The organism is Variovorax sp. CCNWLW225, assembly GCF_037204045.1.
Classification (GTDB): Bacteria; Pseudomonadota; Gammaproteobacteria; order Burkholderiales; family Burkholderiaceae_C; genus Variovorax.
This window is the reverse complement of the sequence record NZ_JBBCBV010000001.1, coordinates 168,035-222,077: the sequence shown is the minus strand read 5'-3', so window position 1 is coordinate 222,077 and position 54,043 is coordinate 168,035. Positions and strand designations below refer to the sequence as shown.

Genomic DNA, 54,043 nt, shown 5'->3' with positions numbered 1-54,043 from the left:
TGTGCATTGCCAAAATGCCGGCCGTCTTTGGCGCGTCAAATGTAAGTATTTCGTTGCCTATTCGCAATCCGTAGTCAGCCATCTTGTGCGGAAGACTCACGGTAGCGGTTTATACCGCCCGCACTTCCGGCGCAGGCAGCGTTGAAGCTGGCGCGGGCTCTGGCATGTCCTCGATCCTTGCAATCTCGGCATGCCCATATTCCGTGATGCGCCTTACAGTGGCCGCCCTTGACGGGGCGTACCGGCCTGTGGCTTCGAGCGCGCCGATCTCGGCCTCGACCAGACCTGTGGCCGTAAGCACCGAGACATATCGGACTTCCCCAGGTTCGAAGACTCGGACAGGAAACTCTTCATGCTGCAGTTGCAGCAAAAACCACAGCGGCATCCGATTCCCCAGGCGGGTTCTGGCGTGCTCGGTTCTCAGGCGCTTGGCTTCCGCGCGCAGCCACTGAGCGTCGTCTGAGAGCTGTCTCACGACCGCGTTGAGGGCGGCGATCCTTGCCCCCAAGTCGGAGGACGCGTTGGGGAGGGTTAAATCATTCATCATCAGAACAAAATGTGATAATTTCACATTATCGTACCCTTGGTTACGATTGGGCTGCTTGGTAGTTTCCAGCGTCATGCGTCAAACCGGACTGTGGCTGCCCGCTGGACAACTCTAAGCAGGTACGTTGTGAGCTCATTTTTTGGATGCCTAGACATGATTCGAACCGGTGCTGTTCTCGGCAAAGAAGCGGGTTTGGCCACGCTGCGCGAGCTTCTCCATGAAGCAGAGCACGGCGCTTTGAATTGCATGGCGCTGCGCGTCTATCGCGCAGACGGCGGCTCGGATGACCTCGTGCTGGGAGGTAGCGCGAAAGAACAGGCCAAGGCGCTGGGTGACCTCCTCGCGATGAAAGATTGAGCGTCGGCGCGCCAGGCCGCAGCGCTACTCGTACGCTTGACGCTCCACAGGGACCACGTGCCACACCTGACGGTGCTCGATAAACCGAAGTTCACCGTCGATCCTCTGCGTCTCAAGCTCGATGCCGGAGAGCAAGAAGCCCGGACCCTTGAAGGGCCGTATGTCGGGATCAACCATGCAGCCTCTCCCAGCCATTTGCGCGGTGCCATACGACACATAGAGATTGGCCACGACTAGGTTGCGTGCCGAGTTGTTCTTGTCTCGGTCAGATTCCAGGATGGTGACGGTGTATCGCACGGCCGGCATCCGCTCGCTGGGTTTCAGGCGCAGGCCGTTGCGCATGAGGAAAGTGACGTCAGCGAAGAACATGAACGTGCGCCGCGAAACGGACAAATACAGGGGTTGGCATCACGGTTCTTAGTACCTTTGTACTGTACAAATATACAGTATTCTGGTGATAATGGACCCATGAAAAACGTGCCCGCGACCCTTTGGATTGCCGCCTGCGCACACCGGCTGCAGCAGCAGTGGCATACCGTGGATCCGCTCGAGCTGGAGGATGTCGCGCGTGACCTGTGGCGCGACGAACGCCTGCGAGCGATGTCGCCTGATGCCGCGGCCGTGGAGTGGCTGCGGCCGATCAACGAAGACGTCTCGTTCTCGGCCACAGCAGCCTGACAAACGTGGATCTGTCAGAGGAGGGCGACTGCACGACCAAGCGATTTTGTTGCGCTTGGTTTGTCAGGTCTTTAGGACCTATCCCATGAGCCGACAAGTACTTGCGGTGCTTTAAACGCCCTCATGGGGTGCAAGGGGTCGAAGGTTCGAATCCTTTCACACCGACCAATAAAACGTCAAAGGGCGTCCGGTTTCATCACCGGACGCCCTTTTTCATTGGGGAAAACGGGGGGCGGCCGTGCAACGCGGGGAAAGCGTGACATCCCCCTCGGGCAGGATCTGGCGTCGGCAGCCGCGCCCGAAGCTCTTCGCCCTCAGCCCGCTTCTGCTGGCCGCGCGTGGCGCGTCAAACTTGCGGCAGTCTCTTGAAGAACCAGCTGCCGATCCGGGTCATCGCTCGCATATGGGCTTGAAAGCAGTTGAGCCATCAGTTGATCGAAGTGATGCCTGACCCTTTCCGGGGCGGGGTGTGCCATGTACATCGCGCGCAGCATCGACACGATCGCGCTGATCCGCGCGTCAAATACTTCGGATTCGCCGATGCGCCCTGCCGCCTCAGAAGCGATCCATTGATCTTCTAGGGTCATGTTGATGCCACCGTTCGCGGCCCTGATGCGTGTGAACCGGCGCTGGTCTGTTTTCGCTTTTGGCGCAGATCGGGCAACCAGTGATCAGTAAAATTAGAACAAAGGAATTACATTTTAGTTCAGCTGGGGCAGGGATTTCAGCCTGTTGTAAATACCACCAAAGCTATAAATTTGCCCTCGCTTGATACGAAATGCATCACATCTGATGCCAATGCAAGTACGATCCTGCTGTGAGAAGCATCACACTCGAGGTCATGAATGAACCACTTGCTGGGCAAAGAGGCGGCTGTAGCGATGTTCCGGGAGCTCCTGCATGAAGCGGAATTCGGTTCGCTGAACTGCGTGGCGCTCCGCATCTTTCGCTCGGATGGTGCTGCGGAAGATTTCGTGGTTGGAGGAACGGCGCAACAACAGGCCGGAGCTTCGGTCGAGCCGCAGCGCGAGTTGGCTCAACGATGACGCAAGCTGCTGCCGCGAAGCGCCGGGGCTTCGCGTGGGCCACAATTTCCAGATAGATCAACGGGTTGGCGCCGCACGCTCCAACCCGTTTTCACTGTTTGCTCTGGTCCGGTGTTGTCAGCCGCGCCGGGCCGCCTCGATCGCGGCGATGTCGATCTTTTTCATCTCCATCATCGCGTCGAACGCGCGCTTGGCTGCCGCGGGATCGGGGTCGGCAATAGCGGCAATCAGGACGCGGGGCGTGATCTGCCATGACAGTCCCCACTTGTCCTTGCACCATCCGCACGCGCTTTCCTGCCCGCCGTTTCCGACAATCGCATTCCACAGCCGGTCGGTCTCGGCCTGGTCGTCGGTCGCCACCTGAAATGAAAAGGCCTCGTTGTGCTTGAACGCAGGTCCGCCGTTCAGTCCGAGGCAAGGAATGCCCATCACGGTGAATTCGACCGTCAGGATATCGCCTTGTTTGCCCGAGGGATTGTCACCGGGAGCCCGGAGGACCGTGCCCACCGCACTGTCCGGAAAGGTCTCGGCGTAGAACTTGGCGGCGTCCAGCGCGGTGCCGTCATACCAGAGGCAAATCGTGTTTTTGCTGACCATCTTGGTTCTCCTGGGTTGGGGGAAAGATCGATGCGACGACGGTCTTCGTCGCATCGGCGGTAGGCACCGGACCATACGCAAGTACAGATCCGATTGCCAGCGGCGCAACTGTTGGCCGCTTTGAGTGACGCCCGCTGGATGGCTGCTGGCGTATCGAGGAAAAGGCCATTGCTATCATCGAAAAATGCGGCCCGGAACAACCGCCCTCGCGAAGGAAACCATGTGCGGCTCAAGCTGAGAACCAAGACGGCACTGCTGGTCACCTCGCTGGTGCTCGCGCTTGTTGGCGCAACGGAGTGGTGGCAGTACCGCAACCTGTCCGGCGAATATCTCAACCTGATGCGCGACCAGCAGCAGGCCCTGACCGATAGCGCCGCGGCCGATCTCGACTACAAGCTGGGCGTTCACCTCGCCGCCCTGGAGCGCGCGGCCCGGGAGATCGGCGCGCGCGGCTTCGACGACGCTGAAGCGCGGCAGCGCTTTCTCAAGGACCGCGACTTGCTCGCGATGTTCGACAATGCCGCGCTCGCCGGCCCGGACGGCGCCATCGTCGCCATCAACCCGCCTGCCGACCACCCTCCGAACATTGCCGACCGCGACTACTTCCGGCAGGTGCGCGACCTGAGGCAACCCACCATTTCGGCGCCGCTGCTCACCAAGGACAGCAAACAGCCTGCCGTGGTCATGGCCGTTCCCGTCGACGCACCCGACGGCCGGCTCATCGGCATGCTGGGAGCGGCGTTGAACCTGCAGCGCGCCAACGTGCTCGGCGACATGAGCCGAGCCACCATCGGCCGCGGCGGCTACTACGTGATCGTCACACGCGATGCGTCTCCGCGCGTGGTCATGCATCACGATGCGAGCCTGCTGCTCAAGCCTGCGAGCGCGATGGTGGTCGCATCCGCCGACGACACCGGCAACGACCTGGCGACGCGTGCCATTGTGCGCAGTGCCGACTGGGACCTGCGCCTCGTCGTGCCGGCGGAAATTGCCTACGCACCGCTGGAGCAGGCGAAGCGAAGCCTGCTGCTGCAACTGCTGTGGCTGGGCCTGGGCTGCGCGTTTCTCGTTTGGATGGGTACGTCGTGGGCAATGCGACCGCTCGATGCGCTCACCAATGCGATTCGCACCTTGCGGCAATCGCCGGACAGCCAGGTCAAGCTCGATGTCGTCGCCACCGACGAGCGCGGCGATCTGGCCCGTGAGTTCGACGCGCTCATGGCCGAGCTGCGCGAGCAGCGGCTCGAGGTGGCCGCGGTCACCGATGCATCGCCGGTGGGATTGTTCCGCTCCGACACCGAAGGCCGCGCGACTTATGTGAACGACGAGTACCTTGCGATCCACGGCCTGGAGCGGAAAGACGCCGCGCTGGGTTGGCTCACGCTGGTGCGCGAAGACATCCGGGAGAAGGTTCTCAAGGAATGGATTCGCCTCGTGAATACGCCCGAACCGTTCAGCGCCACGCGCCGGCTCCACCGCAAGGATGGAACCCGGGTGCTGGTGGCATTGAGAAGCCGCCCCGTGATTGTCGGAGGCCGCGTGCTCGGCCACGTCGGAACGGTGACGGACATCACCGAGCGCACCCGGGCCGAGCAGGCCCTTCGCACGCTCACCGCCGTATTCGACATGACGACCGACTACATCGTGCAGATGGATGCGGCGGGGCGGCTCATCTACATGAACCCGGCCGCCCGCCGCCGCACCGGACTGCGTCTCGACGCGCCGATCGAGCAGCTGAGCGTGAACGACTTCAATCCGCCCAAGACGATCGAACGGTTCAGGTCGGAAGTGGTGCCTGTTGCCGTCGGCAAAGGCATCTGGGTGGGCGAGTCGATGGTGTGGGACGACCAGCGCCAGGAGTTTCCGGTCAGCCACATGGTGATTGCGCACCGCGACAAGCACGGCAAGGTGGAGTACTTCTCGGGTCTGATGCGCGACATCTCGGCGGCCAAGGCGGCCGAGCAAGCGCTGCGCGAGAGCGAACACCGCCTGCGCATGGTGACCGACCACCTGCCCGCGCTGATCTCGTACCTCGACTGGGATCTGCGCTTCCGGTTCGTCAACAAGGCCTACCAGGACTGGTTCGGTGTCGAGCCCGAACAGCTGATCGGCCGCAGCATGCGCGAGTTCTACGGCGACGAGGCCTGGGCCCAGATGGAGCCGCATCTGCGCGCTGCGCTGGCGGGGCGCCAGGTGACCTACGAGCGGAGGGTGGAGGGCCCCGGCGGGCGCCGCGACATCCAGGCCACGCTGGTTCCGGAGCGCAACGAACAGGGCCGGGTGATGGGCCTCTACACGCTGGACAGCGACATCACCGCGCACCACGAGGCGGAAGAAGCCCTCCAGGAGAGCGAAGCCCGCCTTCGCACGGTGGCCGACGCGCTGCCGATGCGCGTCGCCTATATCGATGCGGACGAGCGCTACCGGTTCAACAACCTCGCCTACGAGCGCGAATTCGGGCTCTCGCGGGACCAGATCCAGGGGCACACCGTGCAAGAGCTCCTGGGCGGTGCGGCCTACGAATCGGTAAAGCCGCACATCCGCGCCGCGCTGGCGGGGGAGGTCGTCACCTTCCAGAGCGAAGACACGCAGAGCGACAGCTACAACTGCTACGAGGCCCAGTACATTCCGCAACCGGCGGCCAATGCCGACACCATCGTCGGCTTCCATGCGGTCATCACCGACATCACGCGCCAGAAGCTCGAGGAGAAGCGCCTGGTCAACCTGGCGCAGATCGATCCGCTCACCGGCCTTGCCAACCGCGCGGGCTTCGAAGCGCGCCTGGCCGAGGCCATGGACCGCAGCCGCGGCGCCGGTGCGCTGATGGCGCTGATGTACCTGGACATCGACGGTTTCAAGCAGATCAACGACCAGTTCGGCCACCAGGCCGGCGACGAGCTGCTGAAGGGGTTCTCGAACAGGCTGTCGCAGGGCCTGCGTTCCAGCGACGTTCGCGCGCGCCTCGGCGGCGACGAGTTCACGGTGATCATGGAAGGCCTGCCCAATGCGGACATCGCCCTTTCCACTGCCGCGAAGCTTGTCGCGACCATGCAGGCGCCGTTTGCCCTGGAGTCGCAGTTGACCATCAGCATCACCGCGAGCATCGGGCTGGCGTTCTACCAGGGCGGCGATGCAACTGCCGCCACGCTGGTCAGGCGCGCGGACGAAATGCTCTACCAGGCCAAGAGGTCCGGCCGCAACAACGTCAAGGCGGCGCTCCTGCCGGTGGAAAACAGCGTGTAGCTCCATGTCGAGCGCTGACGACGAGCCCTTGCCTCACTTATCCCGCTTAGCCCGCCGGCTGTAGCCGCGGCTGCTTGCCGGCGTGGTCCGTGCGGGGGAAGGTGAGTGCGATGAGCACCGCGCCAAGTCCCACGGCCATCGAGCCGATGTACATCCAGGCGTAGCTGCCGTAGCGGTCGAAGAGCCAGCCGCCCAGCACCGGGCCAAGCGCCATGCCCAGGCTGGACAGCATCGACGCCGCGCCCAACACGGTGCCCAGGATCCGGGCGCCGAAGTAGTCGCGCGCCAGCACCGCATAGAGCGGCATCACGCCGCCATAGGCGAGGCCGAAAACAATGGCCACGGCATAGAAGCCGCCCAGTTGGTTGACCAGCAGGTAGCTGGCGGCGGCAAAGGCCTGGATCAGCAGCCCGGCGACGAGCACCCGCTTGGCGCCCAGCCGGTCTGCCAGCACGCCGAAGAGCAGGCGCCCTCCCAGCCCGGCCGCGCCTTCCATGCTGTAGATGGTGACGGCCGCGAACGTCGGAAGGCCGCAGCCGATCGCATAACTGACCGTGTGGAAGATCGGCCCCGAGTGCGCCGCGCAGCAGGCAAAGAACGTGATCCCGAGCACGAGGAATGCGCGCGAGCGAAGCGCCTGCCCCACCTTCATTTCCGGCGCCGGTGCTGCCCCTCCGGCAGGCGAAGCGGAAGCGGCTGCGGGCGCCGCGCGAATGAGCCAGACCGCGGGCAGCAGCACGACCCACGCGCCGATCCCGATGATCAGCTGCGCCATGCGCCAGTCGTAGTGCGTCACCAGCCATGCAGCCAGCGGAGAGATGGTCATCGGCGCAACGCCCATGCCAGCCGAGACGAGCGATACCGCCAGGCTGCGATGCCTGTCGAACCACGATGCGGTGGTTGCAATCACCGGCGCGAAGAAGCTGCCGGCGGCAATGCCCATCATCACTCCGTAGAAAAGCTGGAACTGGAGCAAGGTCGACGCACGGCTCGCCAGCACCGTCGAGAGCCCCAGCAGCACCGTGCCCGCCAGCACCACCACGCGCGGGCCGTAGCGGTCGCTCAGCGCGCCCCAGCCGAAGCCGGCCACGCCCATGCTCAGGAAGGCCAGCGTCATGGCGCTTGAAATGCCCGCGCGCGACCAGCCGGTGGCCGCGCTCATCGGCTCCAGGAAGACTGCCAGCGAGAACAGCACGCCAATGGCCACGCAGGTCATCAGCGCGCCGGCGGCAACAATGGACCAGTTCGAATCGAGCGCGTCGGCCGGGCGCGCGGAGGCACGGATGTTCATCGTCTTGCTCCGGAAGAAGTATGGCTACAGTGAACCAATTGGTTGACTATAACGACATTTCTTTTTTTGCGCATGCTCCCGGCGCCGGCGCAATGCAGCGGTGAGCTGCGCGGTACTAGTCGGCGGAGGCGGATCGCATGCCGAGCTTGCGCAGCATCCGGTGGAAGTTGCTGCGGTCGATGCCGGCCTCGCGCGCGGCGTTGGCCACATGTCCGTTGTGCCGCGCGAGCGCATCCGCGAGCCATGCACGCTGGAAAGCGGTCGTTGCTTCGCGCAACGTGCCGCCGGCGGCGAGAGCAAAGCTGGCGTGGCCGCCGTCCGTCGGTGCCTGGGCAAGCGGCGTCTGTGCGGACCCCGTCGCATGGCTCCCAGCAACCGCGGCATCCAGCGCCAGGTGATGCGGCTCGATCGCCGTCCAGCGCGCGCCGCGGCCCTGCTCCGTGACCGCCCTGAGCGATGCGCGGCTGACGACATGCTCGAGCTCGCGCACGTTGCCGGGCCAGCCATGCGCGAGGAGGGCGGCCTTCGACGCAGGTGAAAGCCGCAGGTTGCGCGCACCCAGCCGATGCTGGTTTTCTTCCAGAAAGCCGCCGGCCAGCGCCACTACGTCGCGCCCGCGCTCGCGCAGCGGCGGCACCACCAGCGGATAGACCGAGAGCCGGTGGTACAGGTCGGCACGGAAGCGGCCCTGCGCAATGGCGGCGGGCAGGTCGCGGTTGGTGGCCGCAATCACGCGCACGTCGACCTTCAGCGTCCGGTCGCTGCCGGGCCGCTGCACCTCGCCGCTTTGCAGCACGCGCAGCAGCTTGGCTTGCACCGTCAGCGGCAGTTCGCCCACTTCATCGAGAAAGAGCGTGCCGCCGTCGGCAATCTCGAACTTGCCGTTCCGGTCCTGCACCGCGCCGGTGAACGCGCCGCGCTTGTGGCCGAAGAGTTCGCTGTCGGCGAGCGTCTCTGGCAATGCCGCGCAGTTCACCTGCACCAGCGGCTGGTCGCGCCGCCGCGAGCGCGCATGAAGGCGCTGCGCCACCAGGTCCTTGCCCACGCCCGTCTCCCCGAGCACCAGCACAGTGAGGTCCGATGCCGCGACCGTATCGATCTCGCTGCACAGCTTCTTCATGGCGGCGCTGCTCCCGAGCAGTTCGCGCGTGGCACCGGGCCCCGAGCGCAACGCCTGCGCCACGGCCTGCTCGCGCATGGCGCGCGCTTCCATCTCCTGGATCGTGTGGGCGGATTCGATGCCGGTTTCCACCAGCGCAACGAGCGCGTCGAGCTGTGCCGGGCTTACCGATTCGAACGCGCCGGGCTCCAGCGCATCCAGCGTCAGCAGGCCCCACACGGCGCCGCGCAGGCGAAGCGGCGCCCCCATGCAGTCGTGCACCGGCAGGATGCCCGGCTGCCCCGCGACCAAGCCGTCATAAGGGTCGGGCAGGCCGCAGTCGTGCGCAAAGCGCAGGCCTTGCCCGCTCTCGAGCAGGCGCGCAAAGCGCGGGTGCGATGCCACCGGAAACTGCCGCCCCAGGGTCTCGTCGCTCAGGCCGTCCACGGCAAGCGGCCGCAGCACGTCGCCATCGAGCCGCAGCAGCGCGGCGGCATCGCACCGCACCAGGCCGCGCGCCGCGGCAAGAAGCGAGCGGTAACGCTGGCCTTCGGAAGCGGCGTCGGGCTCGGCCGTGGTCGGATTGACACTTTGTGTGGTCATAAATACAACATGATTGCTGTGGCGAATTTGACCACGCATCGAAAATCCCCAATGGTGGCGGGCACTTGCGCAGCGCCTGCGACTGGCACGGATCGTGAGAGAGAAGAAGCATCTCAACTGCCATCGCCGAGCCACAGATGAACCCGCAAACCATCGCCATCGTCAAGGCCACCGTCCCCGCGCTCCAGGCGCACGGAGAGGCCATTACCAGTCACTTCTACCGGATCATGTTCGAAGGCCATCCGGAGGTGAAGGCGTTCTTCAACGAGGCGCACCAGGCCGCCGGCAGCCAGGCGCGCGCACTCGCGGGCGCCGTGCTGGCCTATGCCATGCACATCGACCGGCTCGGCGAAATTGCCGGCGCGCTGCCGCGGATCATCCAGAAGCATGCGGCACTGGGCGTGCTGCCGGAGCACTACCCGGTTGTCGGCGGCTGCCTCCTGCAGGCCATCAAGGACGTGCTCGGCGACGCCGCCACCGACGAGATCATTGCCGCATGGGGCGAAGCCTACGAGTCGCTCGCGGCGATCCTGATTGCCGCCGAAGAAGAGGTCTACCGCAACAACGCCGCACAGCCCGGCGGATGGCGCGGCGAGCGCGAGTTTCGCGTTGCGCGGCGCGAGCAGGAGAGCGAAGTCATCACCTCCTTCTACCTGGAGCCCACCGACGGCGGCCCGCTGCTCGCGTTCTCGCCCGGCCAATACCTCACGCTGGTGCTGAACATCGACGGCGAGCCGCTCAGGCGCAACTACTCGCTGTCCGATGCGCCGGGCAAGCCCTGGTACCGCATCAGCGTCAAGCAGGAAGAGGGCGGCAAGGCGTCGAACTGGCTGCATGAGAACGCGGCCGTCGGAACGGTCCTGAAGGCGCAGGCGCCCTGCGGCGACTTTGTGCTGCAGCCCGCGGGCGAGCAGTCGCGTCCGCTGGTGCTGGTAACGGGCGGCGTTGGCATCACGCCAGCCATGAGCATGCTCGAATCCGTGGCGCACACCGGCCGGCCGGTGCACTTCATTCATGCGGCGCGGCATGGCGGCGCCCATGCATTCCGCGAGCGTGTCGATGCACTGGCGGCGCAGCATGCCAACGTGAAGCCGCTCTATGTGTACGACACGCCGCGTGAATCCGACCGGCCGCACGCCACCGGCTTCGTCACGCGCGAGTTGCTCGCGCAGCAACTGCCGGCCGACCGCGACGTCGACCTGTACTTTCTCGGCCCCAAGCCCTTCATGAAGGCGGTGTATGCCAGCAGCCTCGAGCTGGGCGTACCGAGGCAACAGCTGCGCTACGAGTTCTTCGGGCCGCTCGAAGCGCTGGAGGCGTAAAGGTCAGCAAGGCGCGTTCAGCGCCTACCGCAGCACCAGCACGGGCAGCATCGATTGTGCGAGCACATGCTGCGTTTCGCTGCCCAGCAGCAGGCGCTTGATGCCCTTGCGCCCGTGCGAAGCCATCACGATCAGGTCGCTCTTGTGCTTTTTCGCGGCGGCGACGATCGACTCCGCCACGAGATCGGAATTGGCCGTCGCCGTCTTGACTCGCACGCCGCTCTGCTCGGCGCGCGACTTGACGGTGTCGAGCATGGCCTGGGCCTTGTCGGCCCACTGCTTCTCTATGAGCGCAATGTCCTCGGGGGAGAACGACATCGCGCCGTCGAAGTAGCCTTTCGGGTAGCGCGGAACCACGTTGAGCGCCACCAGGTCGGCGTCGTGCGTTGCGGCGAGTGCAATGGCGCTCGTCACGGCCTTCTTCGAAAGCGTCGAACCGTCCGTGGCGACGAGGATGCGTTTGAACATGATGAGGGTCTCCGAAAGTCTGTGCCGCGAGCTTAGGCAGGCGGCGGCGCCGGGGGTTGATGCAGATCAACCGGCGCCATGGCGGCCGCCCTTAGCCTTGCGCGATGCAAGCTGCGCTCGCCCCGTTCTCTCCACCTTCATCGCCCATGCCGGCCTCCAGCGAGGCATGGCGGGTACTGGACGATTCCGCCGAATGGCCGGTGTTCGGCCGCTTGCTGGAAGGCGATGCGGGCACGGGCCGGTGGGAGTCGCAGATTGCGGTGGAGGGCATGCATTGCGCCGCTTGCGCATTCACGGTTGAGGCGGCGTTGCTGCAAGTGCCGGGCGTGCTCGAAGCGCAGGTCAATGCCGCGAGCCATCGTGCGCGCGTGGTGTGGTCGGCGGCGGCCACGCGGCCTTCGCGCTGGTTCGAGGCGGCGGCCGCCGCCGGATACCCGCTGTTGCCGGCCTCGAACAGCTCCGCGCGCGAACGTCGTGCAAGGGAGCTGCGGCTCGCGCTCTGGCGCTGGCTCGTCTCGGGCTTTTGCATGATGCAGGTGATGATGTATGCCTACCCGGCCTACATCGCGCAGCCGGGGGAGATGACGGCCGACGCTGCGCAGCTGCTTCGCTGGGCCTCCTGGGTGCTGACGCTGCCGGTCTTGTTCTTCTCGTGCGGGCCGTTCTTCCGCAGCGCATGGCGGGACCTTCGCCATGCGCGCATCGGCATGGACGTGCCGGTTGCCTTCGGCATCGCCATCACTTTTGCCGTCAGCAGCGCGGCTACCTTCGACACCGCGGGCGTGCTGGGCGGCGAGGTGTATTTCGACTCGCTCACCATGTTCGTGTTCTTCCTGCTCACCGGCCGGTGGCTCGAGGCGCGGCTGCGGGACCGGACGGCCGGCTCTCTCGATGCGGTGATGAACCGGCTGCCCGACAGCATCGAGCGGCTCGAAGCCGGCGGCGGCTGGCGGCGCGTGGCCGTAGGGCGCCTGGCGGTGGGTGACGTGGTGCGCGTGCTGCCGGGCGAGGCCTTTCCCGCGGACGGCGTGCTGATCGACGGCAACACCAGCACCGGCGAGGCGCTGCTTACCGGTGAATCGCGCCCGGTGCCGCGTGCGTGCGGCGAGCGCGTGCTCGCGGGCAGCCACAACCTCTCGGCCGCGGTGCAGGTGCGCATCGAGTCGGTGGGCGAGGACACGCGCTTTGCGCAGATCGTCCGGCTGATGGAAAGCGCCGCATCGAGCAAGCCGCGGCTGGCCCAACTGGCCGACCGCATCGCGCGTCCGTTTCTTGTGCTGGTTCTGTTGTCGGCCGCGGGTGCCGCTGCGTTCTGGTGGCATGCGGACACCGGCAAGGCCCTGATGGTGGCTGTGGCCGTGCTCATCGTGACCTGCCCGTGCGCGCTGTCCCTTGCCACGCCGGCTGCCATGCTCACCAGCGCAGGCGCGCTGGCCCGCGGCGGCGTGCTCACGGCCAACCTGCAGGCGCTGGAAGCACTGGCCAGCGTGGATACGGTGGTCTTCGACAAGACGGGCACCTTGACCGGCGACACGCCGCGCCTCGAACGCGTGTATTGCCGCCAGGGCCTGCGCCCCGGCGATGCGTTGGAGATAGGCGCGGCGCTCGGCATGCACTCCCTTCATCCGGGGGCACGTGCGCTCGTGAACGCATGGAATGCGCAGTTCCGTACTGCGCCTGCCTGGAACGTGACCCGGCCGGCCGAACTCGCTGGCCTCGGCCTCGAAGGCCTGCTGTGCCGGCGCGCCGGCGACGAAGATGCCGCGCGTCGCGTGCGGCTCGGCTCCGCAAGCTATTGCGGCGTGGCGCCGCTGCAGGTCGATGCACCGCAGGTTCACCTCTGCGACGAGCAGGGCTGGATCGCGAGCTTCGTGCTTGCCGAGGAACTGCGCGCGGACGCCGCCGCCGCCGTGGCCGCGCTGCAGGCGGAGGGCATCACGGTGCGCCTGCTTTCCGGCGACCGCGACAGCGCCGCCCGCGAGATCGCGGCGCGCGCCGGCATCGAGTTTGCGCAGGGAGATTGCAAGCCCGAAGACAAGCTGGAGGCGCTGTGGCGGCTGCAGGCCGAGGGCCGGCAAGTCGCGATGGTGGGCGACGGCCTCAACGATGGCCCTTCCCTGGCACGCGCCAATGCATCCTTCGCCTTCGGAAACGCGGTGCCGCTCTCGCGCGCGCGGGCCGACTTCGTGGTGCTCGGCGATGCGCTCGCGGCCATTCCACGCACCATTGCGCAGGCGCGCCGAACGCTGCGCGTGGTGCGGCAGAACCTTGCGTGGGCTGCCGGCTACAACGCCCTGTGCGTGCCGCTGGCCGTGGCGGGATGGCTGCCCGCATGGCTCGCAGGCATCGGCATGGCAGCCAGTTCGCTGGTGGTGGTGCTCAACGCCGCGCGGCTCGCCGCCCCGGGCAACGCGCCATCGAGTGGAGCGGGGCGCTGATGGACATCCTCTTCCTGCTCATTCCGCTGTCGGTCATGCTGGTGCTCGTCATCCTCGGCGGGCTGTGGTGGGCCATCGAGCGGGGCCAGTTCGAAGACGTCGACGTGGAGGCCGACCGGATCCTGCGCGGCGATTGATCTGCATCAAACCCCGTGTCCGGTTGCAAGGGGACACTGCCTCCAGTCCACCAACAGGCACCACGATGCAAGAACCCAATCCCCCCGCAGCGGTCTACGACGACACCGTCGTGCGGCAGTTCGCCCTCATGTCCGTGGTCTGGGGCGTGGTCGGCATGCTCGTCGGCGTGATCATCGCCTCGCAGCTGACCTGGCCCGAGCTCAACCTCGGCATTCCATGGCTCGGCTACGGACGGCTGCGCCCACTGCACACCAACGCGGTGATCTTCGCGTTCGGCGGCTGTGCGCTCATGGCCACCAGTTTCCACGTGGTGCAGCGCACCTGCCAAGTCCGCCTGTTCGCGCCGGGGCTCGCATCCTTTGTGTTCTGGGGCTGGCAGGCGGTGATCGTCGCGGCCGCCATCAGCCTGCCGCTGGGCTACACCACGGGCAAGGAATACGCCGAACTCGAATGGCCCATCGACATCCTCATTGCAGTGGTGTGGGTGGCCTACGCGGTGGTGTTCTTCGGCACCATCGGCATTCGCAAGGTGCGCCACATCTACGTTGCCAACTGGTTCTTCGGCGCCTTCATCATTGCGGTGGCGCTGCTGCACATCGTCAACAGCGCTGAAATTCCGGCGGGCTGGATGAAGAGCTACTCGGCCTATGCCGGTGTGCAGGACGCCATGGTGCAGTGGTGGTACGGGCACAACGCGGTGGGCTTTTTCCTCACGGCGGGCTTCCTCGGAATGATGTACTACTACATCCCCAAGCAGGCTGCGCGCCCGGTGTATTCGTACCGGCTTTCCATCGTCCACTTCTGGGCGCTGATCTTCACCTACATGTGGGCCGGCCCGCACCACCTGCACTACACGGCTCTGCCCGACTGGACGCAATCGCTCGGCATGGTGTTCTCGCTCATCCTCCTGGCGCCCAGCTGGGGCGGAATGATCAACGGCGTGATGACGCTCTCGGGCGCCTGGCACAAGCTGCGCACCGATCCGATCCTGCGCTTCCTGATCGTCGCGCTCTCGTTCTACGGCATGGCCACCTTCGAGGGCCCGATGATGTCCATCAAGACCGTCAACGCCCTGAGCCACTACACCGACTGGACCGTGGGCCACGTGCATGCCGGCGCATTGGGCTGGGTGGGCTTCATCACCATGGGCTCGCTCTACTACCTGATTCCGCGCATGTACGGCCGGACCGAGATGTACAGCGTCAAGGCCATCGAAGCCCACTTCTGGGTGGCCACCATCGGCATCGTGCTCTACATCGCGGCCATGTGGATCGCGGGTGTGATGCAGGGCCTGATGTGGCGCGCCATCAACCCCGACGGCACGCTCACCTACACCTTCGTGGAGAGCGTGAAGGCCACCTTCCCGTTCTACCTGGTGCGGCTGGTCGGCGGCCTGCTGTACCTCGGCGGAATGCTGGTGATGGCATGGAACGTGTGGATGACCGTCATCTCCGGGCGCTCGGTGCGCGCCGTGATTCCGGCCGCCGCCATTGCCCACGCTTGAGAAATCAGCCATGAATACGAAAACCGAAACCAAGACCGGCTTCACCCACGAGAAGGTGGAGACCAACAACCTGCTGATGATCGTGCTCATCCTGGTGGTGGTCGCCATCGGCGGGCTGGTCGAGATCGTGCCGCTGTTCTTCCAGAAGTCGACCACCGAGCCCATCCAGGGACTGAAGCCGCCCACCGCGCTGCAGTTGGCCGGGCGCGACGTGTACCTGCGCGAGGGTTGCTACAACTGCCACTCGCAGATGATCCGCCCGTTTCGCTCGGAGACGCTGCGCTACGGCCACTACTCGGTGGCGGGCGAATTCGTCTACGACCACCCGTTTCAATGGGGCAGCAAGCGCACCGGCCCCGACCTGCACCGCGTGGGCGGCAAGTACAGCGACGAGTGGCAGCGCATTCACCTGAACAACCCGCGCGACCTGGTGCCCGAGTCGAACATGCCGGCGTATCCGTGGCTCGGCAAGACGGTGGTGGATGCCGAGGCCATTCCGCGCCGCATGCGCGCGCTGCGCCATGTCGGCGTGCCGTACACGGACGAAGAGATTGCCCGCGCCGCCGAAGAAGTCCGCGGCAAGACCGAGCTGGACGCCACCGTGGCGTACCTGCAATCGCTGGGCCTCACGCTCAAGTAGGGAGCAACCGAACCATGACCGACATCACCACCCTGCGCGTTGCCGCGACCCTTCTGTGCTTTGCGCTCTTCGTGGGCATCGTGGCCTGGGCCTATGCCCGCCGCAACACGGTCCGCTTCGAGGAAGCCGCCCGGCTGCCGTTCGAGCAAGACTGAAGAAGAGGGGCCCCCGATGAGCGATTTCGTCAACAACTTCTGGTCCAACTACATTGCCGCCGGCACCGTGCTGAGCATTCTCGGATGCATGCTGCTGCTGTGGCTCACCGCGCGCAAGCGCGTGCCTTCGGACGCCGACAACACCACGGGCCACGTGTGGGACGAGGACCTTCGCGAAGCCAACAACCCGCTGCCCATGTGGTGGGTCGGCCTCTTCGTGCTGACCATCTTCTTCTCGGCCGGCTACCTGGTGATCTTTCCGGGCCTGGGCAGCTTCAGCGGCCAGGCGAACTGGAGCACCGAGTCCGAGTACGGCACCGAAGTGGCCAAGGCCAACAAGGCGCTGGAGCCCGTGTATGCCGCGTACGACAACATGCCCGCGGAAGACATTGCCCGCAATCCGAAGGCCATGGCCATCGGCGAGCGCCTGTTCATGAACAACTGCTCGCAATGCCACGGCTCCGATGCGCGCGGCAGCAAGGGCTTTCCCAACCTGACCGACAAGGACTGGCTGCACGGCGGCACGCCCGAGAAGATTGCCGAAAGCATCACCAAGGGCCGCATCGGCGTGATGCCCCCCATGGCTGCGGCAGTGGGCTCGCAAGACGACGTGAAGAACCTGGCGAACTACGTGCTGAGCCTTTCGGGCGAGCCGCACGATTCGGTGCGCGCGGGCCTCGGCAAGTCGAAGTTCACGGCTTGCGCCTCGTGCCACGGCATCGGCGGTGTCGGCAACCAGGCGGTGGGCGCGCCCAACCTCAGCGACAAGGTGTGGCTCCACGGCTATGGAGAGGCGGCCATTGTGCAGCTCGTCAACGCCGGCAAGCACAGCGCCATGCCCGCGCAGGAAGGGCGGCTGACCGAGGCGCAGATCAAGCTGCTTTCCGCCTACGTATGGGGCTTTTCCAACGCCCCGGCCGCAGGGCCCTGAAGCCGGCGCACCATGGACTCATCCGCACCCGCGAGCCCCGCCTCGCGCAAGATCATTCCGATTGTTCCGGCCGGCGCTGAAACGGGGGGGCTTTACGAGGCCACGAAGAAGATCTACCCGCGCAGCGTTCGCGGCGTGTTCGCGCGATGGCGCTGGGCAATGGTCTTTCTGACGCAGCTGGTGTTCTACGGCATGCCGTGGGCGCAGTGGGGCGAGCGGCAGCTGGTGCTGTTCGACCTGGCCGCGCGACGCTTCTACGTCTTCGGATGGGTGCTGTATCCGCAAGACCTGATCTACCTCTCGGGCCTGCTGGTGGTCAGCGCCCTGGCGCTCTTTCTCTTTACCGCCGTGGCCGGGCGGCTGTGGTGCGGCTACGGCTGCCCCCAGACGGTGTACACCGAAATCTTCATGTGGGTGGAGCACAAGATAGAGGGCAACCGCACCGCGCGGATGCGGCTCGACGCCGAGCCGATATCGGCCGAGAAACTGGTGAAGAAGTGGTTCAAGCACCTGGTGTGGATCGGCATTGCGCTGTGGACCGGCTTCACCTTCGTGGGCTACTTCACGCCCATCCGCGAACTTGGCATGGCCTTCCTGCAGACCCGCATGGGCTCGTGGGAGGTGTTCTGGGTGTTCTTCTACGGCTTTGCAACGTACGGCAACGCGGGCTTCATGCGCGAGCAGGTGTGCAAGTACATGTGCCCGTACGCGCGCTTCCAGAGCGCCATGTTCGACCGCGACACGCTCATCGTCACCTACGACCCGAAGCGCGGCGAACCGCGTGCGCCGCGCCGCAAGGGCCCCGATCCGCGCAGCATGGCGCTGGGCGACTGCATCGACTGCGGGCTGTGCGTGCAGGTGTGCCCCACGGGCATCGACATCCGCGAGGGGCTGCAATACGAGTGCATCGGCTGCGGCCTGTGTGTGGACGCCTGCGACACGGTGATGAAGAAGATGGCCTACGCGCCACGGCTGATCCGCTACGACACGCAGAACGGCATGGAGGCCGGCTGGTCGCGCCGGCAACTGATGCGCCGCGTGCTGCGCCCCCGCGTGCTGGTCTACACCGCCGTGCTGGCGCTGCTGATGGCGGGGCTGCTTGCCAGCCTGGTCACGCGCACGCCGCTCAAGGTCGACGTGGTGCGCGACCGTGCATCGCTCGCCCGCATCGTCGAGGGCGGCCGGCTCGAGAACGTCTACCGCCTGCAGATCATGAATGCCACCGAAGAGCCGCGCGGCTACCGCATTGCCGCGCACGGCATCGAAGGGCTCAGCGTCTCGCCCGACGAGCGCGTCACTGTCGGACCGGCGCAATCGCGATGGGTCGCCGTGCGGCTCCAGGTGCCCTATGGCGCGGCATCGGCCGGCTCGCACCCGGTGTACTTCGACATTCGCGAAGAGGGCGCGGGCGGGGTCCAGGTGTCTGAAAAAGCGGTGTTCCTTGTGCCGCGCTGAAGGAATGGAAATGAACGCAACAAGAAACGAACCGGCGGCGAATGATCGGTGGTGGCGGCACCCTTTGCTGTGGATGGTAATTGCGGGGCCGGCGCTGGTGGTGGTCGCGAGCTTCGTGACCTTCTGGTACGCCTGGGACAGCCCCGACCCGCTGGTGTCGGCAGACTACTACCGCCGGGGCGTCGAGATCAACAAGACCCTGGCGGACAAGAAGCTGATGCCCGCGCTCGCCGGCCGGAACCATGCGGCAACCCCGGCCGAAGCGGTGCCCTTGCCGCGCCGCGAGGCCGCGCCATGAGCAGCTCGCGCCAGCTGATCGGCATTCTGTGGCCTTCGTTCCTGCTGGCCTGCGCCATCGAGATCCTGGTGTTCGCGCTGGTCGATCCGTCCGATCTGCATTGGGGCGGCGAAGCGCTGCGGATGTCGCGCCAGGGCGTCTACACCGTGGCTTTCTTTCTTTTCTGGGGCATGGCGGCGGCTTCCAGCGCATTCACCGCGCTGCTGGCCGACCCGCCTTCCCGCGACCTTCCAGGACGTGCGCAATGACATTGCCTTCGACCGCCTGTGCCCACGTTGCCGACACCGCACCCCTGCCGGCCACCGTGCTGCGGCAGTTCGATGTTGCCGGCCCGCGCTATACCTCTTACCCAACCGCGGACCGCTTCGTGGAGGCCTTCGGCGCGGACGACTACGCCTCGGCGTTGCGCGCGCGGCGCGATGCCGGCGCCTCCGCGTCGCCGCTTTCGCTCTATGTGCATATTCCGTTCTGCGAATCGCTTTGCTACTACTGCGCCTGCAACAAGGTTGTGACGCGGCACCCCGAAAGGGCCGTGCAGTACCTGGCCTACCTGGAGCGTGAAACCCGGCTGCAGGCCGCGCAGCTCGGCCGCCGCGCCACCGTGAGCCAGCTGCACCTGGGCGGCGGCACGCCCACTTTCCTGAGCGATGCGCAGTTGGCAGGCCTTCTTGCCATGCTGCGCGAATCGTTCGACCTCGCTGCCGGCGGCGAGCAGTCCATCGAAATCGACCCCCGCACCGTGAATGCGGCCCGACTCGCGAACCTGGCGGCGCTGGGCTTCAACCGGCTGAGCTTCGGCGTGCAGGACTTGGATCCCGACGTGCAGAAGGCCGTGCACCGCATCCAGCCGGCGCACCAGGTGTTCGGGCTCATGGCCGATGCGCGCGCGCTGGGCTTCGAGTCGATCAACGTCGACCTGATCTACGGCCTGCCGCGCCAGAACGATGCGTCTTTCGCGCGCACGATGGACCAGGTCTGCGAGCTCCGGCCCGACCGGATTGCGCTCTATGCCTACGCCCATCTGCCCGAGCGCTTCAAGCCGCAGCGGCGCATTGCGGCCGAAGAACTGCCCGATGCCGAGACGCGGGTGCGCATGCTCTCCAGCGCCATTGCAACGCTCACCGCCGCGGGCTACGTCTACATAGGCATGGACCATTTCGCACTGCCCGGCGATCCGCTGGCGGTGGCCAAGCGGCAGGGGCGGCTGCAGCGAGACTTCCAGGGCTACAGCACGCAGCCGGAGGGCGACCTGGTGGCGCTGGGTGTTTCCGCCATTGGCCGCGTGGGCGCCACCTACAGCCAGAACGCCAAGACGGTGGACACCTACTACGACCTGCTCGACCAGGGGCGCCTTCCGGTGGTCCGCGGCATTGCGCTCTCGCGCGACGACGCGTTGCGGCGTGCGGTCATCATGGCGCTGATGTGCAAGGGCCGTGTCGGCTTCGATGCCATGGGCGAGGCGCACCGCATCGATTTCCGGCACCACTTCGCGGCCGAGTTCGCGGCGCTCGGGCCGCTGGCCGCGCAGGGCATGGTCCGCCTGACCGACCACGACATCGAAGTCACGGCGCAGGGTTGGTTCGTGGTGCGTGCCATCGCCATGGTGTTCGACCGCTACTGCCGCGACAACCGCACCCGCTTTTCGCGCGTGGTCTGAACATGCAGGCCGCGCTTGCCGGTGCCGCTTTGCTGATGGGCCTGGCCGGCGGGCCGCACTGCGTGGCCATGTGCGGTGCGGTGTCGGCCGCCGTGATCCGCATCGTGCCGGTTCACGCTGGCGCTTCATCCGCAACCGCAGGTAGCACCGCACCGGCTGCGCAAGCGGCCTTTCACATCGGGCGCATCGCAAGCTACGCCGTGGCGGGCGCCGTCGCCGCGGCCAGCGTGAACAGCCTGGCGCTGGCCGGGGCGCAAGTCGCCGCGCTCAAGCCGCTCTGGATGCTGCTGCATGTGTTCGTCTTCGCCTGGGGCGCGACGCTGGCGATCGCGGGGCGGCAGCCGGCGTGGGCACGGCGCGTCGGGCGCACGCTCGAAGCCCGCCTTCGTTCGCACGCGGGAGGCACGCCATGGGGTGTTCTGGCGACCGGCGCGCTCTGGGTGGCCATGCCTTGCGGGCTGCTCTATTCGGCATTGCTGCTTGCCAGCCTGGCCAATGGGCCCGTGCAGGGCGGGGTGGCGATGATGCTGTTCGCCGTGGGCAGCGGACTCTCCCTGGTGCTGGCGCCGTGGCTCTGGCAGCGGCTGCGGTGGAGCGGTGGCGGCTCTCAGGCCTGGGGTGCACGCCTTGCCGGTATCTTGCTCGCGGCCGTGGCGCTGCAGGCGCTCTGGTCCGATCTCGGCCGCCAGATCGAGATCTGGTGCCGCTGAACCCCGTGCGCCGGGGGCGCGCCTTTTGTTGACCTGTATCAAAGGCCCGCACGCCACCCGTTCGCAGAATTGCCGCATCTGTCCTAGAGGTGCCAATGCAATCCGTCTTGTTCTCCGGAGTTTTCGATCTTCCATGGTGGGGTGCCGTGCTGGTGGCGTTGGCGCTCACGCACGTCACCATTGCCTCGGTCACCATCTTCCTGCACCGTCACCAGGCCCATCGTGCGCTGGAGCTGCATCCGGTGGCCAGCCATTTCTTTCGCTTCTGGCTGTGGCTGACCACCGGCATGGTCACGAAGGAATGGGCCGCCGTGCATCGCAAGCACCATGCAAAGTGCGACACGCCCGAAGATCCGCACAGCCCCCAGGTGTTCGGGCTTTCCCGCGTGCTGTGGGGCGGCGTGTTCCTCTACATCCGCGAGAGCAACGTGGCGCAGACCATTGCACGCTACGGCCACGGCACGCCGGACGACTGGATCGAGCGCAAGCTGTATTCGCGCCACAAGATTCTCGGCATCGTTCTGATGGGCGTGCTGGACATGGCGCTCTTCGGCGTGGTGCCCGGCGGGCTGATCCTGCTCACGCAGATTGCCTGGATTCCGTTCTGGGCCGCGGGCGTGGTCAACGGCATCGGCCACTACTGGGGCTACCGCAACTGGCAGGCACCGGATTCCAGCACCAACATCTCGCCGATCGGCATCCTGATCGGCGGTGAGGAGCTGCACAACAACCACCATGCCTTTCCCAGCTCGGCGAAGCTGTCCAACAAGTGGTACGAGTTCGATGTGGGCTGGCTCTACATTCGCGTGCTGCAGGCGCTCGGCCTTGCCACCGTCAAGCACGTGGCGCCGACTGCACGGCTCGCCGCACCCAAGCCAACTGTCGACCTGGACACCGTGCAGGCAGTCATCCGCTGCCACTACGACGTGCTTTCGAGCTATGGCCACTCGTTGAAGCAGGCTTATGCCGAGGAGTTCGGCCGGCTGCGCCGCCTTTCTCCGCGCGAGGCGCGCTCGCTGCAAGCGGTGAAGCGCTGGCTGCCCAGGGACGAACGCATGCTCGACGAGTCGCGGCGCGCACGGGTTGCAACGGCTTTGCGCGGATCGCATGCGCTGGCCACGATGTACTCGATGCGCCGGGAACTGACCGCACTCTGGAGCCGTTCCGCTGCAACCGGCGAACAACTCGTCAAGCAGCTGCAGGACTGGTGCCATCGCGCGGAAGCCAGCGGCATTGCGCCGCTGGCCGAGTTCTCCAGGCGCCTTCGTTCCTACGCCTGAGCCGGGTGCCCCACAGGAGCCGTTCATGACCCACGCGACCATTCGCATCATTCGCCAGGAGCATGCGGCCCTTGCCGCAATGCTGCGCTCCATCACCATGCTGCTGGAGCAGCACCGCCGCAAGGGAACGCGGCCCGACTTCGCCGCCTTGCGGGCCATGCTGTTCTACGTGGACGAATTTCCCGAGAAGCGCCATCACCGCAAGGAGAGCGAGCTGCTGTTTCCCAAGCTGCGCGCCAGAACGCCGATCTCGCGCGAACTGATGGACCGGCTCGACAACGACCATGCCTGGGGCGAGCGAAAGGTGCGCAACGTCGAGCATGCGCTGCTGGCGTTCGAGATGCTGGGCGAGTCGCGCCGGGCTGCGTTCGAAACGGCCATGGCGCAGTACGTCGAGTTCTACCTGGATCACATGTCGGTGGAAGAGCGCGAGATTCTTCCGCTTGCCGAACGGGTGCTGACTGCCGACGACTGGCGCGAGCTCGACGAGGCCTTCGGCAGGAACCGCGATCCGCTCACCGGCTACCGGCCGGAGCGGGAATACGAGGCGCTTTTCACCCGCATCGTGAACATCGTGCCCGCGCCCATCGGCCTGGGGCCTGCATAGCGCGGCAGCAGACATCCGCTCCTCTTCAAGAAAAACCAACCAAGGAACATCATGAAAATTCTTCTCGCCGTGGACGGCAGCGAATACACCGCCCGCATGCTCGACTACATCGGCGCGCACAAGGAATGGGCCAACGCAGGCCATGCGTTCACCGTCTTCAACGCCGTGGTTCCGGTGCCGCACCGGGCCGCGGCATTCGCGGGGCCCGACCTCGTGCACACCTACTACGAGGACGAAGCCCGCGTCGTGCTGCAGCCGGTGCGCGCCGCGCTGGCCGCGCGCGGCATCGAGGCGGCCTTCGCACACAAGGTCGGCCATCCGGCGGAGGAGATCGCCGCTTTTGCGGAGCACGGCAAGTTCGACCTCCTGGTCATGGGTTCGCGCGGGGAGGGGGCGTTAACCAACCTCGTGCTGGGTTCCGTCGCCATGAAGGTGCTGGCCCGCTGCACGGTGCCTGTGCTGCTGGTGCGCTGATACACGCCGGACACAAACCATTCACGGAGCGTTACCCACCGACTCCTGCTGTTGTCACTGTGTTGCCGGACGCTTCATAGCATCCATCCATCGACCCGCGATGCACACAATAAACAGGAGCGTTCACATGTTCAACCCGTCCCAGACCCAGGCCGCCGTACCCGCAATGAGCGGCTTTCTTGCCGCAGGCGCATTGCCGAAGACCGGCGTGGCGGTCCACGAGCGGGCCAGCCACAAGTTGATGGAGACGCAAAAGCTGCTGAAGGAGCGCCTGGACCCGCAACGCCGCGTGGTGCATGCCGGCGACGTGGTCTACCAGGCCGGCGAGCGCTTCGGCAACCTCTACATCCTGAACTCGGGTTTCTTCAAGATCGTGAACCTGTCGGCCGACGGCCGCGAGCAGGTGGTGGGCTTGAAGTTTCGCGGCGACTGGCTGGGCTTCGACGGCATTGCCGGGGGCTGCTACTCGTGCGACGCGGTCGCCATGGACACCGGCGAGGTCTGGGTGGTGTCGTACGAGTCGCTGCTGGCCGCCGCCCTTGCCGAACCCGCCTTGCTGCAGGTGTTCCACACGGCAATGAGCCGCGAGATCGCGCATGACCGCGATTCGCTGATGTCCGTGTGCACGCTGCCCGCCGATGCGCGCGTGGCGGACTTCCTGCGCTACTGGGCGGAGTCGCTGGCCGAGCGCGGCATGCGCGCCGACCAGATCACGCTGCGCATGACGCGCGCCGAAATCGGCAACTACCTGGGCATGACGCTGGAAAGCGTGAGCCGCGCGCTCTCGCGGCTGGCGCGCGACAAGGTGATCGAGTTCGTTGAAAAAGGCCGCCGCGACGTGCAGATTCCCGATGTGGGCGCCTTGTCTGCCTTCGTGCAGCGCTGCCTTGCGCCGGCACCCGCCATGCTGCAGTGACCGTCAACTCCACGGCCTGTTCATACAGAGGGCCGATTCGCATGGGTGTTCGCGCAATCACATCAACCGCAATCCCCGGTTGAACTGCATCAAGGTCTTGATCGGCGCCGGCACATTGCCCATCTTCGCGATCTCGGCACGGCCATCTTCGGTGATGCGGATCACAGTGGCCATGCGCGACGATACGTAGGGCGAGGTCGGCTTGAGCGTCGTGATCTCGGCCTCTATCAAGCCTGTGGCCAAGAGCACCGAGACGTGCCGGATCTCTTCCGGATTGGCGACACGAACCGGTAGCTGCACATGCTGCAGCCTGTTCAAGAACGAAAGCGGCATTCGATTCTCCGATGCAGGTGTTGACCCTTTCGGGGGGAACACCTCGGGGGCAATCCATGTGCCCAGCCGCGCCCCCCGGTCGCGGTCTACTGGTTGTAGCATCTGCCCGGGTTATCACCTATGCGCCAAATGGCTACGGTCTGGTGGTAGTAGAAAGACTTACTGCATATATCGCTGCGAATCTTTCCGCCGCGATGTCTGGTACAAAAGGCCGATGACCGTTCCACTCGCGGTTTCCCTCGTCGATCTCCTCTTCGGACTGGCGCTCGGGCCCTCCGGCGGGGCAGCTCGCAACCGCTGCTCGCTCGAAGGCCTCGCCTGGAAAAAGTCCAGCGAGGAAGGCGTGCTCGAGGTCGCTATCCAGGAACTGGAAGCGACCGCGCTGCAGTTTGCGTCGGGGCCCTTTGTGCTCGACGTAGGCCGCATCGCCGCGCATGCAATCACAGGCGAGGTGCGCACCACCGAGGCCGGCGTGCTGAGCCTCTCCGCCGTCGAGGCAACCGAGGCCGAGCTCTCGGGGGTCAGGTTGCAGGGGCCCTTGGTCATGCCGCCGCAAATCCAGACGGCGTTGCATGCCCTGCAGGGCGCCGGCGGCGCGGCGCCCACTGCCGGTGGTGCCACCACGCCCCAGGCGGCGGCCGAAGCCTGGCGCTTAGGCCCGCTCGGGCAGGCCGAGGGCACGATTCGCGGGCGGATCACCGATGCGCACCTGCTGTTCGATGCCGATGTGACGGTGCCCATAGAGCATGGCCAGATCGACTTCAACGACGCGACAGTCGAGCACGTGGGCCCGGATTCGCGCATGGGCGTGAGCCGGCTCGGGCTCTATGTCGATGCGCCGAACGGGCGCAGCTACCTGTACCAGTTCGCTTCGGCGCCGCTTGCCGGCGTGGAGTTCGAGCGCCGCGGTGCCTTGCTGAGCCCGTGGGTTTCCGAGCGCGGCAAGCTGCACTTGCAGGCGTTTGCCGAGGCCATGCTGCGCCAGTGCATGGGCGGCCAGGGCCAGGGATTGACCGAACAGGCGCGCCTGCTGCTCGGCCGCACGGCGATCTCGGGCGAGGTGCAGCTCGGCGATGGGGTTCTTGCCGTGCCGGGTGCGCAGGCGCACATGGAGGGCCGCAGCGAGGGGCGCAACGCCGTCGGCATGCGCTCCGATGCGCTCGGCCAGGGCCTGACCGTCGAGATGGCTTCGCTCTCAGCGCGAGATGCGGCCGCGAAGTGGCGGGGAGCGCAGCTGGGCTGCGAGAGGATTACCGCGCGGCTCAAGCTGCAGCTCCTGATCGAAGGCGCGCAGATGCGCTTCGTGATCGAGATCGAGAACTGCAAGCTCGCAGGGCTGCGGCTCGATCTTTAGGGCCGGCCTGGCTCAGGCGGCCTGCGGAAGGTAGCTGGGCCGCGGCGCCGTCATGCCGCGCTTGACCTGCTGGGTGAGCTCGTCGGCCAGCACTTCGTCGTCGCCCGCTTCGAGCCCGTCGAGCGCACGCCTGACGATTTCTTCAGGGCTGGACTTGGGAACGTCGAACCCTTGTGTCATGCCGGTATCGACATAGGCCATGTGCAGCCCCAGCACCTGGGTCTGCTGCGCCGACAGTTCGCTGCGCAAGGCATTGGTGAGCGACCAGGCCGCCGACTTGCTGGCCGAATAGGCCGCCAGCTCGCCGCCGTTCACCCACGATGCAACCGACAGCACATTGAGCAGCGCGCCGCCGCCGTTGGCCTTGAGAACCGGCGCGAAGGCCTTGCTCATGCGCAGCACCGCGAAGAAGTTGGTCTCGAAGATGCGCCGCGCAACCTCTTCGCTGTCGGCTGCGAGAAAGCCGCCCACCTGGGCAATGCCCGCGTTGTTGATCACCAGCGTCACGTCGGACGCCAGCGCTGCGGCGGCCGCCACGTCTTGCGGGTTATTGACGTCCAGCCGCAGCGCCTGAACGCCCGACTGGGTCACAGCCACGGGGTCGCGTGCGCCGGCATACACCTTGTGCGCGCCGCGGGCGAGCAGCTCGCGTGCAAACACCAGGCCGATGCCGCGATTGGCGCTGGTGACAAGGGCGACGGAATTTTCGATCTTCATGGGAATCTCCAGGGTGGGGTGGGGGAACGAACGAAGTTCACTTGACCTTGATGACGACCTTGCCCTTGGCACGGCCTGCTTCGACATAGGCCAGGGCTTCATTGGTGGAGTCGAACGGGAACACGCGGTCCATCACAGGGCGGATGGCGCCAGCCTCGATCAGGCCGGTGATCTTGCGCAACTGGCTCCCGTTCGCCCTCATGAAGAGAAACGAGAAACCGACGCCGCGGCCCTTGGCCCTGCGCCGGATGCCCGCGCTCAGGAGCCGCATGACGAGCTTCACGAAGCCGGGCGCTCCGCTTTGCTTGCCGAACTCGGGGTCGGGCGGGCCGGAAATGGTGATGAGCTTTCCGCCGCGCTTGAGCACGTGGAGCGATTTTTCCAGCGTCTTGCCGTCCTGGCTGTTCAGCACCAGGTCGTAGTCCCGCAAGACATCCTCGAAGTCTTGCGACCGGTAGTCGACGACGACATCCGCGCCCAGGCTCTTGACGAGGGCCGCATTGGCCGCGCTCGTCGTCGTGGCGACTGTCGCGCCCAGGTGCTTGGCCAGCTGGATCGCAAAGGTGCCCACGCCGCCCGAGCCTGCCTGGATGAAGACCTTCTGACCCTTCATGAGCGAGGCTTTCTCGACCAGTGCCTGCCACGCCGTCAGCGCCACCAGCGGAATGGAGGCCGCTTCCTCCATCGTCAGGTTGTTGGGCTTGCGCGCGAGCGATGCCTCCTTGACCGGAACGAACTCGGCAAAGGTGCCGATACGGAAATCATCGACGCGCGCATACACCTCGTCGCCCGGCTTGAACTGCCGCACGCGCGCGCCGGCCTTCACGACCACGCCCGCCACGTCATGGCCCAGCACCAAGGGCACTCGGTAGGGCAGGATGAGCTTGAACTCGCCGTTTCGGATCTTGGCGTCCAGCAGGTTCACGCCGGCGGCATGAACCTCGACCAGGACCTCGTCGTCGCGCAGCTCCGGCGTTGGCATCTCCGCCGCTCGCAGCGGCCGCTTCTTGCCGTACCGGTCAAGAACAAAAGCTTTCATGGTCTTCCTTGTTTCCTGGCGGACCCAGGTTTGCGAACGGCGTCGATGCCGGGATATCCAACTTCATTTCGCATGATGTTCATCATATTTTTAGGCAAAGAAAACAGGCATCGTCTGGTGGTGGATTCAAGCAGCGCCGAGGTGCTTCAGTGCGGCTTCGCGCAGGCTGGCCGACAGTGCCGGCTCGTCGACCGCGCGCGCCAGGAGCAGCGTGCCCACCATGGTGGCGACCGTCACAAGGGCCCGCTCATGGGCACCGGGCTGCCCCCAGTCGGGCGACTGCCGGGCGACAAGATCGATCATCTCCTTGACGTGGCGAGTGGTGGCCCGGCGCACCTCCGGCGCCTGGCGCGGCGTTTCAGAACCCAGCGCGGCAAGGGGACAGCCGAGTTCGACCTGCGCCATGTGCTCAGGGGAGAGATAGGTGCGAAGCATCACCGCCAGCGCCTGCTCGGGCGGCGCACTGGCTGCCACGTTGACGGCCACCGCGGCCGACTCGGCACACGCACGGCTTGCCGCCTCAGCCAGCATGGCTTCGCGGGATTCGAAATGGGCATAGAAGGCGCCGTGGGTCAGCCCGGCTTCCTTCATGATGTCCGCGACGCCGGTTCCACCGTAGCCGCTGCGGCGGATGGCGCGCGCGGCCGCGGACACGATGCGCTCGTGCGAGGCTTCCTTGGCAGAGGTTCTGGTTCCGTGCTTTGCATTTCGCATGATGTTCATCATACATTGTTTGACAAAGATGCGTACGCCGACCTGTCGGGCAGCGAGGAATTGCGGGGCTAGGCCGCTTGCCGCAGGGATGCGCGCGCGCACGCCAGGAAGGGCTCGATCAGCGGGCTCTGCCAATCGCTGCGCCAACAGGCGGCAATGTCCATCTTTGCATCGGCGTTGCGCAAAGGCCTGAACACCACGCCGGGCGGCCGCCCGATGCGGGCGCATGCGGGCAGGATCGCCACCCCCTTGCCGGCAAGCACAAGCGCCAGGGCAGACACCATGGTTTCGACGCGCTGCGCGATCGGCATGCTGATGTCGTGCCGCCGGAGCATCGATGCGACAACGGACTTGTCGATGCCGCCCGGGGGAAGGGGCAGCCCGATGAGGGGCAGCGCCGAGAGCCGCTCCAGTGGAATGCTGGACATGCGGGCCAGGGGGGAATCCGCGCGCACGGCCAGCATCAAAGGCTGGGTGCCGATGCGCTCGACCGCAATTCCCGGCTGGGCGATGGGCGGAATGCAGATGGCCACGGACACCTCCGACTCGGTGACGGCCGAGACGTTGTTGACCGCGTTCAGCTCCACGTACTGGATTTCCACGTCCGGCAGCTTTGCCCGCAGCATGTTTTAGAGCCGGGGCAGCACCAGGTAGGAAAGCACGACCATGGTCCCCACAGTGAGCCGGCCCCTGCTGCCCGAGCCGATGGCGCGCGCCGCGTCGAAGCCTTCGTTGGCAAGGAGCAGCGCCTCTTTCGCCCGTTGGAAGAGGGCGTTGCCGGCGTCGGTAATTTCCATGCCGCGCGCGGCCCTGCGAAACAGGGGCGTGCCCACCGCCGCTTCCAGGTTCTTGATGTGAACCGACAGCGGCGGCTGGGCCATGTTGAGCCGGCGCGCCGCCTTGCCGACGCTGCGCTCCTCGGCAACGGCCACGAAGTAGCGGAGCGTTCTGAAGTCTGGTGCAGCCATACGCCGATCGTATGTGTTTTGCAGAAAACAGTATTGGACCGGGATGGTGCGGTGCGTCAATCATCTGCGCATGAAAGAGTTTCCGCACCTTCCGAAGTCCGAAATCTGCGGAATGTCCGCCGTGGCATTGCGCACCCTCGTCGCGCAGCGAAAGCTCTCGCCGGTGGAGATCGTCGAAGAGGTATTGCGCCGCGCCGATGCGGTGCAGCCGCACCTGAACTGCTTCATCACGCTGTGCCATGAGCAGGCGATGGCGCAAGCCAGGGAGGCGGAAAGCGCATTGATGCGGGGCGAGGCGTCGGGCCTGCTCCACGGTCTGCCGTTCACGGTGAAGGACATCGTCGACACCGCGGGCGTGAGGACCACCTACGGCTCCCTGCTGCACCGCGACCATGTTCCCACCCAGGACGCGCTCGCCGTCGCGCGCATGCACCAGGCGGGCGGCATTCTCATCGGCAAGACGACCACGTCGGAGTTCGGTGCCAAGTGCCTGACCGATGCGCCTCTTTTCGGAAGCACCCGCAACGCATGGGATGCCTCGCGCACGAGCGGCGGCTCCAGCGGGGGCGCCGCCGCATCCATGGCGGCGGGTGTGGCGCCGCTGGCCATTGCCACCGACGGCGGCGGCTCGACCCGCATTCCCGCGGCGTGCAACGGCGTGGTGGGCCTCAAGCAGAGCCTGGGCGTGGTGCCCCACAGCCAGGTACAGGACGCATTCGGCAACTACACCTACGTGACGCCCACCACACGCAATGTGGCCGACACCGCGCTCATGCTGCAGGCCATGACGGGCCCCCATGGCTCCGACCCGTGGTCGCTGGGCGTACCGGCGCAGCCTTACTTCGATGCGCTGCAGCCCGGCTGCGATCTTCGCGGCAAGCGGGTTCTCTACTGCGCGGCACCCGAGGGGCGGCCGATCTCCGCCGACGTCGCGGCCGCATTCGAGGGGGCTCTTTCAACACTGCGTTCGATGGGCGCCGAACTCGTGGAGATGCCGTGAGAGGGGTACGACGTGGAGCCGGTCTGGCGGGTGATCAACCACACCAGCTGGCGCGGCCGCTTCGCTCCGTTGGCCGAGGCGCACGCCGGCGAGCTGAGTCCGTCGCTGCTGCGGCAGCTCGCGCTCGCGGAGCATGTCGACGGGGTTGCGTTCCAGCAAGCCATGTTTGCCAGGACCGCGCTCTTTCGCAAGGTGCAGGCGCAGCTGGAGGCGAACGACTTCATCTTCACGCCAACCCTCTCGCGAACGGCCCTGCCGATCGGCCAAGACCTGTTCGATCCCATCGAGATCGATGGGCAAGCGTATGCCGAGGTGCGGCCGAACTGGTTCCCGTGGACGATGCCCTTCAACCTCACCGGCCACCCCGCCATCAGCCTGCCATGCGGCGCGGGCCACGACGGCCTGCCCATCGGCATGCAGCTCGTCGGCCGGTTTCGCGAGGACTTGCAGCTGCTGCAAGCCGCGGCATCTTTCGAAGCCGCGCACCGGCCCGCCAACGCGCTGCCCACGCTGGCCTTCTGAGTCTTCCGTCCCATCTGTTCGTCTTTCAATTCTGCAGGTACTCCCACCATGGCCTCGTTACTCAAGACACTTCTTCTCGGTGCGTCGATCGCCTTGACCGGCGCCGGCGCGCATGCCGACAACACGCCCGTGCGGCTGGTCATCGGCTTTCCGCCGGGCGGCGCGCTCGACAACCTGGCGCGCTCGCTGGCCGAGGACTTGCGCACGGCCTTGGGTGAGTCTGTTCTGGTGGAGAACCGGCCCGGCGCCTCGAGCCGGATTTCCATCGAAGCCGTCAAGGCCTCGCGGCCCGATGGCCGCACCATCCTGCTCGGCAGCACGCCGCCCTTCGTGCTTTTTCCGATGACCTATTCGCGGTTGAACTACGACGCCGAGAAGGATTTCATCCCCGTAGCGCACCTGGCGTACGTGCCCAGCGTCATTTCCGCGGGCGCGAACCAGTCGTTCAAGACCGTTCCCGAATACGTTGCGTGGCTCAAGAAGAATCCGGGCGGCGGCAGCGTGGGGTTGACGAACCTCGGAGGCGGGCTGCATTTCAGCGTGCTGCAGTTGTCCAAGGCCATCGGCGTGCCGCTCGCACCGGTTACCTACAGGGGCGGCGCGCCGCTTGCAACCGACATCGTCGGCGCTCACGTGCCGGTGGGCACCGATGCGCTGGCCAGCCAGCTCGAGCTCCACCGCGCGGGCAAGCTGCGGATACTGGGCGTTGCGGGAACCAAGCGCGTGAGCTGGCTGCCCGATGTTCCGACCATCAAGGAAGCGGGCTACGACGCGTTCGACCGCGCCAACGCCTCTTACGCCGCATTCGTGCCGGCCGGCACGCCCAAGGAGATGGTCGCAAAGCTGGAGGCCGCCTTCGTCGCCGCCATGCGCAAGCCGCAGGTGCGTGCGCAGGTCGATCGCATGGGCCTGGAGCCCACGGGGCTTTCCGGCGCGGAAACGAAGCGGATCATGGACGAGGACCGCGTGTACTGGCGTCCCATCGTCAAGGCGTCGGGGTTCAAGAGCGAAGACTGAGGGTGGTGGCCGACGATGCGGACAAGGCGGGCTGGCCGGTGCTCGCCGCCGCCAGTGCGGGCGCGTTGCTGTGCTTTCTCAATCTCAGCGCGCTCAATGTCGCGTTGCCCGCCGTGGCACGCAGCCTTCATGCATCGCCCACGCAGGCGAGCTGGATCCTGCTGTCCTACATGCTGGTCAGCACGGTCTGCATCCTGAGCTTCGGGCGGCTGGCCGACCTGTGGGGGCGGCGCCGGCTCTTTCTTGCCGGCCTCGCGCTTTTCGTGGCCGCCTGCGCGGCATGCGCCTTGGCACCTACGGCCGGATTCATGCTGGCAAGCCGCATCGGCCAGGCCGTGGGAGCGGCCGGCGTCATGGCCAATGCCAGCGCATTGGTGAGCGATGCGTTCGGCCGCCGCAAGATGGGCTTGGCGCTTGGCGTGCTTGCCATGGTTGCGGCCCTGGCGCAGGTCGTGGGCCCGTTGGCCGGGGGCTTCGTGGTGTCGTGGTGGGGGTGGTGCGTTCTTTTCATGCTCAACGTGCCTCTGGGGCTTTGCGTGCTGGCGTGGTCCTGGAAGGTGCTGCCGGCAAGCCCGGTGGTTCAGGCGGAGCGTTTCGACCTCGCGGGCGCGGCGCTTTCCTTCGCCGGCATCGGCTGCGTGATCTACGCGCTCTCGATGGCGGGACCCCACGGATGGACGAGCACGCCGGTGTGGGCCTTCATGCTCGCAGGCGCTGTGGCCGTCGTGCTTTTCTGGGGCGTGCAGGTGCGCGTGGCCAGCCCGTTGGTCGCCCCCTCGCTGTTCGCCGACCGGGGCCGGCGGACGGCCTACGCGGGCATCCTGCTTCTTTCGATGACGCAAGCCGCGCCCTTGCTGCTTGTGGCGCTGTATCTGCAGGCTTGCGCAGGCCTGGCTGCCTCGGAGGCGGGCCTGCGCATCGCACCGGTGGCGGTGGGCATGTTGATGGCCGCGCCGGCGGCGGGCATTCTGCTGCGGCGCTTCCGGGCGGAAACTCTTTGCGTGGGTGCCATGCTGCTTGCCGGATGCGCATTGGCATTCCTGGGCGCGCTGCTGCGGCCGGAAATGGGGGGCATGCAGTTGTCCATCGGCCTGTGGGCGCTCGGCCTGGGCATCGGCAGCTTCGTCACGCCGAACAACGCGTCGATCCTCCAGAGCGTGGCTCCGGTGCGCCGGGGCATTGCGAACGGTGTGCGGTCGACCTTGCAGAACACCGGCATCATGGTGGGAACCGCGCTTGCGCTGAGCGTGGCGCTGGCGGGGCTCTCCCCGGGTTCGCAGCGCACGATCCTGGGCAATGGTGGCGCGGCGCTTTCGACTGCGGACCTGGCCGCCTTTACGCGGGGTGCCAGCAGCGCGCTGTTCCTGCTGGCGGTGCTTTGCCTTGCGGGCGCGGTGCTGATCGCATACAGCCGCACACCGCACCCGGAGTGACCTCCGTGCACAATCGGCCGCATATCGACCCGCTCTCACTGAATGCGAATCCACGAATTGAAACAACGGCTGCGAGAAGCCGGCGCAGGCCCCAGCCACGAGCAGCGGATCTTGCGGCTCTGGTCGCACGCGCTGCCCCGCAACAGCGGCAGGCGCCTGCCTGGGAGCTTCTTTCCCTCTTCGCTGCTCGAAGCCCTGCCGTCTATTGAAGCCGAGCTTGCGGGGCTGGCGCGCATTCACACCGTGCACGCCGGCGCGGACGGTTCCGAGCGGCTGCTGGTCGCCCTGGCGGATGGCCAGACCGTGGAGAGCGTGCTCCTGCCTCGCGAAGGCCTGTGCGTGTCTTCGCAGGTCGGCTGCGCCGTGGGGTGCCAGTTCTGCATGACGGGCCGGGACGGCTTGCTGCGCCAAGTGGGGAGCGCCGAGATCATTGCCCAGGTTGCGCTCGCGCGCATGCGCCGGCCGGTGCGCAAGGTGGTGTTCATGGGCATGGGCGAACCGGCCCACAACCTGGACAACGTGCTGGAGGCGATCGAGCTGCTCGGCACGGTGGGCAACATCGGCCACAAGAACCTGGTGTTCTCCACCGTGGGCGATGCGCGCGTGTTCGAACGGCTGCCGCAAGAACGCGTGCGCCCCGCGCTGGCGCTCTCGCTGCACACCACCAAGGCCGGGCTGCGCAAGAAGCTCCTGCCGCGTGCACCCGGCATCACGCCCGAAGAACTGGTCGACGCAGGCGAGCGCTACGCCAGGGCCACCGGCTATCCGATTCAGTACCAATGGACGCTGCTCGAAGGCGTGAACGACGGACCGGATGAGGTCGAAGGCATCGTCAGGCTGCTGTCCGGCAAGTTCGGTGTGCTGAACATCATTCCCTTCAACGCAGTGGACGGCGTGGCCTTCAGCCGCCCGTCGTGGGAGCGCTGCAAGGAGATGGCACGCACGCTGCACCAGCGCGGCATCCTGACCAAGCTGCGCAACTCGGCCGGGCAAGACGTCGACGGCGGCTGCGGCCAGCTGAGGGCGCGCGTGGGCGAGGTGCCGGTGCGGTTCGAGCGGGCAAACCGCAATCCCGCCAATCTTGTTACTCCCGATCTGCGGCCCGCGGCGCCAAACTGATTCCTGGCCGCCGACGAGCGGTGAGCAAACAGCGGACGAATCGCGCTTCGGCCACGGGGCAGGGGAGTCCGCCAACCCAGGAGATTCGAGCAATGACTGCATCCACCAAGAACGGACAGAAAGACGCGCGTCCCGCCATGAACACGCCTCCCGTCGTGTCGCCCAAGGCGTGGCAAGCGGCCTACGAGCAACTGCTGGTCAAGGAAAAGGCGAACACCCGCGCGCGCGACGCCCTGGCCGCCGAGCGCCGGCGAATGCCATGGATGGCCGTGGAGAAGACCTATGCCTTCGAAGGGCCGGCGGGCAAGGCCAGCCTGGCAGACCTGTTCGAGGGGCGGCGCCAGTTGATCGTCTACCGCGCCTTCTTCGAGCCCGGCGTGTTCGGCTGGCCGGAGCACGCCTGCCGGGGCTGCTCGATGGTGGCCGACCAGGTGGCCCATGTGGCCCACCTCAATGCCCGCGACACCACGCTGGTGTTCGTCTCGCGCGCGCCCCAGCAAGAAATCGCGCGGCTCCAGGCGCGCATGGGCTGGGAGATACCGTGGTTCACGCTCACCGACAGCTTCGACGCCGACTTCGGCGTGGACGAATGGCACGGCACGAACGTGTTCTATCGCGACGGCGGCCGCGTGTTCCGAACCTACTTCCTCAACAACCGCGGCGACGAGCAGATGGGCAACACCTGGAACTACCTTGACATCACGCCGCTGGGCCGGCAGGAGGTGTGGGAAGACTCGCCCGCAGGCTATCCGCAGACGCCCACCTACAAGTGGTGGAGCTGGCATGACAGCTACGCCGCCGATGCCGCGTCCGACAAGAAATGGGCCGAGGTGTCGGCTGCCGGCGAGGCGGCGTTCCGGGAGCAGAGTGCGCGCGCCAAGCCTTGACGCGGCTTGAAGGGCTCGCCGTTCTCCGCGCTACTTCGACGAGCCCTGCTTGGCCATCCGCGTCCAGCGCTGGTCGGTGTGCCTGCCCGCGTATTCGTTGTCGATCTCGTCGATCAGGGCATCGGCGTTCTTCGGGTCCACCGCCGCCAGGATTGCATCGATCTTGGCCTCCATCCGGTCGTCGCCTTCCTTCGATTGCGGAGAGCCGACATACAGAAGAAACGCCAGCCCGCCGATCTGCCAGATGAGCTGCAGGAACTCTGACTGCCAGTTTTCCAGCGTGTCTCTCGACATCTGGATCAGGTAGCCCGACATCTCCGGCGGCGCACCGAAATTCTTCTGCTCGTCCACATAGGCAAACCAGCCGAAGACCCAGTGGCCGATCAGCGACAAGAGAAAGAAGCCGAGGGTGACCCACCCATAGCCGTACAGTTTCCAGATGGATTTCTTCATGTAGTGCTTTCCGCTCGGGTTGCTTTTTCAGAGGCGTCCTTGTGGGCGCGGCGCGCACGTTCACCGCGCGTCTTGTCCAGGGCCGCATGGCTCTTCTTCGCAGCGGCCTCGCACTTTTCATGCAGCACGGCCAGTTCCTTGTCGGTGAGCTTCTCGATGCCGATGAACTCGTCACCCGCGGCGGAGGAGCGAATCAGTTCGTCCAGCTTGGTCTGAAGCGCGACGCCATCGCGGTTTTGCGTGTTCTGGATCAGGAACACCATGAGGAACGTGATGATGGTGGTGCCCGTATTGATGGTCAGCTGCCAGTTTTCCGAAAATTGGAAGAAGGGACCCGAAACCGCCCAGGCAACGACCAGCGCAATGCAAAGCAGAAAGGCGAATGGACTGCCGGCTGCGCGCGCCGTGGCATTCGCGAAGGTTGCAAAGAACTTGTCCATGCGCAAAGGGTGCTGCATCGGCAGCGGCAGGGCGTCATCCATCGCCCATAAAACGGGGTTGAAAATTCCGCTTGAGCATGTGAGCGGCCAGCCATTTGCGGGGAGTGCTGCGCGGGCGCGTCCCGCGTGTTGCAGTAGGAAAGTACCGACCCGCGCTGGCGGCGGTTGCTGGCGCGGGCGGAAGGTGGTTGTGGCTCACATAACGGGCTCACATAGCGGCTTTCAGCCAATGGAGGTGACCCATGCACGCAAGAGCTCGTCTACTCGGCCATCCGGTACACCAGATGCTGGTGGTGTTTCCGCTCGGGCTGCTCGCCACGGCGGTGGTGTTCGACATCATCTATCTGATCGGAAACAGCCCGGTCATGGCCGCGGTGTCCTACTGGATGATCGCGGCAGGCCTTCTCGGCGGGCTTCTTGCCGCGCCTTTCGGAACCATCGACTGGCTGGGCATTCCGGCGGGCACGCGGGCCAAACGCATCGGCACGATGCACGGCGGCGGCAACGTGCTCGTGCTGCTGCTGTTCGCGCTGAGCTTTTTCCTGCGCGACAGGGACTACGCGCCGGGCTTGGCGCAAATGGTGTGGTCCTTTGCGGGTGCGGCCATCGCAATGGTCACCGCCTGGCTAGGCGGCGAGCTGGTGGACCGGCTGGGCATAGGCGTCGATGAAGACGCGAGCTTGAACGCTCCCAGCTCGCTGAACAAGCGGCATGTGGTGGCCGGCAAGTAAAGGCATCAAGCCGGGGTTCGCTCGGCCATATCGGCCGACAGCACGGCTTGCAGCACCTGGGCCTCTTCCACCGGTTTCACGAAGTGGCCATCCATGCCGGCACGCCTGCTCTTTTCGCGGTCTGCCGGTTGGCCGAACCCGGTCAGCGAAAAAATCTTGAGAGGCGCTGATTCACCCAGTTCTTTTCGCAGCAGCGCGGCCAGCTCGTAGCCGTCCATCACGGGCAAGCCGATGTCCAGAAAGGCGACCTCCGGCTTGAACGACGAGGCAAGCGCCAAGGCCGCGGCCGGGTCGTAGGCCACCCGCGCGTCGTGCCCGTGCTCCCGGAATATCGCGCCGAGCAGGTCCGCGGCATCCTGGTTGTCGTCGACGATCAACACCTTGCGGCGAAGCACGGTGCCTCTCGAAAGCGCAAGCGCCTCAGGCACGATGGCCTTCAACTGGTCGCTGGAGGGCAGCGGCAGGCGAACCGTGAATTTGCTGCCTTGCCCCGGCCCGGCACTGCGGGCTTCTACCGTGCCGTTGTGCGCGGCGACCAGGCTCTTGACCAGCGCCAAGCCCACGCCGAGGCCGCCTGCGGCGCGCTCGATGGTTTGCGCCCCCTGGTAGAACAGGTCGAAGACCTTGGGCAGCGCGTCTTCTTCGATGCCCCGCCCGTTGTCGGTCACGGAGATGACCACGTCTCCTTCTTCCTGCCGTGTTTCCAGATGAATGACGCCGCCCAACGGGGTGTAGCGCGCGGCATTGGTCAGCAGATTGCTGATCACCTGGGCCAGGCGCGTCGGGTCTCCATGCCAGAGCATCGCGCTGTCCGGATAGACGGCATTCAGCGTGTGCTGGCGCTGCTCCATCAGCACGCTCACCATTTCGACGGCCTTTGCAAGCACCGATGCCAGCTGAACCGTTTCTTCGCGCAGCGTCAACTTGCCCCGGGTCACGCGAGACACGTCCATCAGGTCGTCGACCAGCCGGATCAGGTGCTGAACCTGGCGGTGGATGGCGTCCTGCTCCTTCGAGGTCTTGAGGTCTCCGCGCCGCTTCATCAACTCGAGCGCAGTGACGATCGGCGCCAGCGGATTGCGAAGTTCGTGCCCGAGCACCGCAAGAAATTCGTCCTTCGCGCGGCTCGCGCGTTCGAGATCGCGCAGCAGCGCTTCGCGCTCGGCGCTCGCCCGCTCCTGCCCCCGCCGTGCGGCGACGAGGTCGGTCACGTCCACGGCAATCAGCATCAGCCCGTACAGGCGGTCGACCCGCTTCAGTGGCTGCACGCTGAGCTTGAAATAGCGTTCATCGAGGCGCCCGCTGCCGGCGCGCTCGACGAGGGTCAGGTGTTCTTCGGCCACGTAGGGGCGGCCCGATTCGAAGGCCTCGTCCAGGATGCGCAGCGTGTCGTCGCGTGCGCAAAGCTCGGGCAGTGCCTGCTCGTAGGTTTTTCCTTCAAGGTCGAACTTGCCCACCATCGACTTGTAGACATCGTTGGCCAGTTCGAACCGGTGTTCGGCGCCCACCAGCAATGCTGCGGCAACAGGCGCCTGGCGCAGCAGGTCGTTTCGTTCGCTCTCGGCTTCTTCGCGCGCCACACGCTCCGTAAGGTCGCGCGAAAAGCAGCGCGTGTAGCGAAGCACCCCGTTTTCGAATCGGCCGTTCGACTGGATGAGAACGTGCTTGATGGCGCCGTCCTTGCAGACGAGGCGGGCCGGGTAGTTGCGCAGCGTTTCCCCCGCGCTGAGCCGCTTGAGAATGTCCTGGATCACCGGCTGGTCGAGATGAAAACGCGTAATGTGCTGGCCGATGTATTCGTCGGCGCTGTAGCCCAGCAGCTCGAGCTCCGCCCGGTTGGCCCAGAGGATCGTGCCGTCGGCCGCCACCTGGTGCAGGCCTTCCGCGGCGTTCTCCGCGAAGTCGGCCAGGTCGCGCTCGCGCGCACGCGTGGATTCTTCCGCCTGGCGCCGGCGCAGCACTTCGTCGTCCAGCGACAGCACCTTTTGCTGGAGCACCGCGATCTCGGCGGGCGCCATGATGGCCGTGCCGCCGATGGGAATCACCCGGGAATGCGCCTGGCACACATGGCGGAATACTGCGGCGTGCGCCGTGCCCGGGAATACGGAGAGCGGATAGCCGCAGAAAAGCTCGAACTCGCGCCGGGTGGTAAGTCGGTTCCAGTAGCCCTCCAGCAAGAGCGCATCTTCATGCTTGCCGTCGGCGCAAAGCAGAGCGACCAGCTCGCCGTAGATGCGGAGCTTTCCGCGGCCTTGCAGGGTATCGAGCAGGCCTCCGACCAACTGGTTGAACAGGCGTTCGTCGGGCTTGCCGTTCAACACGATTTGCCCCAGCGCTTCCGCGGCGTCGACGAAAACGATGTTGTCGTCGGGGCCAACCCCGGACAGGCGCATGCGGAAATTGCGGCGATGCGCCTCGGTGGCAAGAATCAGGGCGCAACCGCCTTCAGCCAGGGCTTCGGCCAGAAAGTCGGCTGCCGACGCGATCAGGATCTTCTCGTCGTCGTAGAACTGCACCTGGTGGGCGCAAGATGGGCCGGTGTCGCTGGCAGGGAGAAGATGGGCGCTCATGCCGCACATTTTCAGGCCTGCTCGACTCATCGGCATACATCACAGGACACTGTCCGACACGCGCTTTACACGATAGGGCCCTCCGGCCCCCACCGAATGCCGGACGCGCGTGCGTCCGGCGCTTTCCAAATCAGCGGATCAGCAGTTGCCCTTCTTGGCCTGTCCTGGCGGGCATTGCTTTCCGTAGCCGCCACCACCACCGTGTCCCGGGCCGTCGGTGTAGACAGCGCAGCCGCCGAGCATTGCGGTTGCGAAGAGTGCAGCGAGTAGTTTCTTCATGGGGAGCCTTTCGAATTTTTGGAGTTCGAGCTTAGCTGTCTTGCCGTGCCTTCCAACGGTCGCCAGGGGTTTCTCCGTGTAGGACTTCACGACGCGGGGCTCCGATCGGATGCGGAGCGCCGCGCGGCAGGAAACCCCGGGGATTCGGCACATTTCGGCAATCTCGCCCGGAACCTGTTCGGCCGGCCGTGCTTTCCGAAGAAGACCTGCCCGATGATCCGGCCGCACGTGCATGCGGCGCGGAAACGTGTTGCATCTCTTCGAACAACGCGGGCGCGGAGCCCGCCCACAGGGATGGCCTATGCCGAAACAATCAACACACCACATCGCGCGGAAAAGCGGGCGGCTGGCAAGTCGCCTGGCCGTATTGGGCGCCTCCGCGGTGCTGGCGGGCTGCGCAGTGGGCGTCGGCTTCGGCATTCCGCTTGCGCCGGGGGTGTCGCTCAGCGTCGGCGTCGGGCCCGGCGGACCCAGCCTGGGCCTGAGCACCGGCTGGGGGCCGCTCGGCGCGGGCATCAGCGTGAATCCTCGCGGCCAACTGGTCGGCAGTGCGGGCGTGGGTATGGGCGCGGGACCGGTGGGCGTCGGGGTCGGCCGCAGCGTTGTGCTGCACGACCCGCAACCGCCGCTGGCCTACGCGTTGCCGGCGGCGCCCGCCTATGGCGGCGGCCAGCCCGGCGATCCCGTTGCGCCCTGAGGTTTACACGCCCGTTGCGGCTCAGGGCTGGAAGCCGGACCGGCGCACCACCGGCTCCCATTGCTGCCGAAACGCCTTGAGCATTTGCACGGTCTCGGCCTGCGTGCTGACGATGGGCGTGATGTAGGCGGCATTGGCGGCCTTCTGCAAGGCCGGGTCTTGCATCACGTCGCGGATGGCGGCGGCCAGCAACTGCACCTTGGCGGGCGGCATCGTGGCGGGCGCGAAGAAGGTGTTCCAGCCGTCGGCATCGATCTTCATGCCGGCCTCGCGGAAGGTGGGAATGGCCGGCGCGAAGCTCACGCGCTTCTTGCCCGACACGGCCAGGATGCGGATCTTGCCGGCCAGGTGCTGGGCATAGAGCGAGTCGAGCGTGTCTATGGCAATCGGCAGGCTGCCGCCGCTCAGGTCGGCCGACAACGGCGCCGATCCGCCGTAGCCCTTGATCTGCGGCTGCACGCTGAGTGCATCGCCCACCATCAGGCCGAAGAAGTGGGGCAGGCTGCCGGTCGCCGGCACGCCGAAGACGGCCTCTTCCGGGTGCGCCCAGAGCCGCCCCACCAGGAACATCGCGCGGTCGAGCTGCAGCTTGTTGCCCACGGCCAGCGCAAAGTCGTAGCTGCTGACCTGTGACACGGGCACAAAGTCCTTGTCGGGGTCGTAGCCGGCGTCCTTGAACACGAGCGGCGCTACCACCATCACCGCGGGGTTGCCTAACATCAGTACGTTCTGCCCGGCCAGTGCGCGCTTGACCTCCTTGGCCGCCAGCCGGCCGCCTTCGCCCGGGCGGTTTTCCACCGTGGCTGTCACGCCGAGCTTGGGCCCCAGCCGCTCGGCCACCAGGCGGGCGACACGGTCGGTGCTGCCGCCGGCGGTGTAGCCCACCACCAGCGCGAGCGGACCGTCGAGAGCGGGTGCCTGGGCATGGGCGAGGGGGGTGGCACAGGCGCCGAGTGCGAGGCACCATGCCGTGAGCTTTCGGCGGGAAAGAAAAACAGACATGGGTCCTCCTGCTGCGTTATTGGCGAACGGGTGCGCGCAGGTTTTCACGGCGACAATCGCCGGCCCGCTTCGTTTCAACCCGTGTAATTTGTTACTGGGTTATACGCAGGCAACAATCAGTTGATCTAATCCATCAATTGCCAACTGAGGCGTGCGAGTCACACTGCGCCGTCGCCTCATCACACCCGTTAGAACCTTTCCATGCACGGCACGCAAGGTATGCAAGCTTTTCCCGATGCAGGCGCCTTGCGCGCGCCCAGTTCCCTGGACGACCTGCTGCTGTATCGGCTCTCGCGCGCGGTGCGCACCAGCAGCGGCATGGCCACGCGCCTGGTGGAAGGCGGCTTCGGCATCACGCGACGCGAATGGGGAATGATCGCCACGCTCGCGCAGCAGGGCGAAATGCGGTCTTCGGCACTGGCCGCGCACCTGCACCTGGACCGCGTGCGCACCTCGCGCGGCCTGCGAGGCCTGGTCGAAAAGAAGCTGGTGGCGCGCCGGCAGGACGCCGACGACCGGCGCGAAGTGCATGTGCGGCTGAGCGCCTCGGGCCGGGAGCTTTACGAAAAGGTGTTTCCGCGCATCGCGGGGCTCAATACCGATCTGCTCGAGGGCATCGAGCCCGCTCACTTGGATATCTTCCTGCAGTGCCTGCGGCACCTCGAAGAGCGCGCGAACACGCTGAGCGCACAAGGCGCGGTGGTGGAGAAGGCCAACCGGCGCTCGGGCGGCACGCGGCACCGCTGGCCGGAATCCGGCACGGCTTAGCGGCCCCGGCCCGGCGCGCCTTTGCAGGCGAACCGCGGAGTTCGGCTTCAGCTCTCCGGCACGATAAAGCTGGGATGCCGCGCGCAGATTTCCGGCAGCGAGCTCAGCGTGCCTGAGAGGTGCTCGCGCAGCGCCTTCTGCGCGCCGGCACTGTCGCCTTGCGCAATGGCGCGCACGATGGCGCGGTGGTCGCGAAGAATTGCCTCGGTCTTGCCCGCGGTGGGCAGGTGCAGGCGCCGCAGCCGGTCGACGTGGCCTGAAACGCGGCTCACCATGTCCCACAGGCTCGGCACACCGGCGGCCTCGTACATCAGGTGATGAAACTTGCGGTCGGCGCCGACGAAGTCGCTGTATTGCCGTTCCGCCGCCAACGTTGCCTGCAGCGCGATCTGCGTTTTCAGCTGCGCGACAAGCTCGGGCGTGGCCTGTTCGGCCAGCTGATGCACGATCTCGAGTTCTATCGAGCGGCGCAGAAAGTGCGCCTGCCGGGCCGCGTCGATGTCGATGCGGCTCACCAGCGTTGCGTGCTGCGGAAACACATCCACCAGCCCTTCCTCGGCCAGCCGCAGCAAGGCCTCGCGCACGGGTGTCTGGCTCACGCCGAACCTGTCGGCCAGCTCTTGCCGAACCAGCACCGTGCCGGGCACGAGTTCAAGCGAAAGAATGGCATCACGCAGCTTCTCGAGCACCTGTGGTGCTGCGAGACGCGTGCGGTCGAGTCGGATCCGGGTGAGGGCGGTCATTCGCTGGAATTTTCGCTTTGCTGAACTGATATATTAGTGTTTTAATGTAGTTGATTCCACAACGGCCACTGGTTCAGCCATCCGGTTCAGTTCCTCCGCTTCAGTCCCTCCGATGCAACGCTCCTACGACACCCTGCGCAGCGCCCGCTGGTTCGCACCCGACGACTTTCGCTCCTTCGGCCACCGCTCCCGTGTGCTGCAGATGGGCTACGCGCCCACCGACTGGGTCGGCAAACCGATCATCGCCATCGTCAACACGTGGAGCGATGCCAACCAGTGCCACTCGCACTTCAAGCAGCGTGTGGACGACGTCAAGCGCGGCATCTTCCAGGCGGGCGGCTTTCCGCTGGAGCTGCCTGCCATTTCGCTGTCGGAGAGCATGGTCAAGCCGACCACCATGCTCTACCGCAACTTCCTGGCGATGGAAACCGAAGAGCTGCTGCGCAGCCATCCCATCGACGGCGCCGTGCTGATGGGGGGCTGCGACAAGACCACGCCGGGCCTCACCATGGGCGCGCTCAGCATGGGCCTGCCGTTCATCTACCTGCCGGCCGGCCCGATGCTGCGCGGCAACTGGCGGGGGCAGGTGCTGGGCTCGGGTTCGGACGCCTTCAAGTATTGGGACCAGCGCCGCGCAGGCCAGCTGAGCGACCAGGCCTGGCAAGAGATGGAAGCCGGCATTGCGCGTAGCCATGGCACCTGCATGACCATGGGCACCGCGGCCACCATGATGGGCATTGCCGAGGCCGTCGGCTTTTCGCTGCCGGGTGCCTCGAGCATTCCGGCCGCCGATGCCAACCATGTGCGCATGAGCGCCGAATGCGGCCGCCGCATCGTCGAGATGGTGTGGGAAGACCTGACGCCCGCCAAGATGCTCACGCGCGCCAACTTCGAGAACGGCATTGCCTGCGCCATGGCCATGGGCTGCAGCACCAACGCCATCGTCCACCTGATTGCCATGTCGCGCCGCGCCGGCCACCCGGTCACGCTGGACGACTTCGATGCCGCAAGCCGCCGTGTGCCGGTCGTCGCCAACATCCGGCCGAGCGGCGACACCTATTTGATGGAAGATTTCTTCTACGCGGGTGGCCTGCCCGCAATGCTGGAGCGCATTCGCGGCCATCTGAACACCGAGGCGCGCACGGTCAACGGCCGCACCATCGGCCAGAACATCAAGGGTGCCGAGGTGTTCAACGATGACGTGATCCGGCCGCTCGACAACCCCATTTATGCCGAAGGCGCACTCGCCGTGCTGCGCGGCAACATCGCCCCCGATGGCGTCGTCATCAAGCCGAGCGCGTGCGCGCCGCATCTTCTGCAGCACACCGGCCGCGCGTTGGTGTTCGACGACTACCCGGCGCTCAAGAAGGCGGTGGACGATCCCGAGCTGGACGTGACCGGCGACGACATCCTGGTGCTGCGCAATGCCGGCCCGCGCGGTGCCGGCATGCCCGAATGGGGCATGCTGCCGATTCCGACCAAGCTGCTGAAGCAGGGAGTGAAAGACATGCTGCGCCTGTCGGACGCGCGCATGAGCGGCACCAGCTACGGCGGCTGCCTGCTGCATTGCTCGCCGGAGGCGGCCGTCGGCGGACCGCTGGCGCTGGTCAAGACGGGCGACCGCATCTCCGTCGACGTGCCCGCGCGGCGCATCCACCTGGAAGTGAGCAACGAGGAGCTGGCCCGCCGCAAGGCCGCATGGACACCGCCGCCGCCGCGCTACGAGCGCGGCTACGGATGGATGTTCGGCCGCCACATCCTGCAGGCCAACGAGGGCTGCGACTTCGACTTTCTCGAGACCGCGTTTGGCAACCCGGTGCCCGAGCCGGACATTTTCTGACGACCTTTTTCGACCCAACGCCCAAGCAAACGGAGACCCCGACGTGAATCCCCAAACCCGCGCGAAGCTGATGCAGGTCAGCACCGCCACCCTGTGCACGGCCCTGTTCAAGCGCGGCATGCGCAACCAGTTCATCCAGAACGTGCATCCGCTCAACCCTTCGCTGCCCAACATGGTGGGCGAGGCCTTCACGCTGCGCTACATGCCCGCGCGCGAAGACCTGAACCCGATCACCGTGTTCAACGACCGCAGCCATCCGCAGCGCCAGGCCGTCGAGCAATGCCCCGAAGGCGCAGTGCTGCTGATGGACAGCCGCAAGGACGCGCGCGCCGCATCGGCCGGCGGCATTCTGGTGAGCCGGCTCATGAAGCGCGGCGTGGCCGGCGTGGTCACCGACGGCGGCTTTCGCGACAGCCCCGACATCGCGAAGCTGGGCTTCCCCGCATACCACCAGCGCCCGACCGCGCCGACCAATCTCACGCTGCACCAGGCCATCGACATCAACGTGCCCATCGGCTGCGGCGACGTGGCCGTGTGGCCCGGCGACGTGGTGGTGGGCGATGCCGAAGGCGTCATCGTGATTCCGGCGGACATTGCTGACGAAGTTGCGGCCGAGGCCACCGAGATGACCGTCTTCGAAGACTTCGTGCAAGAGAAGGTGCTCGAAGGGCGCTCGATCCTCGGCCTCTATCCGCCGACCGAGGAGCAAAGCCGCACCGAGTTCGCCGCGTGGCGGCAGGTCCGCGGCCGCTGACCGTCAACCTTCATTCGTCAGACAACAAAGAGAGACAAGACCATGCCCTTCATTCATCGCGCCGCGCGGCTGCTGCTCGCTGCATCCGCACTGGCACCCACCCTCGCGCTCGCGCAGGCCGAATGGCCCGCCGCCAAGACCATCACCTACGTCGTGCCGTTCACGGCCGGCGGCTCGACCGACATCGTGGGCCGCATCCTCGCCAACAAGCTGCAGGAGAGCCTGCACCAGTCGGTGGTGGTCGACAACAAGCCGGGGCAGGCCGGCGGCATCGGCGCCGCCTACGTGGCCAAGGCCGCGCCGGACGGCTATACGCTCTTCGGCGGCACCATCAGCACGCACGCCATCAACGCCAGCCTCTACAAGAAGCTGCCCTACGACCCGATGAAGGACTTCGAGCCGGTGTCGCTGGTTGGCCGGCTGCCCAACGTGCTGATCGTCAACAGCCAGCTCGGCGTGAACTCGGTGGCCGAGCTGATCGCGCTGCTCAAGAAAGACGAATCGAAGCGCACCTTCGCTTCGTCGGGCGCGGGAACATCGACGCACCTGGCCGGCGAGATGTTCGCGGACATGATCGGCGTGAAGCTCACGCACGTGCCGTACAAGGGCACGCCGCCCGCGATGACCGACGTGGCATCGGGCCTGGTGCCCTTCATGTTCGACCAGGTGACCGCCGCGCTGCCGCTCGTGAAGAGCGGCAAGCTCAAGCTGCTGGCGGTGACCACCGGCAAGCGCATTGCGCTGGTGCCCGAGCTGCCGACCATGATCGAATCGGGCGTGGCGGGTTTCGAGATGTCGTCGTGGCAAGCCGTGTACGCGCCCAAGGGCACGCCCAAGCCCATCATCCAGCGCCTCAACGCCGAGATCGTGAAGGCGCTCAAGCAGCCCGACGTGCAGGCCAAGCTCTCGGGCCAGCTGGCCATGGACATCGCCGCCAGCACGCCCGAAGAACTGCGCGACCACATGGCCCGCGAGATTCCGCGCTGGGCCGAGCTGGTGAAGAAGTCGGGCGCCACGGCCGACTGAAACCGCGGCGCCGTGGAACCGGCCTGGGGCTTTGCGGCCCAGGCCGGAATTTCTTTTAAAGTTCCTGAATCCTTCTGGCCGTGATGCGCCCTCTATGCAAGGGTCAACATCAACCGGAGTGTTCAACGTGTTCCATCTCAAACGCAATCTCCCCGCCTGGGAGCGAATCATTCGCCTGTGCCTGGGGGTCTTCGCCGCCGCGGGCGCGTTCTACTTTCTGCCGGCCGGAACGCTTCGCCTCCTGGGGTTTGCCACGGCCGGGGTGCTTGCGTCCACCGCCATCGTCGGCTTCTGCCCAGCCTGCGCGATGCTCGGCCGAAGAGCGACGGGCCCGGCGAAATGATCCGTGCGTCCGCGCCGCTGATCGAGGCCGCATGCGCGGGCGACGAGCGGGCGCTGTCCCAGTTGCTCTCCGTCTGCCAGCCCGATCTGAAGCGATTCGCGCGCCGGACATGCGCAAACAGCGAAGACGCCGAAGATGCCGTGCAGGTGGCGCTGTGGCAGCTGCACAAGAAGATCGGCACGCTCGGCACGGTGGCTGCCTTTGCCACCTGGCTGTTCCGCATCGTCGAGCGTGAGTGCTACCGCATATTCAGGCGCAGCTCTTCAGGCGGCGCTCTTTCGGAGCCCCCCGCTGCAGAAGCCGCAGCGCCGCAAATTCCCACCGACCTGCGGCTCGACCTGACGAAGGCCATTGCCGCGCTTCCCGAGGCCTACCGCGTTGCGCTGGTCTTGCGCGATGTCGAAGAGCTGACCGCCCCCGAAGTCGCGGCACGCCTGGGCGTGAGCGTCGAGGCGGTGAAGAGCCGGCTGCATCGCGCCCGCGCCATGGTGCGGGAAAGCCTCATGAATGGCGGTTACTGGAACCAGGATGGCTGATCCGATGCGCTGCCGCGCTGGAGGACGTGTGGGACTTCAGTAGGCCGCGCGAGACGCTGGCTCGGCGGCTGGTGGCGCGCCGGTGAAGTCGGCCGCCAGCTTTCGTGCGGCGCCGGCATACAGCAGCAAGTCGACACCCACCGCAACGAAGGTGCAGCCGAGCTCGAGGTAGCGGCGCGCCAGCTTCGGGTCTGACGTCAGCGTGCCCGCCGCCTTGCCGGACGCCACGATGGTGCGCATGGCGGCTTCGATCGCGGCCTGTACTTCGGGGTGTCCGGGCCGCCCCCGATGCCCCATCGACGCCGCCAGATCGGCGGGGCCGATGAAGACACCGTCGATGCCGTCCACGCCGCAGATCTCTCCCAGGTTGGAGAGCGCCGTCACGGTTTCCGCCTGCACCAGCAGGCAGACCTCCTCGTCGGCGATGTCCAGGTAGTCGGTGCGCCCACTCCACTGCGATGCGCGCCCCACCGCGCTGCCGACGCCGCGGATACCCAGCGGTGGATAGCGCGTGGCCGATACCAAGGCGCGCGCCTGTTCCGCCGTGTCGACCATCGGCACCAGCAGGTTCTTCGCGCCGATGTCGAGCAGCTGCTTGATGAGCGCCGTGTCGCCCTGGACCGCACGCACCACCGGCTGGGCGGGGTGCGGCGCCACGGCCTGCAGAGCGGCAAGGGTCGAGCGCAGGTCGTTGGGCGCGTGTTCGCCGTCGATCAGCAGCCAGTCGAACCCGGCGGTGGCGCTCACCTCTGCCATGTACGGGTCGGCCATCGAAAGCCAGAGGCCGGTTTGCGGCCGGCGCTCGGCCAATGCGGTCTTGAAGGGGTTGTGTGCGGGCATGGGGTCTTTTCAGTGGGAGTGTTGCGCGACGTGAGCTCAGTCCAGCTGGCCCTGGCATACGTACTTAGTGTGCATGTAGTCGTCCAGCCCATGCACGGAGCCTTCGCGCCCGTAGCCGGAATCCTTCACGCCGCCGAAGGGCGCCGCCTCCGCGGCCAATGCGCCTTCGTTGATGCCGACGATGCCGGCCTCCAGCGCGTCGGCCACCCGCCAGATGCGCCGCACGTCGCGCGAATAGAAGTACGCTGCCAATCCGAAAGGCGTGTCGTTGGCCTGGGCCACCACATCGGCTTCGTCGGTGAAGCGCGTCAGGGGAACGACCGGGCCAAAGGTTTCTTCGCAGGCGCAGGCCATCGTTGCGTCGGCGTTCACCAGCACGGTGGGCGCAAAGTAGTTCGGTCCCAATGCCGGCAGCCGCGTGCCGCCGGTGAGCAGGCGCGCACCGCGGGCGAGGGCGTCCTGCACGTGCCGCTCGATCTTCTCGATGGCGCGCGCATTGATCATCGGGCCGATCTGCGAGCCCGGGTCGCTGGCCGGACCCACCCGCAAGGCCGAGACACGTGCCGCCAGCAATTCGGCGAAGCTGTCATGCACGGCCTCATGCACGAATACGCGGTTCGGGCAGACGCAAGTCTGGCCGCCATTGCGGAACTTGGCCGTCATGAGGCCATCGACCGCGGCGCCGATATCGGCATCTTCGAACACGATGAACGGCGCATTGCCGCCCAGTTCAAGAGACAGCTTCTTCAGCGTGTCGGCCGAGCGGCGCGCCAGGTGCTTGCCGACGGGCGTCGATCCGGTGAAGGTGATCTTGCGCACCCGCGCATCGTCCAGCCACACGTCGACGACCTCGGGTGTGCGCTCGCGCGAGGCCGTCACGATGTTGAGCACGCCCGCGGGCACGCCGGCCTTCGCGGCAAGTGCTACCAGCGCGAGCGAGGTGAGCGGTGTGTCTTCCGCCGGCTTGCACACCACGGTGCAGCCCGCGGCCAGGGCCGGCGCAATCTTGCGCGCGATCATCGCGGCCGGAAAATTCCACGGCGTGATGGCTGCGACCACGCCCACCGGCTCTTTCATGGCGAACATGCGCCGGCCGGGCACAGGGGCGGGAATCACGTCGCCGTTGGCGCGCGTGGCCTCTTCGGCAAACCACTCGATGTAGCTCGCCGCATAGGCAACCTCGCCGATGCCTTCGGCCAGCGGCTTGCCTTGTTCGCGCGAGATCAGGCGGCCCAGGTCGTCCTGATGCGCAAGCACCAGGTCGTTCCAGTGCTTGAGGATTTGCGCGCGCTGCTTGGCCGGTGTGCGGCGCCACGCGGGGAAGGCCGCATGCGCGGCATCGACCGCGGCGCGCGCGGCGTTGGCGCCGGAATCGGGCACGCGCGCAATCAGATTGCCGGTGGCGGGGTCGGTCACGTCGAGCGTGCGGCCGGCAGCGGCGTCGCACCATTCGCCCGCGATGAAGTTGGCCGTGCGGTGCAGTTGGGGGCGGGAGAGGGTAAGTGGCATTTGAAGAATAGAAGTTCAGCTCACGATGCCCAGGTGCCACGGCACGAACTCATGGTCGCCCAGGCCCAGCGCTTCGCTGCGTGTGCGTTCGCCGGAGGCATGGCGCAATATCTGCTCGAAGATCTGCTGCCCCAACTCGGGCACAGAGAGCTCGCCGTCAATCACCACGCCGCAGTTGATGTCCATGTCCTCTTCCAGGCGCTTGAACATCGGCGTGTTGCTGGCCAGCTTGATGGTCGGTGCCGGCTTGCTGCCGAACATCGAGCCGCGCCCGGTGGTGAAGCAGATCAGCTGCGCGCCGCTGGCAATCTGTCCGGTCACGGCCACCGGGTCGTAGCCTGGCGAATCCATGAAGACGAAGCCGGTCTTGTCGATGGGCTCCGCATATTCGTACACCGCCTGAAGCGGCGTGGTCCCGCCCTTCATGGCCGAGCCGAGGGACTTTTCGAAGATGTTGGCCAGCCCGCCGGCCTGGTTGCCGTGCCCGACCACGCCGTTGAACTGCGCGTTCTGGCCGGAGGCATAGCGCTCCCACCAGGCCAGCCGGTCGAGCAGCTTCTGGCCGACCTCGGGCGTTGCGGCGCGCCGCGTGAGCATGAATTCGACGCCGTGGATCTCGGGCGTTTCAGAGAGGATGGCAGTGCCGCCGTGGCGCACCAGCACGTCCATGGCCGCGCCCAACGCCGGGTTGGCCGTGATGCCCGAGAAGCCGTCAGACCCGCCGCACTCCAGCCCGATCTTCAAGTGGTTGGCGCCCACGCGGGTGCGCTGCGCCGCGTTCGCCTCCGGCAGCATTTCCTCGATGGCGCGAATGCCGGCTTCGATGGTCTGCCGGGTGCCGCCCACTTCCTGCATCACCATCGTGCGCATGAGCCGGCCCTGCTGGAGCCCCTGCGAGTCGACCAGCGCATCGACCTGGTTGCGTTCGCAGCCCAGGCCCACGATCAGCACGCCGGCCAGGTTGGGGTGGCGCGCGTAGCCGGCCAGGGTGCGGCGCAGCACGTCGAAATGCTCGCTCGGCGAAGACATGCCGCAGCCGCTGGTCTGCGCAAAGGCGGCCACGCCGTCCACGTTGGGAAACGCCGCCAGCCGCTCGGGCGTGAAATGCGCCGCAATGCGCTTGATGACCGTGGCCGAGCAATTGACCGACGACAGAATGCCGATGAAGTTGCGCGTGCCCACGCGGCCGTCGGCGCGCACAAAGCCCATGAAGGTGGCGCGCTCGGCCTCGGGCACATAGTCCACCGGCCGCACGTCCTGGCAAAAGCCAGGGTCGCGGTACGAATCGACCAGCGTGAGGTTGTGGCTGTGCACGTAGTCACCCGCCTCGAGGTCGCGCGATGCCACGCCGATGACGGTGTCGTACTTCTTCACCTGCTCGCCGGCCGCAATGCCGCGCGACGCGATCTTGTGCCCCGCGGGAATCTGCGCCCGCGCCCGCACGCCGAACTCGGCAATCGTCTCGCCCAGGGCGATCGGTGTCTTGGCAACCAGTACGTTGTCGTTCGGGTGCAGGCGGAGCAGGGGGCTGTCGTTCATCAACCCTTCTCCATCAGTTCCTTGAGTTGAGCCTGCGGATCAGGTCGGTCTCCTGGCGATAGACGGCTTCGACGTATTTCTTGTAGTCGGGTCCGTCCTGGTACATCACCGGCGCGTCGATGCTGTCGGCCACCTTCTTGAACTCTTCGCTGTTGACGGCCACGCGGAACGCGTCGCGCAGCTTCTTTTCCACTGCGGGCGGCAGTCCGCGCGGCGCGCCGATGCCGTTGGGCGCCTCCACCACCACGTCGAAACCCAGCTCCTTGAGCGTGGGCGTGTCCTTGAAGCGCGGCGTGCGTGCCTCGCCCCAGGTGGCAAGCAGGCGCAGTTTGCCGCTTTCCACATGCGGGGCCCAGGAGCTGCTGTCCGCCAGCATGTCGACTTGCTCGCCCAGGACATCCTGCAGCGCCGCGGAGCCGCCCTTGTAGGCGATCGCGTTGAACTTGACACCCGCCACCTGCGCGAACTGCTCCATGCCCACGTGGGTGGCGCCGCCTACGCCGGCGTGGGCATAGCTGATCACGCCCGGCTTGGCCTTGGCTTGCGCCAGCATGTCCCGCAGCGACTTGAACGGCGAACTCGCGGGCACCGCAATGCCGAAGGTCTGGCCCGAGGTGCGGGCGAGGTAGCTCAGGTCTTTCAGCGGGTCGACCTGCACGGTGCCGATCTGCGCAAAGCGCGTGACCGAGATGGGAATCTGCCCGATGGTGTAGCCATCAGGCTTGGCGGAGGCCAGGGCCTTGGTGCCGATCATTCCCGAAGCGCCGGCGCGGTTTTCCAGCGCAATGGGCTGGCCGAGTTCTCGCGCCGCAATCTGGCAGATGGCGCGCATCGAGCGGTCGGCCGTACCGCCGGCCGGCCAGGGGCAGATGAAGGTGATGGGGCGCTCGGGATAGTCGGCTGCGAATGCGCGGGCGGGCACCGCGGCCAGTGCGGCGGCACCAAGGCCGCCCAGCATCAATTGACGTCGCCGTGGGGAGCGATTGAAGGTCATGTGTGTCTCCGACGATTTGTAGTTCGATGAAAGCAGAGCGCATTCTTCAGTAGACAATCATTGCAATCCAATGAAATAGCGGACTCTCTTCATGGCCTGGAGGTTATGAAGGAGAGAAAGCCCCGCGAGCACCCACGATGAGCCAGATCGACCGCGTCCTGCGTTCCAACCTCAAGCTGCGCCACCTGCAAATGCTGGTGGCGCTAGATCAGTTCCGCCACCTCGGGCGTGCAGCCGAGTTCCTTTCGGTCACGCAGCCGGCGGTATCCAAGTCGCTGGTCGAAATCGAGCGGATGTTCGGCCTGGCGCTGTTCGAGCGCTCCACGCGTGGTACCGAGCCCACGCCGTATGGCGAGAGCGTGGTGCGCTTTGCACGCTCGGTGCTGGCCGACTACGACCGCACGCGCGACGAGATAGCGGCCGTGGCCAGCGGTGCCGCGGGCCGCACCAGCGTGGGCGCCATGGTGGTGGCCATGCCGGTTCTGGTGGCTCGCGCGGTCGAAATGCTCAAGACCCATTCTTCCCAAACCACCGTGCTCGTGGAGGAGGGCGACCTCACGCGGCTGCTGCCCAAGCTGCGCCTGGGCGAGCTCGACCTGTTCGTGGGGCGCCTGGAGCCCGGCTATGCAGCACCCGACCTCGAAACCGAGGCGCTGCTGGCGGAGCCGATGACCGCGGTGGTACGGCCCGGGCACCCGCTGGCCGCCAAGCGTCGGCTGACCTGGGCCGATCTGGCGAAGGAGCGCTGCGTGATGCCCCCACCCTGGGCGTCGCTGCGCGTCAAGCTCGACCAGATGTTCTTTCGCGACGGCGTGCATCCGCCGGCCGACATCATCGAGTCCGCTTCTTTCCTGGCGCAGATCAGCTTCCTGCAGAAACGCGACGCCGTGGCATTCATGGCCCGCTCGGTGGCGCGGCATTTCCAGCAGCAGGGCATGCTGCAGGTGCTGTCGCTCAAGGTGCCCATCGAGCTGCCGCCGGTCGGCCTCATCACCATGCGCGCCCGCAGGCGCACGCCCAGCACGCAGCAGCTCATCGAATGCCTGCGGCGCGCGGCCAAGGCAAGGCCGGAGCGGTAGGCGCCCGGCATCCCCAATTTATGGGTACCGCGCGGGTGGTGCTCTCGGGCACCATCCGGGCATGTATCTGCACACGCTGGTCGCCGGTCTGCCGCAGGCGGAGCGCGCGGCATTGGTCCAGGCCACCGAACTTCGCTCCTACCGGCGCAATGAAACCGTTCTTGCCGCCGACGAGTGGACCGACTGCATCTATTGCGTGGCGGGCGGGCTGCTGCGCGTGGTGGCGCATGGCAGCAGCAGCGACGATGTCACCACCGAATTCATACGGCAGGACGATTTCTTCTTCGGTTCTTCTTTCAGCGAAGACCGCTACCAGGTCGCGCAGTCGCTGGTCGCGGCGCTT

The 54,043-nt window shown here is 66.3% G+C and carries 57 protein-coding genes and 2 pseudogenes (1 of these 59 only partly in view); 36 read left to right on the top strand and 23 right to left on the bottom strand.

Translation table 11 applies throughout. The features are described from left to right. Positions 1-109 precede the first annotated feature (109 nt). On the bottom strand, positions 110-622 hold the full coding sequence (locus tag V9L20_RS01090) for a hypothetical protein (RefSeq protein WP_337295166.1): 513 nt from the start codon (positions 620-622) through the stop codon (positions 110-112). 78 nt (positions 623-700) lie between these two features. On the opposite strand from V9L20_RS01090, the gene V9L20_RS01085 reads away from it, so the two are divergent. Continuing rightward, positions 701-904: a hypothetical protein gene (locus V9L20_RS01085; protein WP_337295165.1), complete on the top strand. Its 204-nt coding sequence runs from the start codon at positions 701-703 to the stop codon at positions 902-904. 24 nt (positions 905-928) lie between these two features. Here V9L20_RS01085 and V9L20_RS01080 read toward each other — a convergent pair whose 3' ends face one another. Then, a complete protein-coding gene (locus V9L20_RS01080; protein WP_337295164.1) occupies positions 929-1,273 on the bottom strand; it encodes a hypothetical protein in 345 nt (114 codons plus the stop codon). Between the two features lie 99 nt (positions 1,274-1,372). On the opposite strand from V9L20_RS01080, the gene V9L20_RS01075 reads away from it, so the two are divergent. Continuing rightward, a complete protein-coding gene (locus V9L20_RS01075) occupies positions 1,373-1,582 on the top strand; it encodes a hypothetical protein (protein ID WP_337295163.1) in 210 nt (69 codons plus the stop codon). 314 nt (positions 1,583-1,896) lie between these two features. On the opposite strand, the gene V9L20_RS01070 is transcribed toward V9L20_RS01075, so the two are convergent. Further along, a complete protein-coding gene (locus V9L20_RS01070; RefSeq protein WP_258505504.1) occupies positions 1,897-2,169 on the bottom strand; it encodes a hypothetical protein in 273 nt (90 codons plus the stop codon). Positions 2,170-2,427: 258 nt separating this feature from the next. On the opposite strand from V9L20_RS01070, the gene V9L20_RS01065 reads away from it, so the two are divergent. Further along, the gene (locus V9L20_RS01065) at positions 2,428-2,628 is read left to right on the top strand and encodes a hypothetical protein (RefSeq protein WP_258505505.1); all 201 of its coding nucleotides are present in this window, start codon (positions 2,428-2,430) and stop codon (positions 2,626-2,628) included. A gap of 117 nt (positions 2,629-2,745) precedes the next feature. Here the strand turns inward: V9L20_RS01065 and V9L20_RS01060 are convergent, their stop codons facing one another. Then, positions 2,746-3,225 carry a VOC family protein gene (locus tag V9L20_RS01060; RefSeq protein WP_258505506.1) on the bottom strand — a complete coding sequence of 160 codons (480 nt, stop codon included), beginning with the start codon at positions 3,223-3,225 and terminating at the stop codon, positions 2,746-2,748. A gap of 222 nt (positions 3,226-3,447) precedes the next feature. Here V9L20_RS01060 and V9L20_RS01055 point away from each other — a divergent pair, with 222 nt between their 5' ends. Next, entirely contained in the window at positions 3,448-6,468 is a 3,021-nt protein-coding gene (locus V9L20_RS01055; RefSeq protein ID WP_337295162.1) for a PAS domain-containing protein, read from the top strand. Between the two features lie 46 nt (positions 6,469-6,514). On the opposite strand, the gene V9L20_RS01050 is transcribed toward V9L20_RS01055, so the two are convergent. Then, positions 6,515-7,759: an MFS transporter gene (locus tag V9L20_RS01050; RefSeq protein ID WP_337295161.1), complete on the bottom strand. Its 1,245-nt coding sequence runs from the start codon at positions 7,757-7,759 to the stop codon at positions 6,515-6,517. 115 nt (positions 7,760-7,874) lie between these two features. After that, the gene (norR, locus tag V9L20_RS01045) at positions 7,875-9,461 is read right to left on the bottom strand and encodes a nitric oxide reductase transcriptional regulator NorR (RefSeq protein WP_337295160.1); all 1,587 of its coding nucleotides are present in this window, start codon (positions 9,459-9,461) and stop codon (positions 7,875-7,877) included. Between the two features lie 137 nt (positions 9,462-9,598). On the opposite strand from norR, the gene hmpA reads away from it, so the two are divergent. Then, complete coding sequence (gene hmpA, locus V9L20_RS01040) at positions 9,599-10,783, top strand: NO-inducible flavohemoprotein (protein WP_337295159.1); 1,185 nt, start codon at positions 9,599-9,601, stop codon at positions 10,781-10,783. A 24-nt stretch (positions 10,784-10,807) separates the two neighbouring features. On the opposite strand, the gene V9L20_RS01035 is transcribed toward hmpA, so the two are convergent. Then, the gene (locus tag V9L20_RS01035; protein ID WP_337295158.1) at positions 10,808-11,251 is read right to left on the bottom strand and encodes a universal stress protein; all 444 of its coding nucleotides are present in this window, start codon (positions 11,249-11,251) and stop codon (positions 10,808-10,810) included. Between the two features lie 104 nt (positions 11,252-11,355). Between V9L20_RS01035 and V9L20_RS01030 the strand changes: the two genes are divergently transcribed. The 15 genes from V9L20_RS01030 to V9L20_RS00960 all read left to right on the top strand — a co-directional run bounded on the left by V9L20_RS01030 (position 11,356) and on the right by V9L20_RS00960 (position 24,454). After that, the gene (locus V9L20_RS01030; RefSeq protein ID WP_337295157.1) at positions 11,356-13,689 is read left to right on the top strand and encodes a heavy metal translocating P-type ATPase; all 2,334 of its coding nucleotides are present in this window, start codon (positions 11,356-11,358) and stop codon (positions 13,687-13,689) included. Then, the gene (gene ccoS, locus V9L20_RS01025) at positions 13,689-13,826 is read left to right on the top strand and encodes a cbb3-type cytochrome oxidase assembly protein CcoS (RefSeq protein WP_258505513.1); all 138 of its coding nucleotides are present in this window, start codon (positions 13,689-13,691) and stop codon (positions 13,824-13,826) included. Before V9L20_RS01030 ends, ccoS begins: the two co-directional genes overlap by 1 nt. Positions 13,827-13,891: 65 nt before the next feature. Next, positions 13,892-15,331, top strand: coding sequence for a cytochrome-c oxidase, cbb3-type subunit I (gene ccoN / locus V9L20_RS01020; RefSeq protein WP_337295156.1), 1,440 nt, complete (start codon positions 13,892-13,894; stop codon positions 15,329-15,331). Between the two features lie 10 nt (positions 15,332-15,341). Further along, a complete protein-coding gene (gene ccoO / locus V9L20_RS01015; RefSeq protein WP_337295155.1) occupies positions 15,342-15,971 on the top strand; it encodes a cytochrome-c oxidase, cbb3-type subunit II in 630 nt (209 codons plus the stop codon). Between the two features lie 14 nt (positions 15,972-15,985). Continuing rightward, positions 15,986-16,126, top strand: coding sequence for a cbb3-type cytochrome oxidase subunit 3 (locus V9L20_RS01010; RefSeq protein WP_337295154.1), 141 nt, complete (start codon positions 15,986-15,988; stop codon positions 16,124-16,126). Positions 16,127-16,142: 16 nt separating this feature from the next. After that, entirely contained in the window at positions 16,143-17,057 is a 915-nt protein-coding gene (ccoP, locus tag V9L20_RS01005; protein ID WP_337295153.1) for a cytochrome-c oxidase, cbb3-type subunit III, read from the top strand. Between the two features lie 12 nt (positions 17,058-17,069). Further along, positions 17,070-18,512 (top strand): cytochrome c oxidase accessory protein CcoG, encoded by a 1,443-nt coding sequence (gene ccoG / locus V9L20_RS01000; RefSeq protein ID WP_337295152.1) that lies wholly within the window; start codon positions 17,070-17,072, stop codon positions 18,510-18,512. A 10-nt stretch (positions 18,513-18,522) separates the two neighbouring features. Then, positions 18,523-18,810, top strand: coding sequence for a FixH family protein (locus V9L20_RS00995; protein ID WP_337295151.1), 288 nt, complete (start codon positions 18,523-18,525; stop codon positions 18,808-18,810). Continuing rightward, entirely contained in the window at positions 18,807-19,058 is a 252-nt protein-coding gene (locus V9L20_RS00990) for a hypothetical protein (protein WP_337295150.1), read from the top strand. The genes V9L20_RS00995 and V9L20_RS00990 overlap by 4 nt, the downstream gene beginning before the upstream one ends. After that, complete coding sequence (gene hemN / locus V9L20_RS00985; protein WP_337295149.1) at positions 19,055-20,467, top strand: oxygen-independent coproporphyrinogen III oxidase; 1,413 nt, start codon at positions 19,055-19,057, stop codon at positions 20,465-20,467. Before V9L20_RS00990 ends, hemN begins: the two co-directional genes overlap by 4 nt. Before the next feature lie 2 nt (positions 20,468-20,469). Next, positions 20,470-21,177: a sulfite exporter TauE/SafE family protein gene (locus V9L20_RS00980; protein ID WP_337295148.1), complete on the top strand. Its 708-nt coding sequence runs from the start codon at positions 20,470-20,472 to the stop codon at positions 21,175-21,177. Between the two features lie 95 nt (positions 21,178-21,272). Then, the gene (locus tag V9L20_RS00975) at positions 21,273-22,457 is read left to right on the top strand and encodes a DesA family fatty acid desaturase (RefSeq protein ID WP_337295147.1); all 1,185 of its coding nucleotides are present in this window, start codon (positions 21,273-21,275) and stop codon (positions 22,455-22,457) included. Positions 22,458-22,482: 25 nt separating this feature from the next. Next, a complete protein-coding gene (locus V9L20_RS00970; protein WP_258505522.1) occupies positions 22,483-23,064 on the top strand; it encodes a hemerythrin domain-containing protein in 582 nt (193 codons plus the stop codon). 51 nt (positions 23,065-23,115) lie between these two features. After that, on the top strand, positions 23,116-23,538 hold the full coding sequence (locus tag V9L20_RS00965) for a universal stress protein (protein ID WP_337295146.1): 423 nt from the start codon (positions 23,116-23,118) through the stop codon (positions 23,536-23,538). Between the two features lie 127 nt (positions 23,539-23,665). Then, positions 23,666-24,454, top strand: coding sequence for a Crp/Fnr family transcriptional regulator (locus V9L20_RS00960; RefSeq protein ID WP_258505525.1), 789 nt, complete (start codon positions 23,666-23,668; stop codon positions 24,452-24,454). Positions 24,455-24,511: 57 nt separating this feature from the next. On the opposite strand, the gene V9L20_RS00955 is transcribed toward V9L20_RS00960, so the two are convergent. Then, complete coding sequence (locus tag V9L20_RS00955) at positions 24,512-24,787, bottom strand: hypothetical protein (RefSeq protein WP_258505526.1); 276 nt, start codon at positions 24,785-24,787, stop codon at positions 24,512-24,514. 214 nt (positions 24,788-25,001) lie between these two features. On the opposite strand from V9L20_RS00955, the gene V9L20_RS00950 reads away from it, so the two are divergent. Beyond that, a complete protein-coding gene (locus V9L20_RS00950; RefSeq protein ID WP_337295145.1) occupies positions 25,002-26,141 on the top strand; it encodes a hypothetical protein in 1,140 nt (379 codons plus the stop codon). Positions 26,142-26,153: 12 nt separating this feature from the next. Here the strand turns inward: V9L20_RS00950 and V9L20_RS00945 are convergent, their stop codons facing one another. The 5 genes from V9L20_RS00945 to V9L20_RS00925 all read right to left on the bottom strand — a co-directional run bounded on the left by V9L20_RS00945 (position 26,154) and on the right by V9L20_RS00925 (position 29,579). Then, positions 26,154-26,858 (bottom strand): SDR family oxidoreductase, encoded by a 705-nt coding sequence (locus V9L20_RS00945; protein WP_337295144.1) that lies wholly within the window; start codon positions 26,856-26,858, stop codon positions 26,154-26,156. A 37-nt stretch (positions 26,859-26,895) separates the two neighbouring features. Next, positions 26,896-27,897 (bottom strand): NADP-dependent oxidoreductase, encoded by a 1,002-nt coding sequence (locus tag V9L20_RS00940; protein ID WP_337295143.1) that lies wholly within the window; start codon positions 27,895-27,897, stop codon positions 26,896-26,898. A gap of 126 nt (positions 27,898-28,023) precedes the next feature. Next, entirely contained in the window at positions 28,024-28,623 is a 600-nt protein-coding gene (locus V9L20_RS00935) for a TetR/AcrR family transcriptional regulator (RefSeq protein ID WP_337295142.1), read from the bottom strand. 56 nt (positions 28,624-28,679) lie between these two features. After that, entirely contained in the window at positions 28,680-29,237 is a 558-nt protein-coding gene (locus V9L20_RS00930) for a LysR family substrate-binding domain-containing protein (RefSeq protein ID WP_337295141.1), read from the bottom strand. A 3-nt stretch (positions 29,238-29,240) separates the two neighbouring features. Continuing rightward, the gene (locus tag V9L20_RS00925) at positions 29,241-29,579 is read right to left on the bottom strand and encodes a LysR family transcriptional regulator (protein ID WP_337295140.1); all 339 of its coding nucleotides are present in this window, start codon (positions 29,577-29,579) and stop codon (positions 29,241-29,243) included. A gap of 43 nt (positions 29,580-29,622) precedes the next feature. Here V9L20_RS00925 and V9L20_RS00920 point away from each other — a divergent pair. The 5 genes and pseudogenes from V9L20_RS00920 (at position 29,623) to V9L20_RS00900 (ending at position 35,557) form a co-directional block, all read left to right on the top strand. Further along, positions 29,623-31,101, top strand: a pseudogene (locus V9L20_RS00920) (amidase). 48 nt (positions 31,102-31,149) lie between these two features. Continuing rightward, entirely contained in the window at positions 31,150-32,118 is a 969-nt protein-coding gene (locus V9L20_RS00915) for a Bug family tripartite tricarboxylate transporter substrate binding protein (protein ID WP_337295139.1), read from the top strand. 5 nt (positions 32,119-32,123) lie between these two features. Then, positions 32,124-33,551, top strand: a complete 1,428-nt coding sequence (locus V9L20_RS00910) for an MFS transporter (protein ID WP_337295138.1) — start codon at positions 32,124-32,126, stop codon at positions 33,549-33,551. 42 nt (positions 33,552-33,593) lie between these two features. Continuing rightward, on the top strand, positions 33,594-34,670 hold the full coding sequence (locus V9L20_RS00905; RefSeq protein WP_337295137.1) for an RNA methyltransferase: 1,077 nt from the start codon (positions 33,594-33,596) through the stop codon (positions 34,668-34,670). Positions 34,671-34,762: 92 nt separating this feature from the next. Further along, positions 34,763-35,557: a DUF899 domain-containing protein gene (locus tag V9L20_RS00900; protein ID WP_337295136.1), complete on the top strand. Its 795-nt coding sequence runs from the start codon at positions 34,763-34,765 to the stop codon at positions 35,555-35,557. Between the two features lie 30 nt (positions 35,558-35,587). Here the strand turns inward: V9L20_RS00900 and V9L20_RS00895 are convergent, their stop codons facing one another. Together V9L20_RS00895 and V9L20_RS00890 are read right to left on the bottom strand one after the other, a co-directional pair. Continuing rightward, positions 35,588-36,010, bottom strand: coding sequence for a DUF6766 family protein (locus V9L20_RS00895; protein ID WP_258505531.1), 423 nt, complete (start codon positions 36,008-36,010; stop codon positions 35,588-35,590). After that, positions 36,007-36,450, bottom strand: a complete 444-nt coding sequence (locus tag V9L20_RS00890) for a low affinity iron permease family protein (protein ID WP_258508342.1) — start codon at positions 36,448-36,450, stop codon at positions 36,007-36,009. The genes V9L20_RS00895 and V9L20_RS00890 overlap by 4 nt, the downstream gene beginning before the upstream one ends. 242 nt (positions 36,451-36,692) lie before the next feature. Here V9L20_RS00890 and V9L20_RS00885 point away from each other — a divergent pair, with 242 nt between their 5' ends. Then, the gene (locus V9L20_RS00885) at positions 36,693-37,181 is read left to right on the top strand and encodes a DUF2231 domain-containing protein (RefSeq protein WP_337295135.1); all 489 of its coding nucleotides are present in this window, start codon (positions 36,693-36,695) and stop codon (positions 37,179-37,181) included. A gap of 5 nt (positions 37,182-37,186) precedes the next feature. Here V9L20_RS00885 and V9L20_RS00880 read toward each other — a convergent pair whose 3' ends face one another. Beyond that, positions 37,187-39,751, bottom strand: a complete 2,565-nt coding sequence (locus V9L20_RS00880; RefSeq protein ID WP_337295134.1) for an ATP-binding protein — start codon at positions 39,749-39,751, stop codon at positions 37,187-37,189. 138 nt (positions 39,752-39,889) lie between these two features. Then, positions 39,890-40,030, bottom strand: a complete 141-nt coding sequence (locus tag V9L20_RS00875; protein ID WP_337295133.1) for a hypothetical protein — start codon at positions 40,028-40,030, stop codon at positions 39,890-39,892. Between the two features lie 301 nt (positions 40,031-40,331). Here V9L20_RS00875 and V9L20_RS00870 point away from each other — a divergent pair, with 301 nt between their 5' ends. Continuing rightward, positions 40,332-40,727: a hypothetical protein gene (locus tag V9L20_RS00870; protein ID WP_337295132.1), complete on the top strand. Its 396-nt coding sequence runs from the start codon at positions 40,332-40,334 to the stop codon at positions 40,725-40,727. 21 nt (positions 40,728-40,748) lie between these two features. Here V9L20_RS00870 and V9L20_RS00865 read toward each other — a convergent pair whose 3' ends face one another. Then, a complete protein-coding gene (locus V9L20_RS00865; protein WP_337295131.1) occupies positions 40,749-41,729 on the bottom strand; it encodes a tripartite tricarboxylate transporter substrate-binding protein in 981 nt (326 codons plus the stop codon). Positions 41,730-41,948: 219 nt separating this feature from the next. On the opposite strand from V9L20_RS00865, the gene V9L20_RS00860 reads away from it, so the two are divergent. After that, positions 41,949-42,497: a MarR family winged helix-turn-helix transcriptional regulator gene (locus V9L20_RS00860; RefSeq protein WP_337295130.1), complete on the top strand. Its 549-nt coding sequence runs from the start codon at positions 41,949-41,951 to the stop codon at positions 42,495-42,497. Positions 42,498-42,544: 47 nt separating this feature from the next. On the opposite strand, the gene V9L20_RS00855 is transcribed toward V9L20_RS00860, so the two are convergent. Beyond that, positions 42,545-43,240 (bottom strand): GntR family transcriptional regulator, encoded by a 696-nt coding sequence (locus tag V9L20_RS00855; RefSeq protein WP_258505536.1) that lies wholly within the window; start codon positions 43,238-43,240, stop codon positions 42,545-42,547. 112 nt (positions 43,241-43,352) lie between these two features. Between V9L20_RS00855 and araD the strand changes: the two genes are divergently transcribed. The 5 genes from araD to V9L20_RS00830 all read left to right on the top strand — a co-directional run bounded on the left by araD (position 43,353) and on the right by V9L20_RS00830 (position 47,739). Continuing rightward, positions 43,353-45,080 carry an L-arabinonate dehydratase gene (araD, locus tag V9L20_RS00850; RefSeq protein WP_337295129.1) on the top strand — a complete coding sequence of 576 codons (1,728 nt, stop codon included), beginning with the start codon at positions 43,353-43,355 and terminating at the stop codon, positions 45,078-45,080. Positions 45,081-45,123: 43 nt separating this feature from the next. Continuing rightward, complete coding sequence (locus V9L20_RS00845) at positions 45,124-45,834, top strand: ribonuclease activity regulator RraA (protein WP_337295128.1); 711 nt, start codon at positions 45,124-45,126, stop codon at positions 45,832-45,834. Positions 45,835-45,876: 42 nt separating this feature from the next. Then, the gene (locus V9L20_RS00840; RefSeq protein WP_337295127.1) at positions 45,877-46,860 is read left to right on the top strand and encodes a Bug family tripartite tricarboxylate transporter substrate binding protein; all 984 of its coding nucleotides are present in this window, start codon (positions 45,877-45,879) and stop codon (positions 46,858-46,860) included. A 118-nt stretch (positions 46,861-46,978) separates the two neighbouring features. Beyond that, the gene (locus V9L20_RS00835) at positions 46,979-47,203 is read left to right on the top strand and encodes a YgaP family membrane protein (protein WP_337295126.1); all 225 of its coding nucleotides are present in this window, start codon (positions 46,979-46,981) and stop codon (positions 47,201-47,203) included. Continuing rightward, positions 47,200-47,739, top strand: coding sequence for an RNA polymerase sigma factor (locus tag V9L20_RS00830; RefSeq protein ID WP_337295125.1), 540 nt, complete (start codon positions 47,200-47,202; stop codon positions 47,737-47,739). Before V9L20_RS00835 ends, V9L20_RS00830 begins: the two co-directional genes overlap by 4 nt. A 36-nt stretch (positions 47,740-47,775) precedes the next feature. On the opposite strand, the gene hpaI is transcribed toward V9L20_RS00830, so the two are convergent. The 4 genes and pseudogenes from hpaI to V9L20_RS00810 form a co-directional block, all read right to left on the bottom strand. Next, a complete protein-coding gene (hpaI, locus tag V9L20_RS00825; protein WP_337295124.1) occupies positions 47,776-48,579 on the bottom strand; it encodes a 4-hydroxy-2-oxoheptanedioate aldolase in 804 nt (267 codons plus the stop codon). 36 nt (positions 48,580-48,615) lie between these two features. Beyond that, complete coding sequence (locus V9L20_RS00820) at positions 48,616-50,088, bottom strand: NAD-dependent succinate-semialdehyde dehydrogenase (protein WP_337295123.1); 1,473 nt, start codon at positions 50,086-50,088, stop codon at positions 48,616-48,618. Between the two features lie 15 nt (positions 50,089-50,103). Beyond that, positions 50,104-51,627 carry a UxaA family hydrolase gene (locus V9L20_RS00815; RefSeq protein ID WP_337295122.1) on the bottom strand — a complete coding sequence of 508 codons (1,524 nt, stop codon included), beginning with the start codon at positions 51,625-51,627 and terminating at the stop codon, positions 50,104-50,106. Beyond that, positions 51,627-52,621 (bottom strand): annotated as a pseudogene (locus tag V9L20_RS00810) (tripartite tricarboxylate transporter substrate binding protein). Before V9L20_RS00810 ends, V9L20_RS00815 begins: the two are co-directional and overlap by 1 nt. A 137-nt stretch (positions 52,622-52,758) precedes the next feature. Between V9L20_RS00810 and V9L20_RS00805 the strand changes: the two are divergent. Next, positions 52,759-53,700, top strand: a complete 942-nt coding sequence (locus V9L20_RS00805; protein WP_337295121.1) for a LysR substrate-binding domain-containing protein — start codon at positions 52,759-52,761, stop codon at positions 53,698-53,700. A gap of 61 nt (positions 53,701-53,761) precedes the next feature. Continuing rightward, positions 53,762-54,043: the 5' end (the start) of a Crp/Fnr family transcriptional regulator gene (locus tag V9L20_RS00800; protein ID WP_337295120.1), read on the top strand. The gene runs 441 nt beyond the window's last position; the window shows 282 of its 723 coding nt (coding positions 1-282); it begins with the start codon at positions 53,762-53,764; the stop codon falls past the right edge of the window.

What these genes read in the sequence shown, in the direction of transcription:
- V9L20_RS00890 (WP_258508342.1), bottom strand. Translation starts at nt 36,450, where the DNA reads ATGGACAAGTTCTTTGCAACCTTCGCGAATGCCACGGCGCGCGCAGCC.
- V9L20_RS00900 (WP_337295136.1), top strand. Translation starts at nt 34,763, where the DNA reads ATGACTGCATCCACCAAGAACGGACAGAAAGACGCGCGTCCCGCCATG.
- norR (WP_337295160.1), bottom strand. Translation starts at nt 9,461, where the DNA reads ATGACCACACAAAGTGTCAATCCGACCACGGCCGAGCCCGACGCCGCT.
- V9L20_RS00905 (WP_337295137.1), top strand. Translation starts at nt 33,594, where the DNA reads ATGCGAATCCACGAATTGAAACAACGGCTGCGAGAAGCCGGCGCAGGC.
- V9L20_RS00870 (WP_337295132.1), top strand. Translation starts at nt 40,332, where the DNA reads ATGCCGAAACAATCAACACACCACATCGCGCGGAAAAGCGGGCGGCTG.
- V9L20_RS00830 (WP_337295125.1), top strand. Translation starts at nt 47,200, where the DNA reads ATGATCCGTGCGTCCGCGCCGCTGATCGAGGCCGCATGCGCGGGCGAC.
- ccoN (WP_337295156.1), top strand. Translation starts at nt 13,892, where the DNA reads ATGCAAGAACCCAATCCCCCCGCAGCGGTCTACGACGACACCGTCGTG.
- ccoP (WP_337295153.1), top strand. Translation starts at nt 16,143, where the DNA reads ATGAGCGATTTCGTCAACAACTTCTGGTCCAACTACATTGCCGCCGGC.
- V9L20_RS01070 (WP_258505504.1), bottom strand. Translation starts at nt 2,169, where the DNA reads ATGACCCTAGAAGATCAATGGATCGCTTCTGAGGCGGCAGGGCGCATC.
- V9L20_RS00820 (WP_337295123.1), bottom strand. Translation starts at nt 50,088, where the DNA reads ATGCCACTTACCCTCTCCCGCCCCCAACTGCACCGCACGGCCAACTTC.
- V9L20_RS00840 (WP_337295127.1), top strand. Translation starts at nt 45,877, where the DNA reads ATGCCCTTCATTCATCGCGCCGCGCGGCTGCTGCTCGCTGCATCCGCA.
- V9L20_RS00925 (WP_337295140.1), bottom strand. Translation starts at nt 29,579, where the DNA reads ATGGCTGCACCAGACTTCAGAACGCTCCGCTACTTCGTGGCCGTTGCC.
- V9L20_RS00855 (WP_258505536.1), bottom strand. Translation starts at nt 43,240, where the DNA reads ATGACCGCCCTCACCCGGATCCGACTCGACCGCACGCGTCTCGCAGCA.
- araD (WP_337295129.1), top strand. Translation starts at nt 43,353, where the DNA reads ATGCAACGCTCCTACGACACCCTGCGCAGCGCCCGCTGGTTCGCACCC.
- ccoO (WP_337295155.1), top strand. Translation starts at nt 15,342, where the DNA reads ATGAATACGAAAACCGAAACCAAGACCGGCTTCACCCACGAGAAGGTG.
- V9L20_RS00980 (WP_337295148.1), top strand. Translation starts at nt 20,470, where the DNA reads ATGCAGGCCGCGCTTGCCGGTGCCGCTTTGCTGATGGGCCTGGCCGGC.
- V9L20_RS00915 (WP_337295139.1), top strand. Translation starts at nt 31,150, where the DNA reads ATGGCCTCGTTACTCAAGACACTTCTTCTCGGTGCGTCGATCGCCTTG.
- V9L20_RS00865 (WP_337295131.1), bottom strand. Translation starts at nt 41,729, where the DNA reads ATGTCTGTTTTTCTTTCCCGCCGAAAGCTCACGGCATGGTGCCTCGCA.
- ccoS (WP_258505513.1), top strand. Translation starts at nt 13,689, where the DNA reads ATGGACATCCTCTTCCTGCTCATTCCGCTGTCGGTCATGCTGGTGCTC.
- V9L20_RS01035 (WP_337295158.1), bottom strand. Translation starts at nt 11,251, where the DNA reads ATGTTCAAACGCATCCTCGTCGCCACGGACGGTTCGACGCTTTCGAAG.
- V9L20_RS00955 (WP_258505526.1), bottom strand. Translation starts at nt 24,787, where the DNA reads ATGCCGCTTTCGTTCTTGAACAGGCTGCAGCATGTGCAGCTACCGGTT.
- V9L20_RS01030 (WP_337295157.1), top strand. Translation starts at nt 11,356, where the DNA reads ATGCAAGCTGCGCTCGCCCCGTTCTCTCCACCTTCATCGCCCATGCCG.
- V9L20_RS00975 (WP_337295147.1), top strand. Translation starts at nt 21,273, where the DNA reads ATGCAATCCGTCTTGTTCTCCGGAGTTTTCGATCTTCCATGGTGGGGT.
- V9L20_RS00945 (WP_337295144.1), bottom strand. Translation starts at nt 26,858, where the DNA reads ATGAAGATCGAAAATTCCGTCGCCCTTGTCACCAGCGCCAATCGCGGC.
- V9L20_RS00950 (WP_337295145.1), top strand. Translation starts at nt 25,002, where the DNA reads ATGACCGTTCCACTCGCGGTTTCCCTCGTCGATCTCCTCTTCGGACTG.
- V9L20_RS01010 (WP_337295154.1), top strand. Translation starts at nt 15,986, where the DNA reads ATGACCGACATCACCACCCTGCGCGTTGCCGCGACCCTTCTGTGCTTT.
- V9L20_RS01085 (WP_337295165.1), top strand. Translation starts at nt 701, where the DNA reads ATGATTCGAACCGGTGCTGTTCTCGGCAAAGAAGCGGGTTTGGCCACG.
- V9L20_RS00960 (WP_258505525.1), top strand. Translation starts at nt 23,666, where the DNA reads ATGTTCAACCCGTCCCAGACCCAGGCCGCCGTACCCGCAATGAGCGGC.
- ccoG (WP_337295152.1), top strand. Translation starts at nt 17,070, where the DNA reads ATGGACTCATCCGCACCCGCGAGCCCCGCCTCGCGCAAGATCATTCCG.
- hmpA (WP_337295159.1), top strand. Translation starts at nt 9,599, where the DNA reads ATGAACCCGCAAACCATCGCCATCGTCAAGGCCACCGTCCCCGCGCTC.
- V9L20_RS00935 (WP_337295142.1), bottom strand. Translation starts at nt 28,623, where the DNA reads ATGATGAACATCATGCGAAATGCAAAGCACGGAACCAGAACCTCTGCC.
- V9L20_RS00815 (WP_337295122.1), bottom strand. Translation starts at nt 51,627, where the DNA reads ATGAACGACAGCCCCCTGCTCCGCCTGCACCCGAACGACAACGTACTG.
- V9L20_RS01060 (WP_258505506.1), bottom strand. Translation starts at nt 3,225, where the DNA reads ATGGTCAGCAAAAACACGATTTGCCTCTGGTATGACGGCACCGCGCTG.
- V9L20_RS00875 (WP_337295133.1), bottom strand. Translation starts at nt 40,030, where the DNA reads ATGAAGAAACTACTCGCTGCACTCTTCGCAACCGCAATGCTCGGCGGC.
- V9L20_RS00930 (WP_337295141.1), bottom strand. Translation starts at nt 29,237, where the DNA reads ATGCTGCGGGCAAAGCTGCCGGACGTGGAAATCCAGTACGTGGAGCTG.
- V9L20_RS00995 (WP_337295151.1), top strand. Translation starts at nt 18,523, where the DNA reads ATGAACGCAACAAGAAACGAACCGGCGGCGAATGATCGGTGGTGGCGG.
- V9L20_RS00990 (WP_337295150.1), top strand. Translation starts at nt 18,807, where the DNA reads ATGAGCAGCTCGCGCCAGCTGATCGGCATTCTGTGGCCTTCGTTCCTG.
- V9L20_RS00895 (WP_258505531.1), bottom strand. Translation starts at nt 36,010, where the DNA reads ATGAAGAAATCCATCTGGAAACTGTACGGCTATGGGTGGGTCACCCTC.
- V9L20_RS01065 (WP_258505505.1), top strand. Translation starts at nt 2,428, where the DNA reads ATGAACCACTTGCTGGGCAAAGAGGCGGCTGTAGCGATGTTCCGGGAG.
- V9L20_RS00805 (WP_337295121.1), top strand. Translation starts at nt 52,759, where the DNA reads ATGAGCCAGATCGACCGCGTCCTGCGTTCCAACCTCAAGCTGCGCCAC.
- hpaI (WP_337295124.1), bottom strand. Translation starts at nt 48,579, where the DNA reads ATGCCCGCACACAACCCCTTCAAGACCGCATTGGCCGAGCGCCGGCCG.
- hemN (WP_337295149.1), top strand. Translation starts at nt 19,055, where the DNA reads ATGACATTGCCTTCGACCGCCTGTGCCCACGTTGCCGACACCGCACCC.
- V9L20_RS01090 (WP_337295166.1), bottom strand. Translation starts at nt 622, where the DNA reads ATGACGCTGGAAACTACCAAGCAGCCCAATCGTAACCAAGGGTACGAT.
- V9L20_RS00860 (WP_337295130.1), top strand. Translation starts at nt 41,949, where the DNA reads ATGCAAGCTTTTCCCGATGCAGGCGCCTTGCGCGCGCCCAGTTCCCTG.
- V9L20_RS00965 (WP_337295146.1), top strand. Translation starts at nt 23,116, where the DNA reads ATGAAAATTCTTCTCGCCGTGGACGGCAGCGAATACACCGCCCGCATG.
- V9L20_RS01080 (WP_337295164.1), bottom strand. Translation starts at nt 1,273, where the DNA reads ATGTTCTTCGCTGACGTCACTTTCCTCATGCGCAACGGCCTGCGCCTG.
- V9L20_RS00940 (WP_337295143.1), bottom strand. Translation starts at nt 27,897, where the DNA reads ATGAAAGCTTTTGTTCTTGACCGGTACGGCAAGAAGCGGCCGCTGCGA.
- V9L20_RS00885 (WP_337295135.1), top strand. Translation starts at nt 36,693, where the DNA reads ATGCACGCAAGAGCTCGTCTACTCGGCCATCCGGTACACCAGATGCTG.
- V9L20_RS01050 (WP_337295161.1), bottom strand. Translation starts at nt 7,759, where the DNA reads ATGAACATCCGTGCCTCCGCGCGCCCGGCCGACGCGCTCGATTCGAAC.
- V9L20_RS00880 (WP_337295134.1), bottom strand. Translation starts at nt 39,751, where the DNA reads ATGAGCGCCCATCTTCTCCCTGCCAGCGACACCGGCCCATCTTGCGCC.
- V9L20_RS00970 (WP_258505522.1), top strand. Translation starts at nt 22,483, where the DNA reads ATGACCCACGCGACCATTCGCATCATTCGCCAGGAGCATGCGGCCCTT.
- V9L20_RS01075 (WP_337295163.1), top strand. Translation starts at nt 1,373, where the DNA reads ATGAAAAACGTGCCCGCGACCCTTTGGATTGCCGCCTGCGCACACCGG.